The 57290-nt window shown below is 67.3% G+C and carries 51 protein-coding genes (2 of these 51 cut by a window edge); 32 read left to right on the forward strand and 19 right to left on the reverse strand.

What is annotated here, in order from left to right; all coding sequences use genetic code 11:
• From cyoD to sorB, 8 genes are all read left to right on the forward strand, one after another.
• Positions 1-106 carry the 3' end of a cytochrome o ubiquinol oxidase subunit IV gene (gene cyoD, locus NX773_RS07440; RefSeq protein WP_258855670.1) on the forward strand. It extends 281 nt beyond the left edge of the window, so only the last 106 of its 387 coding nucleotides appear in the window; the start codon falls outside the window, past its left edge; it ends in the stop codon at positions 104-106.
• Positions 103-885, forward strand: a complete 783-nt coding sequence (locus NX773_RS07445; RefSeq protein WP_370662224.1) for an SURF1 family protein — start codon at positions 103-105, stop codon at positions 883-885. The genes cyoD and NX773_RS07445 overlap by 4 nt, the downstream gene beginning before the upstream one ends.
• Before the next feature lie 56 nt (positions 886-941).
• A complete protein-coding gene (locus tag NX773_RS07450) occupies positions 942-2291 on the forward strand; it encodes an ATP-binding protein (RefSeq protein ID WP_370662231.1) in 1350 nt (449 codons plus the stop codon).
• On the forward strand, positions 2281-2817 hold the full coding sequence (locus NX773_RS07455) for a response regulator transcription factor (RefSeq protein WP_258855673.1): 537 nt from the start codon (positions 2281-2283) through the stop codon (positions 2815-2817). Before NX773_RS07450 ends, NX773_RS07455 begins: the two co-directional genes overlap by 11 nt.
• Positions 2818-2900: 83 nt before the next feature.
• Positions 2901-3857: a helix-turn-helix transcriptional regulator gene (locus NX773_RS07460; protein WP_258855674.1), complete on the forward strand. Its 957-nt coding sequence runs from the start codon at positions 2901-2903 to the stop codon at positions 3855-3857.
• 134 nt (positions 3858-3991) lie between these two features.
• A complete protein-coding gene (locus NX773_RS07465; RefSeq protein WP_258855675.1) occupies positions 3992-5335 on the forward strand; it encodes an alpha/beta fold hydrolase in 1344 nt (447 codons plus the stop codon).
• A 153-nt stretch (positions 5336-5488) separates the two neighbouring features.
• Positions 5489-6724 carry a SorA family sulfite dehydrogenase catalytic subunit gene (gene sorA / locus NX773_RS07470; RefSeq protein WP_258855676.1) on the forward strand — a complete coding sequence of 412 codons (1236 nt, stop codon included), beginning with the start codon at positions 5489-5491 and terminating at the stop codon, positions 6722-6724.
• A gap of 10 nt (positions 6725-6734) precedes the next feature.
• Positions 6735-7085: a SorB family sulfite dehydrogenase c-type cytochrome subunit gene (sorB, locus tag NX773_RS07475; RefSeq protein WP_258855677.1), complete on the forward strand. Its 351-nt coding sequence runs from the start codon at positions 6735-6737 to the stop codon at positions 7083-7085.
• A gap of 112 nt (positions 7086-7197) precedes the next feature.
• Here sorB and NX773_RS07480 read toward each other — a convergent pair whose 3' ends face one another.
• The gene (locus tag NX773_RS07480) at positions 7198-9582 is read right to left on the reverse strand and encodes a TonB-dependent receptor plug domain-containing protein (protein WP_258855678.1); all 2385 of its coding nucleotides are present in this window, start codon (positions 9580-9582) and stop codon (positions 7198-7200) included.
• A 183-nt stretch (positions 9583-9765) separates the two neighbouring features.
• Here NX773_RS07480 and NX773_RS07485 point away from each other — a divergent pair, with 183 nt between their 5' ends.
• The 3 genes from NX773_RS07485 to NX773_RS07495 all read left to right on the forward strand — a co-directional run bounded on the left by NX773_RS07485 (position 9766) and on the right by NX773_RS07495 (position 13673).
• Positions 9766-11154, forward strand: a complete 1389-nt coding sequence (locus NX773_RS07485) for a metallophosphoesterase family protein (RefSeq protein ID WP_258855679.1) — start codon at positions 9766-9768, stop codon at positions 11152-11154.
• Positions 11155-11356: 202 nt separating this feature from the next.
• Positions 11357-12544: a cation:proton antiporter gene (locus NX773_RS07490; protein ID WP_258855680.1), complete on the forward strand. Its 1188-nt coding sequence runs from the start codon at positions 11357-11359 to the stop codon at positions 12542-12544.
• 1 nt (position 12545) lies between these two features.
• Complete coding sequence (locus NX773_RS07495; protein WP_258855681.1) at positions 12546-13673, forward strand: YbdK family carboxylate-amine ligase; 1128 nt, start codon at positions 12546-12548, stop codon at positions 13671-13673.
• A 5-nt stretch (positions 13674-13678) separates the two neighbouring features.
• Here NX773_RS07495 and NX773_RS07500 read toward each other — a convergent pair whose 3' ends face one another.
• Positions 13679-14170: a MarR family winged helix-turn-helix transcriptional regulator gene (locus NX773_RS07500; protein ID WP_258855682.1), complete on the reverse strand. Its 492-nt coding sequence runs from the start codon at positions 14168-14170 to the stop codon at positions 13679-13681.
• Between the two features lie 154 nt (positions 14171-14324).
• Here NX773_RS07500 and NX773_RS07505 point away from each other — a divergent pair, with 154 nt between their 5' ends.
• Positions 14325-16751, forward strand: a complete 2427-nt coding sequence (locus NX773_RS07505; protein ID WP_258855683.1) for a penicillin-binding protein 1A — start codon at positions 14325-14327, stop codon at positions 16749-16751.
• A 147-nt stretch (positions 16752-16898) separates the two neighbouring features.
• On the opposite strand, the gene NX773_RS07510 is transcribed toward NX773_RS07505, so the two are convergent.
• Entirely contained in the window at positions 16899-18008 is a 1110-nt protein-coding gene (locus NX773_RS07510) for a mechanosensitive ion channel family protein (protein WP_258855684.1), read from the reverse strand.
• 97 nt (positions 18009-18105) lie between these two features.
• Positions 18106-18282 (reverse strand): DUF3606 domain-containing protein, encoded by a 177-nt coding sequence (locus tag NX773_RS07515; protein ID WP_258855685.1) that lies wholly within the window; start codon positions 18280-18282, stop codon positions 18106-18108.
• 268 nt (positions 18283-18550) lie between these two features.
• Here NX773_RS07515 and NX773_RS07520 point away from each other — a divergent pair, with 268 nt between their 5' ends.
• The 3 genes from NX773_RS07520 to NX773_RS07530 all read left to right on the forward strand — a co-directional run bounded on the left by NX773_RS07520 (position 18551) and on the right by NX773_RS07530 (position 20619).
• A complete protein-coding gene (locus NX773_RS07520; RefSeq protein ID WP_258855686.1) occupies positions 18551-18874 on the forward strand; it encodes a thioredoxin family protein in 324 nt (107 codons plus the stop codon).
• Entirely contained in the window at positions 18871-20163 is a 1293-nt protein-coding gene (locus tag NX773_RS07525; RefSeq protein WP_258855687.1) for an MFS transporter, read from the forward strand. The genes NX773_RS07520 and NX773_RS07525 overlap by 4 nt, the downstream gene beginning before the upstream one ends.
• 72 nt (positions 20164-20235) lie before the next feature.
• The gene (locus NX773_RS07530; RefSeq protein ID WP_258855688.1) at positions 20236-20619 is read left to right on the forward strand and encodes a DoxX family protein; all 384 of its coding nucleotides are present in this window, start codon (positions 20236-20238) and stop codon (positions 20617-20619) included.
• A gap of 6 nt (positions 20620-20625) precedes the next feature.
• On the opposite strand, the gene NX773_RS07535 is transcribed toward NX773_RS07530, so the two are convergent.
• Together NX773_RS07535 and NX773_RS07540 are read right to left on the reverse strand one after the other, a co-directional pair.
• A complete protein-coding gene (locus NX773_RS07535) occupies positions 20626-21453 on the reverse strand; it encodes a DUF481 domain-containing protein (RefSeq protein WP_307728446.1) in 828 nt (275 codons plus the stop codon).
• Between the two features lie 163 nt (positions 21454-21616).
• Positions 21617-22909: an NCS2 family permease gene (locus NX773_RS07540; protein ID WP_258855690.1), complete on the reverse strand. Its 1293-nt coding sequence runs from the start codon at positions 22907-22909 to the stop codon at positions 21617-21619.
• 219 nt (positions 22910-23128) lie between these two features.
• Between NX773_RS07540 and NX773_RS07545 the strand changes: the two genes are divergently transcribed.
• Both NX773_RS07545 and NX773_RS07550 read left to right on the forward strand, forming a co-directional pair.
• On the forward strand, positions 23129-24322 hold the full coding sequence (locus tag NX773_RS07545) for a hypothetical protein (RefSeq protein WP_258855691.1): 1194 nt from the start codon (positions 23129-23131) through the stop codon (positions 24320-24322).
• 418 nt (positions 24323-24740) lie between these two features.
• Entirely contained in the window at positions 24741-27365 is a 2625-nt protein-coding gene (locus NX773_RS07550) for an FAD-dependent oxidoreductase (RefSeq protein WP_258855692.1), read from the forward strand.
• A 139-nt stretch (positions 27366-27504) separates the two neighbouring features.
• Here NX773_RS07550 and NX773_RS23515 read toward each other — a convergent pair whose 3' ends face one another.
• From NX773_RS23515 to NX773_RS07575, 4 genes are all read right to left on the reverse strand, one after another.
• On the reverse strand, positions 27505-29157 hold the full coding sequence (locus NX773_RS23515; protein ID WP_307728447.1) for a methyl-accepting chemotaxis protein: 1653 nt from the start codon (positions 29155-29157) through the stop codon (positions 27505-27507).
• A gap of 249 nt (positions 29158-29406) precedes the next feature.
• On the reverse strand, positions 29407-30795 hold the full coding sequence (locus NX773_RS07565) for an FAD-binding oxidoreductase (RefSeq protein ID WP_258855693.1): 1389 nt from the start codon (positions 30793-30795) through the stop codon (positions 29407-29409).
• A 264-nt stretch (positions 30796-31059) separates the two neighbouring features.
• Complete coding sequence (locus NX773_RS07570; RefSeq protein WP_258855694.1) at positions 31060-31398, reverse strand: KGG domain-containing protein; 339 nt, start codon at positions 31396-31398, stop codon at positions 31060-31062.
• A 178-nt stretch (positions 31399-31576) separates the two neighbouring features.
• A complete protein-coding gene (locus NX773_RS07575; protein WP_258855695.1) occupies positions 31577-32683 on the reverse strand; it encodes a mechanosensitive ion channel family protein in 1107 nt (368 codons plus the stop codon).
• A 161-nt stretch (positions 32684-32844) separates the two neighbouring features.
• Between NX773_RS07575 and NX773_RS07580 the strand changes: the two genes are divergently transcribed.
• Both NX773_RS07580 and NX773_RS07585 read left to right on the forward strand, forming a co-directional pair.
• Positions 32845-36843 carry a PAS domain S-box protein gene (locus NX773_RS07580; protein WP_258855696.1) on the forward strand — a complete coding sequence of 1333 codons (3999 nt, stop codon included), beginning with the start codon at positions 32845-32847 and terminating at the stop codon, positions 36841-36843.
• On the forward strand, positions 36840-37262 hold the full coding sequence (locus NX773_RS07585) for an NUDIX hydrolase (protein ID WP_258855697.1): 423 nt from the start codon (positions 36840-36842) through the stop codon (positions 37260-37262). Before NX773_RS07580 ends, NX773_RS07585 begins: the two co-directional genes overlap by 4 nt.
• Before the next feature lies 1 nt (position 37263).
• Here NX773_RS07585 and NX773_RS07590 read toward each other — a convergent pair whose 3' ends face one another.
• The 5 genes from NX773_RS07590 to NX773_RS07610 form a co-directional block, all read right to left on the reverse strand.
• Positions 37264-39597, reverse strand: a complete 2334-nt coding sequence (locus tag NX773_RS07590; protein WP_258855698.1) for a hybrid sensor histidine kinase/response regulator — start codon at positions 39595-39597, stop codon at positions 37264-37266.
• Positions 39598-39750: 153 nt separating this feature from the next.
• A complete protein-coding gene (locus tag NX773_RS07595) occupies positions 39751-39996 on the reverse strand; it encodes a hypothetical protein (RefSeq protein ID WP_258855699.1) in 246 nt (81 codons plus the stop codon).
• A gap of 64 nt (positions 39997-40060) precedes the next feature.
• Positions 40061-40327, reverse strand: a complete 267-nt coding sequence (locus NX773_RS07600; RefSeq protein WP_258855700.1) for a DUF5985 family protein — start codon at positions 40325-40327, stop codon at positions 40061-40063.
• Between the two features lie 3 nt (positions 40328-40330).
• A complete protein-coding gene (locus tag NX773_RS07605) occupies positions 40331-40588 on the reverse strand; it encodes a DUF5985 family protein (RefSeq protein ID WP_258820169.1) in 258 nt (85 codons plus the stop codon).
• A 1-nt stretch (position 40589) separates the two neighbouring features.
• The gene (locus NX773_RS07610) at positions 40590-40982 is read right to left on the reverse strand and encodes a hypothetical protein (protein ID WP_258855701.1); all 393 of its coding nucleotides are present in this window, start codon (positions 40980-40982) and stop codon (positions 40590-40592) included.
• 205 nt (positions 40983-41187) lie between these two features.
• Between NX773_RS07610 and NX773_RS07615 the strand changes: the two genes are divergently transcribed.
• Entirely contained in the window at positions 41188-41964 is a 777-nt protein-coding gene (locus NX773_RS07615) for a DNA/RNA non-specific endonuclease (protein WP_258855702.1), read from the forward strand.
• A gap of 12 nt (positions 41965-41976) precedes the next feature.
• Positions 41977-42237, forward strand: coding sequence for a hypothetical protein (locus tag NX773_RS07620; RefSeq protein WP_258855703.1), 261 nt, complete (start codon positions 41977-41979; stop codon positions 42235-42237).
• Between the two features lie 146 nt (positions 42238-42383).
• Here the strand turns inward: NX773_RS07620 and NX773_RS07625 are convergent, their stop codons facing one another.
• Entirely contained in the window at positions 42384-44186 is a 1803-nt protein-coding gene (locus NX773_RS07625; RefSeq protein ID WP_258855704.1) for a PHA/PHB synthase family protein, read from the reverse strand.
• Between the two features lie 146 nt (positions 44187-44332).
• Between NX773_RS07625 and NX773_RS07630 the strand changes: the two genes are divergently transcribed.
• Together NX773_RS07630 and NX773_RS07635 are read left to right on the forward strand one after the other, a co-directional pair.
• Positions 44333-44761 (forward strand): DUF2382 domain-containing protein, encoded by a 429-nt coding sequence (locus tag NX773_RS07630; RefSeq protein WP_258855705.1) that lies wholly within the window; start codon positions 44333-44335, stop codon positions 44759-44761.
• Between the two features lie 15 nt (positions 44762-44776).
• Positions 44777-46375 (forward strand): YsnF/AvaK domain-containing protein, encoded by a 1599-nt coding sequence (locus NX773_RS07635; protein WP_258855706.1) that lies wholly within the window; start codon positions 44777-44779, stop codon positions 46373-46375.
• 102 nt (positions 46376-46477) lie between these two features.
• Here the strand turns inward: NX773_RS07635 and NX773_RS07640 are convergent, their stop codons facing one another.
• Positions 46478-47455, reverse strand: coding sequence for a sensor domain-containing diguanylate cyclase (locus tag NX773_RS07640; protein ID WP_258820162.1), 978 nt, complete (start codon positions 47453-47455; stop codon positions 46478-46480).
• A gap of 132 nt (positions 47456-47587) precedes the next feature.
• Positions 47588-48511 (reverse strand): sensor histidine kinase, encoded by a 924-nt coding sequence (locus NX773_RS07645; protein WP_258855707.1) that lies wholly within the window; start codon positions 48509-48511, stop codon positions 47588-47590.
• A gap of 187 nt (positions 48512-48698) precedes the next feature.
• Between NX773_RS07645 and queE the strand changes: the two genes are divergently transcribed.
• From queE to NX773_RS07675, 6 genes are all read left to right on the forward strand, one after another.
• On the forward strand, positions 48699-49334 hold the full coding sequence (gene queE, locus NX773_RS07650; protein ID WP_258855708.1) for a 7-carboxy-7-deazaguanine synthase: 636 nt from the start codon (positions 48699-48701) through the stop codon (positions 49332-49334).
• Between the two features lie 3 nt (positions 49335-49337).
• The gene (queD, locus tag NX773_RS07655; RefSeq protein ID WP_258855709.1) at positions 49338-49784 is read left to right on the forward strand and encodes a 6-carboxytetrahydropterin synthase QueD; all 447 of its coding nucleotides are present in this window, start codon (positions 49338-49340) and stop codon (positions 49782-49784) included.
• Positions 49777-50250, forward strand: a complete 474-nt coding sequence (gene tadA / locus NX773_RS07660; protein ID WP_258855710.1) for a tRNA adenosine(34) deaminase TadA — start codon at positions 49777-49779, stop codon at positions 50248-50250. The genes queD and tadA overlap by 8 nt, the downstream gene beginning before the upstream one ends.
• A 153-nt stretch (positions 50251-50403) precedes the next feature.
• The gene (locus NX773_RS07665; protein ID WP_258855711.1) at positions 50404-51330 is read left to right on the forward strand and encodes an alpha/beta fold hydrolase; all 927 of its coding nucleotides are present in this window, start codon (positions 50404-50406) and stop codon (positions 51328-51330) included.
• A complete protein-coding gene (gene ldcA, locus NX773_RS07670) occupies positions 51327-52244 on the forward strand; it encodes a muramoyltetrapeptide carboxypeptidase (protein ID WP_258855712.1) in 918 nt (305 codons plus the stop codon). The genes NX773_RS07665 and ldcA overlap by 4 nt, the downstream gene beginning before the upstream one ends.
• Entirely contained in the window at positions 52237-53514 is a 1278-nt protein-coding gene (locus NX773_RS07675) for an NAD(P)/FAD-dependent oxidoreductase (protein WP_258855713.1), read from the forward strand. Before ldcA ends, NX773_RS07675 begins: the two co-directional genes overlap by 8 nt.
• Here NX773_RS07675 and NX773_RS07680 read toward each other — a convergent pair.
• Complete coding sequence (locus tag NX773_RS07680; protein ID WP_258855714.1) at positions 53511-53732, reverse strand: hypothetical protein; 222 nt, start codon at positions 53730-53732, stop codon at positions 53511-53513. The two genes, NX773_RS07675 and NX773_RS07680, sit on opposite strands and share 4 nt — an antisense overlap.
• An 82-nt stretch (positions 53733-53814) precedes the next feature.
• Between NX773_RS07680 and NX773_RS07685 the strand changes: the two genes are divergently transcribed.
• From NX773_RS07685 to nadA, 3 genes are all read left to right on the forward strand, one after another.
• Entirely contained in the window at positions 53815-55020 is a 1206-nt protein-coding gene (locus NX773_RS07685; protein WP_258855715.1) for an MFS transporter, read from the forward strand.
• A 38-nt stretch (positions 55021-55058) separates the two neighbouring features.
• Positions 55059-56660 carry an ABC-F family ATPase gene (locus NX773_RS07690; RefSeq protein WP_258855716.1) on the forward strand — a complete coding sequence of 534 codons (1602 nt, stop codon included), beginning with the start codon at positions 55059-55061 and terminating at the stop codon, positions 56658-56660.
• 147 nt (positions 56661-56807) lie between these two features.
• Positions 56808-57290: the beginning of a quinolinate synthase NadA gene (nadA, locus tag NX773_RS07695; RefSeq protein WP_258855717.1), read on the forward strand. 651 nt of this gene lie beyond the right edge of the window; only the first 483 of its 1134 coding nucleotides appear in the window; its start codon is at positions 56808-56810; the stop codon falls past the right edge of the window.

A 57290-nucleotide genomic window follows, 5' to 3' on the forward strand; every position in this document is an offset into this window, starting at 1 on the left:
CCTGCTGGTCATCGTGCTGTCCGGTTCGCTGTGGGTCATGTACCACATGAACGCCAACATGATGCCGACCATGGACGCCGGCCAGGCAATGCACAACATGCCATGATGGCCAACGGTCAGCCAGCGGCGCGCCCCATGCGCGGCTTTCTCCTGCGCGCTGCCGCGCTGCTGCTGATCGTCCTGTTTGCGGGGCTGGGAACCTGGCAGGTGCAACGCCTGCAATGGAAACTGGCCCTCATCGAGCGCGTAGAGTCACGCGTGCACTCGGCCCCTGGCGCGCCACCCCCTCCGGCGCGCTGGGGCCAACTTTCCGCTGCTTCCGACGAGTACCGGCGCGTTCGCCTTGCCGGCCGCTATCTTTACGAATTCACCACCGCCGTGCAGGCTGTGTCCGACCTGGGCAGCGGCTACTGGCTGTTGACGCCGCTGTGCACCAGCGAAGGCTACATCGTGCTGGTCAATCGCGGCTTTGTGCCGGTCGAGCAGGGCGGACCGGCGCACTATCCGGCCCGCAGCGCGGACGCTGCGCACCAGTGCGCGCGCTCGCCCGGCACGCCCGGGGCCGACATCGTCGGGCTGGTGCGGATCACCGAACCCAGGGGCGGCTTCCTGCGCGAGAACGACCCGGCACGCAACCGCTGGTACTCGCGGGACGTCCAGGCCATCGCAAAAGCGCGGGGGCTGTACAATGTCGCACCATACTTCGTCGACGCGGCCAAAGACCAGGACCCGGCAGGCGCGCCGGACCGTCCGGTTGGCGGCCTGACCGTGATCTCCTTCCATAACAGTCACCTGGTTTACGCCTTCACCTGGTATGCGCTGGCCCTGATGGTTGCCGGCGCGTGGTGGTGGGCGGCGCGCGGCGGCGCAAGTCGGGAACATTGACCCGTCAGGCGGACTTCCATCCGCGCACCCGACGGGCGATTGCCAGGTTAAGGATGATGCGGAAAGAGACACCCGTTTTAGAAAAGCCCATCGCGGCCGCAGAGCCGTCGGCACTTGCCGCCAACGTCGAATACGCGGCAGGCCACACCAACATGCTGCAGCTGATCGAGCTGCGCTGGATCGCCGTGGTCGGCCAGGTGACGACCATTGCCGGCGCCATCCTCGTCTTTCACGTCAGGCTGCCGCTGGTGCAGATGCTGCAGGTGCTGGCCTGCCTGATCGCGTTCAACATCGCCAGCCATCTGCGCTGGCACGAGCGGCGCCCGGTCACCAACCGCGAGTTGTTCCTCGCGCTGCTGGTGGACGTGGGCATGTTCACGCTGCAGCTGTACCTGTCGGGCGGCACCACCAATCCTTTCGCGTTCCTGTACCTGCTGCAGGTGATCATCTCGGCCGTGCTGCTGGAGGCGTGGTCCACCTGGACCATCGTCGGCATCACGCTCGCGTGCCTGGCGGGCCTGGCCGTGTTTGCGCGGCCCCTGGCGCTGCCGTTCGATCACGCGCGCGGCATCGGCAGCCTGTACGTGCAGGGCCTGCTGGTCTGCTTTGCGCTCAATGCCGCGCTCCTGGTGATCTTCGTCTCGCGCATCAGCAATACGTTGCGCACCAAGGCGGCCCAGCTGGCGGACCTGCGCCAGCGCGCGGCCGAGGAAGACCACATCGTGCGCATGGGCCTGCTGGCATCGGGCGCCGCCCACGAGCTGGGTACGCCGCTGGCCACGCTGTCGGTTATCCTGGGCGACTGGAAGCGCATGCCCGAGTTTAAAAAGAATCCGGAGCTGCTCGAAGAGATCGGCGAGATGCAGACCCAGCTCAAGCGCTGCAAGAGCATCGTCAGCAGCGTGCTGCTGGCGGCCGGCGAGACGCGCGGCGAGTCGGCGGCGCGCACCACGATCCGCACCTTCCTCGACCAGCTGGTGGACGACTGGAAGGGCAGCCGGCCGGTGCATGGCTTCACCTACGACAATCGCATCGCGGACGATGTGCGCGTGGTGTTCGACTCGGCGCTCAAGCAGATGATCGACAATGTGCTGGACAACGCGCTGGAGGCCTCGCCCGCGTGGGTGGGGCTCGACGCTGGCGTGGAACAGGGCATGCTCAAGCTCGCGGTCAGCGACGCCGGGCCGGGCTTTGCGCCGGCGATGCTGGCCCACTTCGGCAAGCCCTACCAGTCGAGCAAGGGCCGGCCCGGCGGCGGGCTGGGGCTGTTCCTGGTGGTGAACGTGGCGCGCACGCTGGGCGGCACGGTATCGGCATCGAACCGGCCGGAAGGCGGCGCCGAGGTCAGGCTGACCCTGCCGCTGTCGGCCATCGCCCTGGAACAGGAGCGCGTCGATGTCCGCTGAACGCCTGCTTCTCATCATCGAAGACGACGAGGCGTTCGCCCGCACGCTGGCGCGCTCGTTCGAGCGCCGCGAGTACAAGGTGATCGTCGCCTCCGGTCACGACGAGGCGGCCGAGCTGCTGGCCACGCATTCGCCGGGCTACGCGGTGGTCGACCTCAAGCTCAAGGGGAACACGTCCGGGCTGGCGTGCGTGCAGATGCTGCACCAGCACGACCCCGACATGCTGATCGTCGTGCTGACCGGCTTTGCCAGCATCGGCACCGCCGTGGAGGCGATCAAGCTGGGCGCGGTGCAGTACCTGGCCAAGCCGTCCAACACCGACGACATCGAGGCCGCCTTCGGCCACGTCGCCGGCAGCGCCGAGGTCGAGGTGACCAACCGCTCCACCTCGATCAAGACGCTGGAGTGGGAGCGCATTCACGCGGTGCTGGCCGAGACCGACTTCAACATCTCCGAGACCGCGCGGCGCCTGGGCATGCACCGGCGTACGCTGGCGCGCAAGCTGGAAAAGCAGCGGGTCAAGTAGCCCGGCCGGCGGGGCGCAGCGGTGGTTCGGTATTTACGCGCTACAATACCTCAATCCCAGTCACCGATCCGGCCGCCACGCGTATGGAGCCATTTGTCGCCGAGCTGTCCCGCCTTTACCGCATCGCCTCGAGCACGCCGGTCGAGCAGTTCGCGGGCTGCGCGCTCGACCAGCTGCGCGAGTGGATCGATTTCGACGGCGCCGTATTCGGCTTCGGCGAAACCGGCGCGGACCGGCTGACGATCGGCAGCTGCGCCATCTACAACCGCGACGCGGCGATCGTTGGCGAGTATGCCGCGGTGTCGGCCGCCGATCCCACCACACGCCGTTTTCTGCAGGCCCCGGGCATGGTGGCGAACGTCGATACGCAGGCCGACTACAGCGCGCACGATGCCCAACTAAAGGATTTCGTGCGCCGCCACGACATCCGCCACCTGCTGCTGCTTGGTGAACCGGCGGCCGTTCCGGGGCACCTGCGCTGGATCGTCCTGTACCGCGGCACCCGGACCGGCTTCGGCCGGTACGAGTCGGCCCGGCTGTCGGCCGCATGGTCGCACCTGCTGTGCGCGCTGGACCTGAACCGGACCCGCGCGCTCGACCTGCATGCGCTGTCGGACGCGCCGCGCGCGGCGGCGCTGGCCGGCCCCGGCGGCGCGATCGAAGCGGCCAATCCGCTGTTCGTCGAGATGCTGCGGCGCGAATGGCGCAATGCCACGCCTGCGTTTCTGCCGCCGGCCCTGTGCGAGGCGATGCGCGGCCCCGGCCCCTACGTGGGGCGCGAGATCGAAGTGCACTTCACGCGCAAGGGCGACTACACGCTGTGCCAGGCCGCTCGCCTGAGCGCCGTGGCCAGGCTCAGTCCGCGCGAGGCGCAGGTTGCCCGCGGCTTTGCGGCGGGCCAGGACTACAAGACGATTGCGGCGCTGCTCGGCATCTCGCCCAACACGGTGCGCGCCCAGCTGGCCAGCGTGTACCGCAAGCTGGAAATCAACGACAAGGCGATGCTGGCCGCCGCGCTCTCCACAGCACCTTGCAACTGATGCCGGCGCCCGGCCCGCATGCGGCCGCGCATAGTGCATTTGCATGATTCCGGTTTTCCGTCCGCCGCTTTACTGTTATCTCCGCCTTCATCCGACTGGAGGCGCGGATAACCATAAAACGAACGGAGACCATCATGACGCAGGCGCGACGCCTCATTCCACTGCTTTTCCTGACACTTGCTATCGGCCTTGCGGGCTGCGGCGCCGGCGACCAGGGGGCGCAAGGGCCGACCGGGCCCGCCGGCGCGACCGGGCCGGCCGGCGCCAATGCGGACGCCATCGCCACCATCGGCGAGGGTGCGATCATCATCGACGGCGTGGCTGCGGGCGATCCGAAGGAAAGCATCTATGTCCGCAAGGTCGGCCACGGACCGAAGACCATCGTCCTCATCCCGGGCAATAACACCTCGGGCGTCGCCTTCGACGGCATGCTCGGCTATTTCCGTTCGGTCGACGCGCTCAACGACGCCTATACCGTGTATGCCTTCGATTACCGCGGCAGCGGCAGGTCCAGCTACAACAAGAAGATCACGTCGCTGAAGGATTTTGCGCTCGACTTCGAGAAGGTGATGAACAAGATCACCGGCTTTCCGACTTCCGGCGTGACCCTGGTCGGCTACTCGATGGGCTTTGGCGTCGCTCTGGAGATGGTGATCGCCAACCCGGCTCGCTACGGCAACGTGGTCAGCCTGGCGGGCATCGGCACGCGCGGCATTCGCGTCAGCTTCAACGCCGGCCAGGCGGGGACCGACGCTGCAGGCCATGCATGGGCCAATGGCGACTGGGTGAGCGTGACGAACGACGCCGCGGGCCTGGCCGGGACCGAGTTCCAGCAGCGCTCCTGGCAAGGCGACCAGCGCACCTACGCGAACGTCCAGGCGACATGGGACGCGGTGGTCTATAACGACGTTCTCAAATACGACATCAGCAAGGCCTTCACGGTGGCCGCGGTGACCGACCCGACGTTCCGCGCCGCGCCGAGCTACGTCAATTCGCTGATGGACGGCTTCAACATCCAGTACATGCCGGAATCGCTGTACTACTCGCACAAGTTCAACGTCTCGTCGATCGACGTGGTCAAGGGCACCCCCAATGCCGACGGCAGCGTGGTGACGATCCCGGGCGACGGCCGCCTGGCGACGCTGTTGACCGGCAAGCGCGCGCTGCTGGTAAAGGCGAGCACCGACTTTGCCACCTGGCGCGGCGACCAGGTCATCTACGACAACTACACGGCCACCTCGAAATACGATCTCAAGCGCGCGGGCGCCGACGTCACCGCCGTGATGATCAACCCCGGCCAGGGCTTCGACCACGGCTTTCCGGTGGCGCATCCGCTCGAGACGGTGCGCCTGATCGATGCCTTCATCAAGGGGAACGTCACGGCTGGCAGCGCGGCGCTCGCCCTGGGCAATGCGGGCGTTGCCGTGTACCCGAGCGGGGAGACGGCCTGGGAGACCGCCACCTTCACCGGGTTCTGACGGTAGCCGCGCCCGGCGCACTGCTGGGCGCTTCTCTTGTGTAGCGCCGGGTTTGATGCTAGCGTATTCAGGTGGCGGGGCGCGCTTGCGCCATGCTTCGAGCCAGCAGACGGTTTGACCTGAAATACAACGACAACGATTTCGGAGGCAGACATGGGAAGCGAGCGAGACAAGCCGCACAGCGCCCAGCGGCGTGCGGTGCTGCGACAAGCCGGTGCCTTGGGCGCGGCATCGGCCCTGGGCGGGATGGCACTGCCGGCGCTGGCCAGCAAATCCGTCAACCTGGGCTTCGAGAACGGGGAGCGCGAGCTGGTCGCGTTTCCCCAGAAACGGCCGTTGATCCTGCTGACCAGCCGGCCGCCGCAGCTCGAAACGCCGTTCGGCGTCTTCAACGAAAACATCATCACCCCCAACGACGCGTTCTTCGTCCGTTACCACTGGAGTGGGGTGCCCACCTCGATCGATCCCGGAACGTATCGGCTGCACGTGGGCGGCAACGTGAACACGCCGCTTGAACTGTCGCTCGCGGAGCTCAGGCAAATGGGCGGCATGGAGCTCACCGCCGTCAACCAGTGCTCCGGCAACAGCCGCGGCTTCTTCCAGCCGCGCGTGAACGGCGGCCAGCTCGGCAACGGAGCGATGGGCAACGCGCGCTGGACCGGCGTGCCGCTCAAGACAGTTCTCGAGCGCGCGGGCCTGAAGGCGGGCTCGGTGCAGGTGTCGTTCAACGGCATGGACATGCCACCGGTGGCGGGCGGTCCGGATTTCGTCAAGGCGCTCGACGTCGACCACGCCATGGACGGCGAGGTCATGCTGGCCTACCTGATGAACGGGGCCGACCTGCCGGTGCTGAACGGTTATCCGGTACGCCTGATCGTGCCCGGCTACTACGGCACCTACTGGGTCAAGCACGTCAACGATATCCAGGTGCTCGACAAGACCTTCGACGGCTTCTGGATGGCGTCGGCCTACCGCATTCCGGACAACGCCTGCGCCTGCGTGCCGCCGGGTACATCGGTGGCAAAGTCGCGCCCCATCGGCCGTTTCGACGTGCGCTCGTTCATCACCAGCGTGGCCAACGGCGCGCAGGTGAAGGCAGGGCAGGAGCTGGTGCTCAAGGGGATCGCGTTTGACGGCGGCTCGGGCATCGCCGAGGTGGCCGTGTCCATCGACGGCGGCAACAGCTGGCGCACGGCGCGCCTGGGCGAGGACCTTGGCAAGTACTCGTTTCGCGCGTGGAGCACGAGCGTGCGGCTGCCCAAGGGCGCGCACGAGCTGAAGGTGAGGGCGGTTAGCCGCATCGGGCAATCGCAGCCGATGGCGCCGCTGTGGAATCCACCCGGCTACATGCGCAACGTGGTCGAGACCACGCGCGTGACCGCTGTCTGAGGAGGACGCCATGAACGTCAAACTTGTCGGCGCCGCGCTTGCGGTGCTTGCGTGCGGTGTGGCTGTGGCGGTCGAGATCCAGCTGCCGCCCGATGCAACGGCTTACAAGCCCAGTCAGCTGCCGGGTTACCAGCTGGTGCAGCGTAACTGCATGGCCTGCCACGCGGCCGAATACCCGGCCACGCAGCCGCCCAGTTCCAACCGGGCGTACTGGGAGACCACGGTGAAGAAGATGAAGAAACCGTTCGGCGCGCAGTTCGACGATGCCGATATTCCGGCGATGGTCGATTACCTGGTCAAGACCTACGGGAACGAGCGCGGCGCGGCAGCGCCGAGCCAGAAGAAGCCTGGTGCGACGTAGGGTGGGCAGGTCCTCCTGCCCACGCGTCCAGCCAGTGCCGGCGTCATGTGAACGCGTGGGGTGAAGCTGGCCAGTGGCCAGCTGAGCAAGCTGCCCACCCTACGGGCCGCTGTTACCAGCTATAGCCCGCCTTCACGTAGTAGAACCGCCCATTGAACCCGTTCGGCGCGAACCCGCTGTAGCGCGAGATGCCGTTGTTGTTCAGGTTCGCCTTCGAGGTGATCTCGGCCGGGTAACGGTCGGTCACGTTGTCGATGCCGGCGGCGAGCCTCCAGTTGCGATCGATCTTCACGCTGCCCGACAGGTCCAGTACCCATTGCGGATCGTAGGTCTGGTCCAGCGTGGCGTCGTTCTGCGGCACCGTAAAGCTGCCGTAGCGCGTCACCACCGCGCGAGCGTTCCACGCGCCGCGGGTGTAGTCGGTGGACAGGCTCAGCTTGTCCTTGGGCGAGGCCACCGTCACGCGGTTGATGGTCTGGCGGTCCACCAGCAGCAGCTTGTTCTGGGTGAGCAGCGCGGGGTTGTCGGCGACGTGGCGCACCGCGTTCTGGTTCCAGTTGTAGCCGAGCGTGAAGTCCACGCGCGCGCCCTGCGACAGCGGCAGGCGGTACGTGCTGACCACGTCCACGCCCTTGGTGCGGGTGTCCAGCGCGTTGGTGAAGTAGCGCGCCGCGCCAATGTAGTAGCCGCGCGAGGCCATCTGCGCCTTGAGCGGGTCCGGCAGCGGCAGGTTGGCCGAGAACAGGATGCGGTCGTCGATGTCGATGCGGTACAGGTCAACCGAGGTGCTGAAGTTCTTCGACGGCTGGTACTGCAGGCCCAGGCTCAGGTTGCGCGCCTTCTCGGCCTTGAGCGGCTGCGCGCCGAGCACCTGGGCGGCCGGGTTGGTGACGGCAAAGGTGCCGGTCTCGATCGGCGTGTTCACGCCGTTGATGACGAAGAAGTTGGTAGTCGTGATGGTGTAGTACTGCTGCGCCAGCGACGGGGCGCGGAAACCGGAGGAGGCGGTACCGCGCACCGAGAAGTCGGGCGTCACCGCGTAGCGCGCCGACGCCTTGGCCGAGGTGGTGTCGCCAAAGTCGGTGTAGTGCTCATGGCGCACCGCCACCGAGCCGGCCAGCTTGTCGGTCACGTCCGCTTCCAGGTTCAGGTACGCGGACTGGTTGCTGCGGCCGTTCTTGCCGGCGTCCGTGAGACGGAAGCCCGAAAAGCCCTGCGAGCCGCTGCCGGTGTACGACGCCTCTTCGCCGGCGCCGATCTCGTAGCTCTCGTGGCGCGCCTCCAGGCCCAGCGCGACGGTCAGCGGGCCATGCAGGAACGACACCGGGATCTCGCGCGCCACGTCCAGGTTGGCCAGGGTCTGGTCGAACTTCAGGCGGCCGGCGTAGAAGTGGGTCGGGCTGGATGCCCCAAGGCTCTGGTTGATCGTGTTGTCCAGGTCCAGCGAGAATGCGTTGCTGCCATAGTTCAGGCTCCCGTCCCAGCGCCAGCCGGCCAATTCGCCGCGCAGGCCGGTCACCACGGACCTGTCGGTCGAGGTGCTGTCTTCCAGCGGCAGGAAGCCTTCCGGATAGATCGTCGGCGAGCGCAGCGCGGTGCCGACGTAGGCCGTGCGCCAGGTGGCCGCGGCCGAGGTGGTGCGCTCACCGTAGTTGGCAAAGCCGTACCACTCGATGTCGTCGTTCACGCGCACCTGGCTGTTGACGAACAGCGTGCGCGGACGGCTCTCGGGGTCGCCCAGGCGCTGGGTCACCTGGCCATAGCGCGGCTCCCTCGGGTTGCGGAAGTCGGCGCCGGCGCGGTTGGTCGGGTCCTTGTCGGCCGCTTCCAGCGCAATGCGCACCCAGCCCCGGTCGCCCAGCTCGAAGCCGGTCGAACCGCGCAGCGTCACCTGCCTGCCGTCGTGCTGCTGGTACTGGCCCCAGCCGGCTTCGACGTCGCCGCCCTTGGCGCCTTTTTTCAGGATGATGTTGATGACGCCGGCGATCGCGTCCGAGCCGTACTGCGCGGCCGCGCCGTCGCGCAGCACTTCGATGTGGTCGATCGCCTCCAGCGGAATCGCGTTCAGGTCCACCGGCGCCGAGCCGCGGCCCAGCGTGCCGTTGACGTTGATGACCGACGAGGCGTGGCGGCGCTTGCCGTTCACCAGCACCAGCACCTGGTCGGGCGACAGGCCGCGCAGCTGCGCCGGGCGCACCGCGTCGCTGGCGTCCGCGCCCGACGGACGCGGGAAGTTCACCGACGGCAGGATGCGGCCGAGGACAGTGGCCAGCTCGGTAGAGCCGGTGGCCTGCAGTTCCCTGGCGCCGATCACATCGACCGGGGACTGCGAGTCGAGCGTGCGGCGGTTTTTGGAGAAGGTGCCGGTGACGACCACCGACTGCATTTGCGCGCCGTCGTCGGCGGCGGGTTGCTGGGTTTGCGCGCTGGCGTTCAGGCCGAGCGAGCCGATCAGGCCAAGCACGAGCAGGCTCGGTGCGGTGTGGTGCTTACTCATCTTCGAAATACTTTCTTCTTCTGACATGTTGCGAGGGGGAAGCGAAGATTAGCAGTCTCATCATTCGCGCCGCCAATATTGTTTGCTTGTTTGCTTATGCGGATTCCGCGATAAGACCTCGCCCCCGGTCAGGATATGGCTGGACCATTGTGGTAAATTGCCGTTTTTGTTTCCCTGCTGGCCATGACCGCTCCTTCGCTCCGCTCGCGTGCGCTCACGCTCCTTTCCTTGTCGCTGCTCGCCGGCTGCGCCTCCTTCCACGTCGAGCAGCAGCCGGAGGCGGCTTTCGTGGTGCTGGGGGAGCAAGGCGCGCCGCTGGCGCGCGCGATCACCAGCGGTCCGGCCTGCCCGTCGATGTCGGTGGATGGCAAGGCGGTGGCCATGAACGTGCGCGCGCCGCTGCAGGCGATTCCCGCGCGCCCGACAGGCAAGCCGCAACCGGCGTCCAGCGCGGTGCTTACCTGCGAGCTCGCGCTGCCCGCTGATGCCCGCGAGGTACGGGTGGCGGGCCGCAGCCTGCCGCTGCCGCGCGCGCAAGCAAAGCGCATCGTGGTGATCGGCGACACCGGCTGCCGCATCAAAGGCAAGGAGATCCAGGACTGCAACGACGAACAGGCTTTCCCGTTCGCGCGCATTGCGGCGGTCGCCGCCGCGTTTGGTCCGGACCTGGTGGTGCACGTGGGCGACTTCCACTACCGCGAAGACCCGTGCCCGGCGGACCACAAGGGTTGCGCGGGCAGCCCGTCCGGCTATGGTTGGGACGCCTGGAACGCGGACTTCTTCCAGCCGGCGCGGGCGCTGCTGCACGCGGCGCCCTGGGTCATGGTGCGCGGCAACCACGAGTCGTGCGAGCGTGCCGGGCAGGGCTGGTGGCGCTACCTCGATCCGCGCCCCATGCTGGCGCACCGTACCTGCGACGACCCGCGCGACGACGGGGTGGGCGACTACAGCGACCCGTACGCGGTGCCGCTTGGCGCGGGGGCGCAGCTGCTCGTACTGGACACCGCCAACACTTCCTACAAGGGATTCAAGGAGGGCGACCCGCGCCGCGCCATCTACGCCGACACGCTGCGCAAGGCCGAAGCGCTGGCACGCAACGCCAGCTACAACATCGCGGTGGATCACCATCCGCTGTACGCGTTCGGTGCCACCACCGAGAAATCGGGCGCGGCGCGGCTGTTCGGGGGCGACGCAGGGCTGCTGCAGGCGTTTGGCGACGTCACGCCGCGCTATCTGCCGGCCAGCGTGGACATGCTCCTGTCCGGGCACGTGCACCTGTGGGAGCAGGTGAGCTTTGCGAGCGATCACCCGAGCCAGTTCGTGAGCGGTTTTTCCGGCACTGCCGAGGACCTGGTGCCGCTGCCGGCCTCGGTAGCGCCGGGCCTGAGCCCGACCCCCGGTGCAGTGGTGGCGCACATGAGTTCGTGGATCGACGGCTTCGGCTTCATGACGATGGAGCGCACCGGCGCGCGCGACTGGCTCGTCAAGGTGTGGGACCGCGACGGCCGCGCGCGCAACAGCTGCACCGTCAGCGGCAGCAAGTCGGTCTGCGAGGTGGCGCAGGTCAAGTAGGACCAGTCCTACATTGGCACAAATCTAGTTGCATCCGAGCTACGGATGAGGCAGTATAGGGGTGTTGGAGCGCCGCCTCTCCGGGTGGCCCGCTCGATCAGCGATGAGGGCTATTGCTTACCTCTTGCGCCCCCGGCCAGCCCGGGGGCATTTTTTCGCCGCGATCGGCCCGCAATCCCCCCAGCTTTACGGATCTGCCCGCATGACCGACCTGATCTCCCTTGCATCCCGCCTCGCCTGGCCATTGGCACTTACGCTGGCCTGGATGGCGGGTGAACTGATGTACCGCTTTTCCGGCATGCCGCGCATCGCCGTCTATGGCCTTGCCGGCTTCGTGTTCGGCAACGTGGCCGCCGGCTACCTGCCGCCATCCGAGGCGCAAGCCTTCATGCTGCTGGCCAATCTTGGCTTCGGCCTGATGCTGTTCGAGCTTGGCTACCGCATCAACCTGCGCTGGCTGCGCAACAACCCGTGGATCCTCGTCACCTCGCTGGCGGAAAGCCTCTGCACCTTTGCCGCCGTGTACTTTGTCGCGACCTATTGCGGCACGCCGCCGCTGGCCGCCGGGCTGCTGGCCGCGCTGGCCATGTCGACCTCGCCCGCCGGACTGCTGCGGGTGTTGAACGAGCAGGCCAGCTCGGGCCAGGTGACCGAGCGCGCGCTGCACCTGTCGGCGCTGAACTGCGTGCTGGCGGTGTTCGCGTTCAAGGTGGTGGTCGGCATCGGCGTGTTCCAGACGTCCGGCGACCTGGCGCACGCCGCGTGGAGCAGCCTGGTCGTGCTGGCCGCGTCGGCGCTCCTGGGGGCACTGTTCGGCGTGGCCGTGCCGCTGTGGCTGCGCCGGATCGACAACGCCGCGCGCGACGCCACGCTTGCCTTCGCGATTGCGGTGTTCCTGCTGGTCGTGATCACCCACGTGCTGGTGTTCTCGCCCGTGCTGGCCGCGCTCACCTTCGGCATCGTCGCGCGCCACCGCCGCATTGCGCTCTCGCCGGCGCAGCGCAACTTCGGGGTGCTGGGCGACCTGCTGTCGGTGCTGCTGTTCTTTTTCGTGGCCACCACGCTGTCGTGGGATCAGGTGGCACGCGGATTTGCGCTGGGCCTGTTGCTGGTGTTGGTGCGCACCCTGATCAAGGTCGCCGTATGCACCGCGTTCGCACGGGTGTCCGGCATCACGGCGCGCAAGGGAGCGCTGTCGGGACTGGCGCTCACGCCGATGGCGGTGTTCGCGATTTTGCTGCTGGAGCAGACCCGGCGCCTTGGCGTGGACCTGTTCCACAGCCTGGCGCCGCTGGCCGCGATCGCGCTGCTGCTCGAGGTGGCCGGGCCGCTGGTCACGCAGCGCGCCGTGCTGCTGGCCCGTGAAGCGCGCAGCGCGCGGGAGGAATGACATGCCGCTTGAACGATTCGCCACTTCCGATTCGCTGACCATGGGCGTGGAGCTGGAATTGCAGCTCGTGAGCCTGTCCGACTTCGACCTGGTGGCTGCCTCGCCTGACATGCTGGAGCTGCTCGGGCGCGCGCCGTTCCCGGGTAACGTCACCCCCGAGATCACCGAGAGCATGATCGAGATTAACAGCAGCGTGCACACCGGCCACGCGGACCTGTTGGCCCAGCTGCGCGAGATCCGCGACCGGCTGCTGGCGGCGGGCGACCGGCTCAACGTGGGCGTGTGCGGCGGCGGCACGCATCCGTTCCAGCAGTGGTCGCAGCGGAAGATCTTTTCCAAGCCGCGCTTTCGGCAGGTGTCGGCGCTGTACGGCTATCTGGCCAAGCAGTTCACGGTGTTCGGCCAGCACGTGCACATTGGCTGCAGCTCGGGCGATGAGGCGTTGTTCCTGCTGCATTCGCTCAACCGCTACATCCCGCATTTCATCGCGCTCTCGGCGTCCTCGCCGTTCCTGCAGGGATACGACACGCTGTTTAACTCGGCGCGCCTGAATTCGGTGTTCGCGTTTCCACTGTCGGGCCGCGCGCCGTTCCTGCTGCGTTGGGAAGACTTCGAGCGCGACTATTTCGCCCGCATGGAAAGCACCGGCATCGTCAAGAGCATGAAGGACTTCTACTGGGACCTGCGGCCCAAGCCGGAGTACGGCACCATCGAGCTGCGCGTGTGCGACACGCCGCTCACGGTGGAGCGGGCCGCGGCCCTGGCGTGCTACCTGCAGGCGCTGTGCCGCCACCTGCTCGAACGCCGGGAGCCGGCGCCGCGCGAGGACGACTACCTGGTGTACAACTACAACCGCTTCCAGGCCTGCCGCTTCGGGCTGGACGGGACCATCGTGCACCCGCAGACGCACGAGCAGATGTCACTGCGCGAGGACATCCTGACCACGCTGCGGCACCTGGAGCCGCATGCGCAGGCGCTGGGCAGCGAAGCGGCACTGGACCATATCTACCATGAGGCGCATGCCGGCAGCGACGCTTACTTCTTGCGCGACGCGTTCGCTCAGGCCGGCAGCGCCGAGGGCATCGTCGATGCTGCGCTGCGGCGTTTTCGGGGCGAAGGGGAGGCGTGACCGGGTCAGAGCTGGGCGAGCGGCACCCCGGCGCCGGCTTCGTCGGCGGCGAGCGCGGCGATCAGCTTGTCCAGGTCCTGTTCCAGCCGCGCCAGCGTTTCGGGGTCGAGCGCGGAGAGCGCGTCCGGCAGCACGCCGGCAAACGGCATCGGCGCGCTCTTGAGCACGGCCTCGCCGGCCGGCAGCAGGCGCAGCGCCACGCTGCGGCGGTCCAGGCCCTCGCGCGCGCCCACGACCAAGCCGCGCTCGACCAGCGCCTTGATCAGGTTGCTGGCGGTGGACTGGTGGATGTCGAGCTCGCGCGCGAGGTCGGTGACGCCAATGCCGGGCTGGCGCTCGATCACCGCCAGCGCCCACAGCTGGGCGCCGCCCACGCCCGCCTCGCGCTCGACCTGGCGGAAGTGGGTCTTGACCGCATTGAAGACGATACGGAACTGGCGCAGCACGCGCGTGGACGGCGCCAGCGCGTCGTCCTGATTTTGAATGAAATCAGTCATGGGGCGAATGATATAGGAAATTGTCGCGCCACCCCGCTTTCGCGCCGTCCGTGCACCATGACCCGGGGTCCAAAGTGAGGTGAACCACCGTCAGCTGCGCCGTCCTCGGCTATACTTGCTGCTCTTATCAGTAATGCGGACAGGGTAAAGACAAGTGGCCGAGGACGACAACACAGGCAGCCGGCTCAAACGACATGGAAAACGGCTGTTCGACGCGGCCCAGGTTTCGGCCCGCAACGGCTACCAGCTGGCGCAGGGCAAGCTCCAGAATCGCACGCCGCTCCAGCGCGCCGCCCTGGTCAGCCTGTGGAGCCTGCTCGCGCTGATCGTGCTCGGCACGCTGTACATGCTGCTGCTGGTCCCGCTCACGCCCGGCATTTCAGACCTCAGGCATGCGCGCGTGGCCCGCCCCACGGTGATGCTGTCAGCCGACGGGCGCGAACTGGCCAGCTTCGAGCAGGGGCTGCAGGAGCGGGTCAAGCTGTCGCAGATTTCGCCGCACGTCATCAACGCGCTGATCGCCACCGAGGACCACCGCTTCTACGACCACCACGGGGTGGACTTCACCCGCATCGGCGGGGCGCTGGTGGCCAGCCTGCACGGCGACACGCAGGGCGGCTCGACCATCACCCAGCAGCTGGCGCGGAACATGTTCCCCGAGGAGATCGGGCGCTCGCGCAGCCTGAACCGCAAGCTCAAGGAGCTCATCACCGCGATCAAGATCGAGAATACCTACAGCAAGCCCGAGATTCTCGAGATGTACCTGAACACGGTGCCGTTCCTGTACAACACCTTCGGCATCGAGATGGCCGCGCGCACCTACTTCGGCAAGCCGGCCGCGCAGCTGGATATCGTCGAGAGCGCGACGCTGGTGGGCATGCTCAAGGGGACCAACTACTACAACCCGGTGACCAATCCCGAGCGTTCGGTCCAGCGCCGCAACGTGGTGCTGGGCCAGATGCTCAAGCAGGGCGCGTTTTCGGAAGCGCGCTACAAGCAGCTGCTCAAGCGCCCGCTGCGGGTGCACTTCGCGCGCCAGACAGCCGAGCGCAATACCAAGGAAAACCACTTTACGGCCTACGTGCGCAAGTGGCTGATCGACTGGGCCGACGAGAACGACTACAACCTGAACCTGGACGGCCTGGTGGTGCGCACCACCCTCGACTATGACCTGCAGCAGGCCGCGCAGCGCGCGGTGGAGCGCCAGGCCGCGGCGCTGCAGGCGGTGGCGGACGTCGAGTGGGCGCGCGCCCAGCCGCCCGGCGGCAGCTCGACTGGCCTGTACACCGACCTGCACGGCAGCGTGGCGCCGTTCGACTACTTCTGGCGCTCGCACGCCGACCTGCTCGACCAGTTCGTGCGCGAGTCCGGCGCCTACCGCCGCGCCATTGATGGTGGCGAGGCGCCGGCGGCGGCATTCAAGCGCCTGAAGGCCGACCGTGATTTCATCGCCAAGCTGAAGGCAACCAAGACCCGGCTCGAGGCAGGCTTCGTGGCCATGGACCCGAACAGCGGCGAGATCAAGGCCTGGATCGGCAGCCGCGATTTCCAGCGCGAGCAGTACGACCACGTGGTGCAGGCGGCGCGCCAGCCGGGGTCCACGTTCAAGCCGATCGTCTACGGCGCGGCGCTCGAACGCGGCATCACGCCCGACCATCCGTATCTGGACGCGGTGATGGACATCAAGGCGGCGGACGGCACGATCTGGCGGCCGACCGACATGAGCGGCACTACCGGCCGCCAGATGACGCTGCGCGACGGCCTGGTGTTCTCGAAGAATACGATCACCGCCCAGGTGATGCAGGACGTCGGCCTGCCGCCGATCGTCAAGCTGGCGCGCGACATGGGTATCCGCGAGAGCAAGCTGTCGCAGGTGCCGTCGCTGGCGCTGGGCACGAGCCCGGTCACGCTGCTGGAGATGGTCAACGCCTACTCGACCATCGCGGCGCAGGGCAGCTATCGCCGGCCGGTTTTCATCAAGAGCATCTCGGACCGTGATGGCAAGGTGATCGCCCAGTTCGACAGCGGCAAGCCTGAAACGGCCTTGTCCAACGCGTCGGCAGTCACGCTGATCGACATGATGCGCGGGGTGGTCAACCGCGGTACCGGCACGGCCGTGCGCTACCGCTTCGGCATCAACGCGGACGTGGCGGGCAAGACCGGCACCACGCAGAACAATGCCGACGGCTGGTTCATCCTGATGCACCCGAACCTCGTGGCCGGCGCGTGGGTTGGCTTCAACGACACGCGGGTGGCGATGCGCAGCAGCTACTGGGGGCAGGGCGGCCACAACGCCGTGCTGCTGGTGGGCGACTTCTTCAAGACGGCGCTCGACAGTGGCAAGCTGGACGCGCGGGCGGTCTTCCCGGGCGGGCGCCCGCCACCGCCGGTGCAGCGCAACCAGGAGCCCGAGCCGGACATGGAAGAGCAGCCGAGCGACCTGCAGCAGGACGGCGCGCCGCCACCGCAACCGCCGGCCCCGCAGCCGCCGCCGGAAGAGGATGAGCCGCCGGCCCAGACCCTGCCGCCGCCACCGGAGAGCGCGCCGGTGCAGGGGCAGCAGTCCAGTTCCGACGTTTAGGCCCATATCGCCCCCCCAGCACGTCGTCCCGGCGCAAGCCGGGACCCATGCCGAGCGTGCGGTTCCGAGTCGGATGCCGCGACCATTCACGCGGTCTATGGGTCCCGGCGTCCGCCGGGACGACGGTGGATGGCTGTACGAACGCTTTCAATGCAGGTTGCGCACGTTCCCCGCGCCGCGCTTTTCGCCGCCATGCCCCTGGTCGTGCACCAGCATGGTCTGCGGCGGCGTGGAGGTCGAGATGCCCTGGTCGATGAACATCTGCATCGCCTCCAGGATGATGGCCTGCTGGGTATCCATGAACTTGATGTAGTCCGCCGTCAGCATCGTGTAGGCCACCTCGAACTCGATGAAGTTCTGGTCGAGCGACTTGACGTGCGCACGCTCGAAGTTCACCTTGTCCTTGGTCTCGACGATGCGCTTGAGCGCGGGCGGCACCTTGGCCGCCAGCTCGGGCGGCGTGGTCGGGCAGGCGCGCAGGCTGAACTGCACATGGCGCGTTTGCATACGCTTGAAGTTGTGGACCGTGTTCTTGAGGATCTCGGCGTTCGAAATCACGATCTGCTCGCCCGACAGCGCGCGGATGCGCGTGGTCTTGAGTCCCACGTGCTCGACGGTGCCCGAAAAGTCGTTCACCGCCAAAAAGTCGCCCACCTCGAAGGGCTTGTCCACGGCAATGGCGAGCGAGGCAAACAGGTCCCCCAGGATGTTCTGCACCGCCAGCGCGATCGCCACCCCACCAATGCCCAGGCTGGCGACAAAGGTCGTTACGTTGATCCCCAGGTTGGACAGCATCGCCAGCGCGAACACGGTCCACACGCTCGTTTGCAGCACCCAGATCATCAGCGTATGCGCGACCGTGACCTGGTCGTCCTCGGCGCCATGCCCGTGCTGACGGAAGTAGCGCCGCGCCGTGACCGCAACCGCGCGGTGCAGCCACAGCGCCAGCTGCGCACCCAGCGTGATGAACCACAGGTGGCGCACCCTTTCGTTCCACGGTGCGGGCAGGTCGAGCACCGACAGGCCGATCAAGAGTGCGGTGGCGATGATCGCCAGGTTGCTGGTGCGCGCCAGCGTCTGGCGCAGCACCTCGCCCACCGGCCGGTGCGCGCGCTCGTCGGACAGTTTGCAGACGCGCCGCCGGAACAGCAGCAGCGCGGCGTGGATGACGATGAAGCTGACCACCGCTGCGGCCAGGGCGAACAGTGCGTTGGGCAGCGTGATGTTCAAGGATGAGATGAATCCGCGGATATCCAAGGCGGCCTCCTTTCAAAAGGGCGACGCCGGCCGGCAGCGCGTCCTGGCGCTGCGGGTCGGCGTCGCGGGAAAGACGGGATGGGGAGGGGGCGGTGCGTCAGCGCTTGAGCTGTTCGCGCACGGCGGTCACGCTGTTGCCCGCCTGCTGGACCGCGCGCGCGAGTTCCTCCTGCGAGACGCCCAGTTCGCGGGTCCAGTACTTCACTTCCCAGGGTTCGTTCATGTTGATGCGCGAACGGTCCTGCTGCCCGCGCTGGTTCAGGTCGTCTGCCATGATGTCCTCCTGCATGATGAGCATGGGCCGAGCATGCCACCTCCCGCGCCCGGTTTCCGTTCGCTGTCGAACGTTCAGGCCGGTTGCTGGAAGTCGCCGGTAGGGTGGGCAGGTCCTCCTGCCCACGCGTTCAGCCACGGCTTGCACACCCGGGCCGGCAGCGAACCGGACCGCAGTCGAACGCGTGGGCGGGAAACCCGCCCACCCTACGCGAAGTGCCCGTTTTGAGGTACGCTTGCAATATCAGCACTATCAGGAGCCAAACCGCATGACCAAGCCTTACGAAACGGCCCAGCCCGAGCGCAGCGCCATCGATGCAATGCCGGGCCCGATCGCCCTTGATTTCGGCACCAACTGGTGCGGCTACTGTCGCGCGGCCGAGCCGCTCATCGAGAGCGCGCTGGCCGACCACCCCGGCATCGAGCACATCAAGGTCGAGGACGGACCGGGCCGCCCGCTCGGCCGCTCGTTTCGCATCAAGCTGTGGCCGACCGTGGTGGTGCTCAAGAACGGGCAGGAGGTCGCGCGCGTGACGCGCCCGGCCGATGCCGACGAGGTGCGCGCCGCGCTCGCCAAGGCGGCCGGCGCATGACGGCGGCCACCGCGACGCGCCCGGTCAACCGCCCGGCGACGGTGCTGTTCGCCAGTCTGGCCGGTACCACCATCGAATTCTTCGACTTCTACACCTACGCCAACGCGGCCGTGCTGGTGTTCCCCAAGCTGTTCTTCCCGGCCAGCGACGCCGTGGCGGCGACCATGCAGTCGCTGGTCACGTTCGCGCTGGCCTTCCTCGCGCGCCCGTTCGGCTCGGCCCTGTTCGGCCACTTCGGCGACCGCATCGGCCGCAAGGCCACGCTGGTGGCGGCGCTGCTCACGATGGGCATCTCGACGGTGGTGATCGGCCTGCTGCCGACCTATGCCGACATCGGCATGTGGGCGCCGGTGCTGCTTGCCCTGTGCCGCTTCGGCCAGGGCCTGGGTCTGGGCGGCGAGTGGGGCGGGGCGGTGCTGCTGGCCACCGAGAATGCGCCGCCGAGCCGGCGCGCGTGGTACGGCATGTTCCCGCAGCTGGGCGCGCCGATCGGCTTCTTCCTGTCGTCCGGTGTGTTCCTGCTGCTGTCGCAAACGCTGTCGGACCGCGAGTTCTTTGCCTATGGCTGGCGCATCCCGTTCCTGGCCAGCGCGCTGCTGGTGCTGGTGGGCCTGTACGTGCGGCTGACCCTGACCGAGACCCCCGCCTTCCGCGACGTCCTCGACCGCAACGAGCGCGTGCGCGTGCCGGCGCTCACGGTGTTCCGCGAACACCGCCGTCCGCTGGTGCTGGGCACCTTCCTGGCGGTGGCCACCTTCGTCGTGTTCTACATCATGACGGTGTTCACCATGAGCTGGGGCACCAGCGCGCTGCACTACTCACGCAAGGAGCTGCTGCTGCTGCAGCTGTTCGCGGTGGTGTTTTTCGGCCTCACGATCCCGCTGTCGGCGGTGCTGGCCGACCGGCGCGGTGCGCGCATGGCCATGATCGTGGTATCGGTGCTGATCGCCGCGTTCGGCCTGTTCATCAAGCCGCTGTTCGGTTCCGGCCACCTGACGCTGGTGACGGTGTTCATGGTGCTGGGCCTGTCCCTGACCGGCCTGACCTATGGCCCGCTGGGCACCTTGCTGTCCGAGCTGTTTCCAGCCTCGGTGCGCTACACCGGTTCGTCGCTCAGCTTCAACCTGGCCGGCATCCTTGGCGCCTCGCTGGCGCCCTATATCGCGATGACGCTGGCCACCAGCCACGGCCTGCAATACGTGGGCTATTACCTGAGCGCCAGCGCCTTGCTCAGCCTTGGCGCGCTGCTGCTGACCGAGAAGACCCCCGCGGGCGCGGCGTTGCGCTAGCGAGCGTCGCCCGCGCACGCTTGAGCTTGCGCGGGCGATGACCTATGCTGGTAGCACACCAGCGGAGGTGATATGGACGCTTTGCTCAACCTGCTTGCGCGGATCCTGATGTCGCAGATCTTCATCGTCTCGGGCTTCGGCAAGATCACCGGCTATGCCGGCACCCAGCAATACATGCAGGCGGCCGGGGTGCCCGGCTTTCTGCTGCCGGTCGTGATTCTGGTCGAACTGGGCGGCGGCCTCGCGCTGCTGTTCGGTGCCAAGGCGCGCTGGGCGGCGCTGCTGCTGGCCGGGTTCTCGCTGGCATCGGCCTTGCTGTTTCATCTGCACCCGGGCGACCAGATGCAGATGATTAACTTCATGAAGAACCTGGCCATGGCCGGCGGGCTGTTGATGGTCACCCGCCACGGCGCCGGGCGGCCGTCGCTGGACCACCGGCTGGAACGCTCGCCCTGAGCTGGGTCAGAACGAATAGACCATCGTCAGCGAGGTCTGGGTATCGGTGTTCTTCTTGTCGGCCGGGACACTGGTGTCGTTGCGCAGGCTGAAGCCGGCCTTCATCTGCATCGTGCCATTGATCTTGGTGCTGATCGAGGTCTCTGCGATCGAGTGCGTGTTGGACGTGCCGCGCTCCACGCTCACGTTCTGCACGAACCAGGCCGACGGGCTGACGGCCCAGCGAAACAGCGCGGCGCCGCGCACCGTCACGCCGCTTTCGCTTTCGCCGATCGAGTGCACGCCGTGGAAGTAGCCCGGGCCGATCTCCACGTCAAGCGTCTTGTCGTCCGTCTTGTACCACTGCGAACCGTAACCGACCGCCAGGCTCGAATAGCGGGTGTAGGCGCCGAACTTGTCGTCCACGTGCGAACCGAGCACGAAAGCGCGCTTGCCTTCCTGGAGCAGCTTGAACGCGGCCTTGGCCGACAGCGTGAAGCGCTCGGCCGAGCGCTGCTTGACGCGGTGGCCGTCGTCGGTGGTGACCTCGTCCTCCTTGAAGTAGCCGCTGGCGATGTACTCGTTGCTCCAGTTGGCCGACTCGTGGCGCGCATCGATCTTGCCGGTGAACGAAGTGCCGGTGGTGTTACCCGAGGTGGTGATCGCGCCCATTTCGGCCGAGGTGAACCAGCCGCCGTCGGGCAGCGTGGCGGGCGGCTTGACCGTCAGCGGCGCATGCACGTTGATGGTCTCGCCCGGCTTGGCGGTGGGGACGGCGTCGGCCAGATCGTCGGCCAAAGCGGGAATGGAAACGGCGGCGGCGAGCGCCAGCGCGAAGAGCGATTGAGATTTCATAGGCATCCGTGCGGCTGGCGCATGCGCCCGCGCCAAGCGCGGCGGGGCCAGCCCGTCTTTCGTGAGTCGCCCGCCCGGCTTGGAGCGCGCGTGGCGCGCCGTGCGGCTGAGTTCACATTGTAGCCCGAAAGACGAGCCGGCGCGACCGCCGGCGATGCCTTTGTCAGGTGCCGATGTAGACGATCTTGAAAGCGAACAGCGCGGCGATCACCCAAATCACGGGCTTGACTTCGCGTGCGCGGCCGGTCAGCAGCTTGAGCACCGCGTAGGTGATGAAGCCGAATGCGATGCCTTCCGCGATCGAATACGTGAATGGCATCAGGAGCGCGGTGATCGCGGCCGGAATGCTCTCGGTGGTGTCCGCCCACTCGATGTCGACCAGGTCGCGCAGCATCAGGCAGGCCACGAACAGCAGGGCAGGCGCGGTGGCATACGCCGGCACCACGCCGGCCAGCGGCGCGATGAACAGGGCGGCCAGGAACAGCACCGCAACCGTCAGGGCGGTCAGGCCCGTGCGCCCGCCAGCTTGCACGCCGGCCGCGCTTTCGATGTAGGCGGTGGTGCTGGAGGTGCCGAGCATCGAGCCGGCGAGGATCGCAGCGCTGTCGGCCAGCAACGCCTTGTTCAGGCGGTCCATCTTGCCCTCGACGAGCAGGCCGGCACGGCTGGCCACGCCCATCAGCGTGCCGGTGGCGTCGAACAGTTCGACCAGGAAGAACACAAGCACCACGTTCAGGATGCCGCTGGACAGGGCGCCCGCGATATCGAGCTTGAGCAGGGTCGGGGTGATCGACGGCGGCGCCGAGAACACGCCATGGAAGGTGTTCCCGCCGAAGAAGAACGAGAGCACGGTCACGACGATGATGCCGATCAGGATGGCGCCCTTCACGCGCAGCTTGTCCAGGGTGACGATCAGGAAGAAGCCGAGGATTGCCATGATGGCCTCGCTCTTGTGCAAATCACCGGCCTTCACCAGCGTGGGTTCGCTGCCGACCACGATGCCGGCGCTCTTTAACGCGATCAGCGCCAGGAACAGGCCAATGCCCACCGTGATGGCGGTGCGCAGCGACTTGGGGATGCCGGCCACGATCATGCCGCGCAGGCCCAGCGCCGTGACCAGGATGAACAGGCAGCCCGACACGAACACCGCGCCCAGCGCCGCCGGCCACGCGATGCCCATGCCCAGGACCACTGCAAACGCAAAGTAGGCATTCAGGCCCATGCCGGGCGCCATGGCGATCGGGTAGTTCGCGTACAGGGCCATCACGGCCGATCCCAGCGCCGACACGAGGCAGGTGGCGACGAATACGGCGTCTTTGGGCATACCGGCCGTGCCCAGGATCGACGGGTTGACGAAGATGATGTACGCCATCGTCAGGAAGGTGGTCAGGCCGGCGATCAGTTCGGTGCGGACGTTGGTGCCGTTCTCTTTGAGTTTGAACAGGTTTTCGAGCATGGTAGCGATTCTTTTGTGGATGGGCGGCCGCGCCCGGCGCGATGACGAAAGCATAACATCGTTTCACCATCGCATTGTCCGGCGGCGGCGCGTGCCGGGATTCTACCTGCTGGCCCTTGAAAGTTCGACAAAGCGGCGAAAAATTTCTCGGTTTTGCCGGCCGAACCCCCGCGAGGGGGATTTGATACCATGTCGGTTTGATCAACCTGTCGTCTTCCCATGCCCCGAAACAAGCGTCCCCTGCCGAGAAAGTCCAACAACACGCCGCAGCCCAATCCCGACGCGCAGCTGCGCGAGCTGTCGATGCTCGCGCTCACCGTCATCGAGCGCGGCGAGGCCGGCACGGATAGTCCGCGCGAGGAGGAGCTGCTGACCCTGGTGCGGCGCGCGTTGCGCCGCAAGCATGACGAGGTGCTGTATGGCGCCGTCGAATTCACCAAGCTGTCGGACCCCGACGCCTGCCGCTACCTGCGCGACCGTATCGAAGAGGAGGCGGCCAGCCAGCGGATCCGCCGCGAAGGCGCGCCCGAGCTCGAAATCGACGCGTTTCTGGTGCCGCTGTTCGTGCGCAGCATCGGCGGGCTGAAGCAAGACCAGGTGTTCCAGGACGAGGCCGCGTTCGATGAGCTGGTGCGCAGCTTCAAGCGCGATGGCCTGGAAAGCGAGCAGGCCAGCGTGGTGCTGGTGCGCCACCTGTACGACCTGGAGGGCGTGAACGCGATCACCTACGGCACGCTGCACGAGATCGTGCGCGAGGCCGCCGGCTCGATGACGTCGAAGAAGCCCACCCCGGTGCCGCTGCTGGAAGCGTCCATGCGCGGCTGGAGCGGCGAGGACTTTGCGCCGGACGACGAGGCGATGGAGCTGCGCTTCCTGTTCGGCTTTTCGCTCAAGCGCGCCGATGATCCGTTCTACGAGGTGCCGGAAGACGAGGCGGGCAGCGAAGCGTATTTCGACGCGCGCATGGAACGTTACCGCGCCTGGACCCAGCGGGCCGCGCCGCTGCTCAAGCGCTGCTTTTCGTCCCGTCCAGAGGCCCTGGAGGTCAACTTCCTGTACCAGGACCTGTTTTTCGGCGCGCGCGCGCAAGGCGCGGATGAGCTGGCAATGCTGGTGTCGCTGGCCGAGGTCAACCATGTGCTGGGCAAGCACGCCCTGGCGCTGGAAGATGCGCGTGCCGTGGTCGCCGTGCTCGATGGCGGCGAGAACGCGCTGCTGCGCACCAACCTGTATCGCGGCGACGAACTGGTTGGCACGCTGGATCGCCCGATCGACTTGTCGGCGGACCTGGGTGAAGAGCTCGACACGATGTGCGAGGCGCTGCTGTCGTTCGGTGTTGGCGTGGTCGAGACGGCGGCCGACTTCACCGAGGAAGGCCAGCCCGAAGGCGCCGAGCGGTTCGCGTCCGCCTGAGTCCTCCGCCTGCCCGCAGCTTTTGATGGGCACGATTCCCATTCGCGTCGTCCCGGCCTTCGCCGGGACGACGCGTGTCTTGATGTTCCTTTCCGCTTCGCGCGTACGCGCGCGCCCGCGCACGCTTGCGCACATGATGAGTTTTCGTAGTGTTTTTTCTTGAATCGCTGTAGGACTGGGCCGACATTTGCCTTCCGGCCTAGGCGGTCTCTCCTATGAAACGCCTGTTGGCGGTACATACATTCCATTTCCAAAGAGAAAAATTTCGATGTATAAATGAAAATCTTAGAAAAGTAGCATGTTACGATTTCCGGGTCTGGCGTGGTTCGGCCAGGTGCCACAAGCCCTCGTGCCGACGACCCGCGCAGCAACTCCCAGATCAATCAAAACAGCCACAAAGGCGAAAGGAAAACTGAACATGCCGACCCTGATCGTGTTTTGCCACCTGCGTTGGGATTTTGTGTTCCAGCGCCCACAGCACTTGATGACGCGCCTGGCGGAACACTACCAAATCCTGTTTGTCGAGGAACCGGTGTATCACGAGGGCCAGGCACACCTGAAAAAAACGGCCGTTGCGCCGAACATGACGGTGTGCCAGCCGCATACCGCGATCCACGCCCCGGGCTTCCACGACGACCAGATCCCGACCCTGCAGAATCTGCTGGCGGACCTGGTGCCCGAGGGCGAACAACCCGTCGTCTGGTTCTACACCCCGATGGCCCTGCCGCTGCTGCAAGGGCTGCACCCCGCGCTGGTCGTCTATGACTGCATGGACGAACTGGCTGCGTTCAAGAATTCGCCGAAACAGCTGCTGCAGCGCGAGACCGCGTTGCTGAACATCGCCGACCTGGTCTTCACCGGCGGCCCGAGCCTGTACGAGGCCAAGAAGGAACGCCACAACAACGCGCACTGCTTCCCGAGCAGTGTCGATGCCGCCCACTTCCGCAAGGCGCTCGACCGCGCCAGCAGCCATCCCAGCCAGGAACCGTATGCCGGGCCGCGCCTGGGCTTCTACGGCGTGATCGACGAGCGTTTCGATACCGAGCTTGTCAAGGCCATGGCCGAGGCGCATCCGGAATGGAACATCGTGCTGGTCGGTCCTGTGGTGAAGATCGACCCGGCCGCGCTGCCGCGCGCCAGGAACATCCACTACCTCGGCCAGCAGGACTACAAGGCCCTGCCTCAGTTCCTGGCGGGCTGGGACGTATGCCTGCTGCCGTTCGCTTTGAACGAATCGACGAAGTTCATCAGCCCGACCAAGGTGCTCGAGTACATGGCGGCCGAGCTGCCGGTGGTGTCCACCCCGATTACCGACGTCAAGGTGCCGTATGGCGACGTGGTGGCGGTTGCCGAGACGCCTGAGCAATTCATCACCGCCTGTGAGCGCGCACTGGCCGCGTCCAGCGAGCAGAAGACCGCCATGGCGCGGCGCATGCGCGAGATCGTCGCCCGCACCTCGTGGGACAACACGGCAACGAACATGCACAAGCTGATCCAGGCCACGGCGCCGGGCAACAAGGCGCACCGGCTGGTGGCGCACGGCGGCGATGCCGGTGCGCAGGTGAACCCGCTGCCGGTGCAGGCGGCGCAGAAGTCGTCGTACCGCAATGTGATCATTGGCGGCGGCCCGACCGGCCTGTCGGCGGCCTACCACCTGGGCGCGGACACCGTGCTGCTGGAGCGTAACCAGACCATCGGCGGCTGGTGCCGCTCGATCGAGGACAACGGCTTCACCTTCGATTACGCCGGCCACATCATGTTCTCGAACGACCCCTACGTGCTGAAGATGTACGAAGTGCTGCTGGGCGACAACGTGCACTGGCAGAACCGCGAGGCCTGGGTGTACAGCAAGGGCGTTTACACCCGCTACCCGTTCCAGGGCGCGCTGTACGGCTTGCCGCCGACGGTCATTACCGAGTGCGTGATGGGGGCGATCGAAGCGCGCTATGGCGTGGACGAGGCGGCCGAAGCGCTCGATGCAACGCAGATCGAGGATTGCTGCGCCGACGGCACCACCGACGTGTGCAACACCGACAAGTCGGTCAAGGGGCAGGTGCGCAATTTCGAGCAGTTCATCTACAAGGTCTGGGGCAAGGGCATCGCCAAGCACTTCGCGATTCCCTACAACCGCAAGATCTGGACCGTGCCGCTGACCGAGATGGAAACCTCGTGGCTCGGCGGGCGGGTGCCGCTGCCGAACCTGGAGGAAATCATTTCCGGCGCGCTGGAGCCGGTGGCCAAGCCGATGGGACCGAATGCGCGCTTCGGCTACCCGAAGAAGGGCGGCTTCCAGGCGCTGATGGACGGCTTCAAGCCGCACATCAAGGGAAAAGTCGAGACCAATGCCGACGTCGTGCAGGTGCTGCCGCGCGAGCACGTGGTGGCGCTGGCCGACGGCCGCCGCTTCCGCTACGACAACCTGGTCTCGACCATGCCCTTGCCGGAGCTGGTCAAGCTGATCGGCGACGAGGCGCCGGAAGAGGTACGCGCCGCGGCCAAGGGCCTGCGCCATGTGTCGATCCGTTGCGTGAACATCGGCATCGACCGCGTGGCGACCGACAAGCACTGGATCTACTATCCGGAAGACACGATCTTCCACCGCATCTTCGTGCAGGGCAATGCCAGCCCGCAGTGCAACCCGCCGGGCGGCTTCGGCTTTACGTGCGAGATCTCGTACTCGCCATACAAGCCGCTGCCGGTCGATGGCGACGAGCTGATCGCACGCGCGATCGAGGACTGCCGCAAGGTAGGCATGATCCAGCCGGGCGACAAGATCCTGGCCGCCAACCAGGTGGACATGCCGATTGCTTACGTGTTGTATGACCACAACCGGGCAACGAACGTGGAGACCTGCAAGGCCTGGCTGAAACAGTTCGACATTACCCTGGCTGGCCGCTACAGCGAGTGGGAGTACTACAACTCGGATCACGCCCTGCTGGCTGGCAAGAAGGCGGCCGACACCGTGCTGGCACTGCAGGCCGCCGCCGACGCGGCGCAGGCATCGGTGGCGCCGCAGCAGGGGCAGCAAGCGCAGGCCGAGTAAGAAGGCGGGTGCGGGCTTCTGGCCCGCAGGCGGTAGTTGAACGCGTAGGCAGGAGACCTGCCCACCCTACCGGTTGCCGCCTTCCGTAGGGTAGGCAGATTCGGTCAACGCGTTCAATCAGCCTCGCCGAGGCGCCGCCTCAAACCGTTTCCCATTCCTCTGCCTGCAGCGCCAGGCGCGGAGCGGTTGCCGGCTGCTCCACGCTCAGATTGCGCTGCGCCTGGCCCCCTTGCGCGTCGATCCGGAACACCTTCACCAGTTCGGCCAGCTTGGCTGCCTGTTCCTGCATCGCTTCGGCCGCGGCTGCGGCTTCCTCGACCAGCGAGGCATTCTGCTGCGTGGTCTGGTCCATCTGCGCGATGGCCTGGTTGACCTGCTCGATGCCGGACGTCTGCTCGTAGCTGGCAGTCGTGATCTCGCCCATGATGGCGGTCACGCGCTCGACGCTGGTCACGACCTCGTGCATCGTTGCGCCGGCCTGGTCCACCAGCCTGGTGCCGGCTTCCACCTTGCCCACCGAGTCGTCGATCAGTTGCTTGATTTCCTTGGCGGCCGCTGCCGAGCGTTGCGCGAGCGTGCGCACTTCGCCTGCCACGACCGCAAAGCCGCGGCCCTGTTCACCGGCGCGCGCCGCTTCCACGGCCGCGTTCAGGGCCAGGATGTTGGTCTGGAATGCGATGCCGTCGATCACCCCGATGATGTCCACGATCTTGCGTGCCGACGTGTTGATCGAGCCCATGGTCTCCACCACCTGGCCCACCACCGCGCCGCCCTTGGTCGCCACGGCCGATGCGCTGCCCGCCAGCATGTTGGCTTGCTGGGCGTTGTCGGCGTTCTGCTTCACGGTCGAGGTCAGTTCCTCCATCGACGAGGCGGTCTCCTCGAGCGAGCTGGCCTGTTCCTCGGTGCGCGACGACAGGTCCAGGTTACCCGCGGCGATCTGGGCCGAGACGGACGCAATCGCGTCGGTGCCGCTGCGTACCTGCCCGACGATGGCCGCGAGGCTGTCGCGCATGCTCTTCATGGCGAACAGCAGGCTGCTGTTGTCGCCGGGCCGCAGGGTGATCTCGGTCACCAGGTCGCCCGCGGCAATGCGTTCGGCGATGGCCGCCGCATGTGCCGGTTCGCCGCCCAGCTGGCGCGTCAGCAGGCGCGTCATGGTGACGCCCATGATGATGCCGGCGCCCAGCCCGCACAGCACCAGCACCAGCATCGTGGTGCGGCTGGTGGCGTACAGGTCGGCACTGGCCTGGGCCACGCGCGCGGCGTTGGTCTCCTTCAGCCGGCTCAGTTCGCCCAAGGTTTCGGTCACGGGAGCCAGCGTGGTCGAATAGGTGCCAAACAGGAAGGCGATGGTGTCGCCGCCTGTCTGCAGCGGCTCGGCGCGGATGCGCTTGACCAGTTCATCGGCCAGCGGCAGGTAGGCCTGCAGCTGGTTGTCCAGCCCCCCGAGCAGTGCCTTGCCACGCTCGGTGACGAACAGCGGCCGGGCCTGCGCCAGGTTCTGCTGCAGCAGGTCGCGTTGCTTCTGTGCATCCTCGAGGTATTGGCTGCGCAGCTGCTCGGTCGGCGCCAGCAGCGCATTGCGCAGCGCGCGCCCCAGGTTGGTCAGGCTCAGGTTGGCGTCCTTGATCCTTGATACGCCCACCAGTTCCTGTTTGTAGATGACTTCGGATTGCTCGTTGATCTTGCCCATGTTGCGAATACCGATGCCGGCAACCACGGCGCCAACCAGGGCGACGACGACGAAACCAAACAGCAGTCTGGTGCTGATCTTCACATCTTTGAACAATTTTTTCTCCAGCAGAAAAGCAAACGGGTGTACCGGGGCGGCACGGCCGCGAAGCGAGCGCTTCGCCAAGTGCGATGAGGGATCGTCGTGGCGCAGCGCCGGGCGGCGCCGCGAATTCAACCAGGTCAAGAATACGGGGCTCACATTACGTTGTGCTTACGGCGCTGTCACACGCGCAACGGACCATGCAACACAGTTATGCAATTGTTCACGTGGCTGCCGCGCGCGCCCCGCGGCGCCGGGTGCGCTTCATGCCGCGGGCGCGATATTCTGGTTCTGTCGGAACAGGTTGTGCGGGTCGTAGCGTTGCTTGATGGCCTTGAGCCGCGCATAGTTGCCGCCGTACGCGGCAGCGATGCGGCTGCCTTCGTCCTGGGTCATGAAGTTGATGTACACGCCGGTGCTGGCGTAGGGCGCGGTCTCGGCAAAGAAGGCGCGCGCCCAGCTGATGCAAGCATCGTCCTCGCCCGGCTCGGTCCAGCGGCCGTGCACGTTCATCACGTACAGCGCGTCGCGATGCGGGTAGGCGATGGCGTCGGCGGCCAGGCGCGATGCCTGCCCGCCGAGCAGGCCGAGAAAGATTTCCGTATGGGCCGACGGCAGCGCGCCGGCATGGCGCACCACGGTGTCGATGGCCTCGTCGCCCAGGTCGGCGAAGTTGTGCGACTTCCAATAATTGCGTGCGCCCGGCGCCAGCAGCGGATCGAAGATGCGCTGCCAGGCCACGTAGGGCATTGCGCCGGCCATCTCGCCATGCGGGTTGCCGAATGCGCGCACCAGGTTCAGTTCCGCGCTCACTTCGTCCGGGGGCAGCGGCGAGAAGAATGCCATGACGACAACCTCGCTGCCGTGCACGTTCTCCGGCAGGAAGGGCAGGGGCGGGGCCTTGCGCAGCACGGCCCACACGCTGACGTCGTCGCCAAGCTGGGGCACCAGGTTGCGGTAGCGCGTCAGCACCTGGCGCGCCTGGTCGAACGGGAACACGATCAGCGCGGCAGTCACCAGCGGCCCGACCGCGTGCAGGGCGAACTCGAAAGTGGTGACGACGCCGAAATTGCCGCCGCCACCGCGGATCGCCCAGAACAGGTCGGGGTGCTCGGTTGGGTTGGTGCGCAGCAGCTCGCCGCCGGCGGTGACGATCTCGGCCGACAGCAGGTTGTCGGCGCTGAGCCCGTACTTGCGGCTCAACCAGCCAAAGCCGCCGCCGAGCGTGAGCCCGGCCACCCCGGTCGTCGAGTTGATGCCCAGCGGCGTAGCCAGGCCAAACGACTGCGTCTCGTGGTCGACGTCGGCCAGCAGCGCGCCGCCCTGCACGTAGGCACGCCGCGCGCTGCTGTCCACGTGCACGGCGCGCATGCGCGACAAATCGATCACGAGCCCGCCGTCGCACAGCGCATTGCCTGCGATGTTGTGGCCGCCGCCGCGCACGGCCAGTCGGAAGCCGTTGTCGCGCGCAAAGGCCAATGCGGCGCGCACGTCGGCGCTGTCGGCGCAGCGCACGATCAGCGCCGGGTGCTTGTCGATCATGGCGTTCCAGATCTGGCGCGCACTGTCGTAGCCGGCGTCGGTGCCTTGCAGCAGATCGCCGCGCAATTGCCCACGCAAGCCATCAATGGCAGTTTCCTGTAACGTGTTCATCATCCCCTCCTGTGGCTGGCGCGCGTTTCGCACCAACGGTGCGACAGTATCGCGCTGCGCGCCACGCAATTCGATGCGCGGGCCTTCGGTACTGAGGCCCGAAGCGCCAACTTTGAGAGGGATCATGGATGCATGCGATGTTCGGACGGCCGCGCAACAGAATCGGCGGCCGGACGCAAAAAAGCCGGCGCGGGCAACCGTATTCCAGTGTGCCCGCGCCGGCGTTCTTCAGGCGTCCTCAACGGGCGCCGTCAGGGATGGCGATCAGCGACGGCCGCCGTGGCCGCCGTTGTTGTTGCCGCCGCCTTGGTTGCCGGCATTGTTGCCGCCGCCCGAGCGCGAGCCCGAGTTGCTGCCGCTTTGCTGGTTGCCGTCGTTTTTGTGCGACTGGCGGCCGGCTTCGCGTGCTTCTTCCGAATTGAACTCGTGGGCGTGGCCCGAAGCGTGTGCTGCGCGGCCGCCTTCCGAAGCGATCTCACGCTGCTTTTGCGGATCCATTGAGGCAAAACCGCGGTTGCTGTTGCCGCCGCTCTGGTTGTTGCCGCCGTTACCACCCTGGTTGTTACCACCTTGGTTGTTACCGCCCTGGTTGTTCGATGCCATGATCGTTCTCCTTAATCGAATCGTTCGAATGGATTACTGCGTCCCCTGCCGGATCAGTGTCAACTGACAGGCCGATCGGGGAGAGGCGAGGCCATCTTAAGCGGGGCAAGGGTAGGACAGAATAGGACAGGGCAGGGCAGCCTTGTAGGATGAGTCCGGCTAACTTGCGCAGAGAAATCTAATGCCTCATCGCACGGTCGGACACCGGCGCGACAGGCGCGGGGCCGGCGCGCGCGCCGATGTCGCCGGGCTGCCGGTCGAACACGCGCACGATCGACATGGGATGCGCGAACTGGATATGTTCCTGTTCGAAGCGCCGGTAGAGCGCCAGAAAGATTTCCTGTTGCGTGTCCAGGTGCGCGAACCAGTCCGGGCTGCGAAACACGTACACCACTTCGTAGTTGAGCGACCATTCGCCGTAGGACATGAAGTGGCAATGCTCGAAGTCCACCGGATGGGCGCCGACGATGTCGCGGATGATGGCCGGCACCGCGCGCAGCTTTTCCTCCGGCGTGCCGTAGGCAACGCGCACGGTGAAGGCAACGCGGCGCCGTTCCAGCCGCTTGTGGTTGTGGATGCGGCTCTTGAGCAGGTCGCCGTTGGAGAACACCACCTCCTCGCCGCCCAGGCCGCGCACGCGGGTGGTCTTCAGGCCGATGTGTTCGACCCAGCCGAGGACGTCGCCGACGATGATGAAGTCGCCCAGCTCGAACGGCTTGTCGAGCATGATCGACAGCGACGCGAACAGGTCGCCCAAAATGTTCTGCACCGCCAGCGCCACCGCGACGCCACCGATGCCCAGGCTGGCCACCAGGGTGGTGATGTTAAAGCCGAGATTGTCGAGCACCATCAGGAACGCGACGACCCACAGCGCCAGGCGCAGCACGAAGCACAGCACTGCGCTGGAGGCGCGCCGCCCGCCGTCGCCGGGCGCGCCGTTGCGATAGCGGTCGCGCCAGGCGCGCAGGCCGACGTCGCCCCACACTGCCGCTTGCAGCAGCAAGGCGGTGATCGCGATCCGGGTGAGGATCAGCGCCGGGTGCGCGCGGACCGCCAGGAACTGCGCGCCGATGTAGACGCTGACGGCCAGGATCGCGAACGCGTGGGTGGACGCCAGCACGGCGACGACCAGGTCGTCCAGCCTGGACTCGGTGCGCCCGGCCAGCTTGCGCAGCCGACACAGCATGTAGTAGCGCAGCGCGTACAGCACCGTCATCGTGACGGCGCCGGCCAGCAGGGCGGCGCTCCAGCGTTCGATTGAATTACCCCACAACACAAAATCCATGCGGACCCCGACGGTGTCAGCCTTTTGAAGGGGCATAGTGTGCGGCGATCCCGCGGCCGGGGTGCGCACAATTGACATTCGGAAGGGCCGCGCATACATTGCCTTTAGTGCATCGAATATGCCAGCCGCGGGCCATGATTGCCGACATTCAAACAAGAATCTTGCTCGTCGACGACCAGCCTGCCAACCTGACCGTCCTGGCGACGGTCCTTGCCGACCTGGGACCGCAACTGGTGGCGGTCGATTCCGGCGAAAAGGCGCTGCGCGCATTGCTCGAGCACGAGTTCGCGCTGGTGCTGCTGGATCTGCGCATGCCCACCATGGACGGGTTCGAAACCGCGCGCCTGATCCGCGAACATCCGCGCACCCGCTCGGTGCCGATCATCTTCATGACCGCCGCCGAGGAGCCGGCGTTCCCGGTGGACGAAGCCTACGCGCTGGGCGCGGTCGACTACCTGACCAAGCCGGTCAACCCGGCGGTGCTGCGCGCCAAGGTCTCGGTGTTCGTCGACCTGTTCCGCAAGAACGCGGAACTGGCACGCCTGATGACCCGGCAGCATCAGGACGCACTCAGGAAGCGCGACCAGCGCTTGCGCCTGATTCTCGACAATGTCCGCGACTACGCTTTCATCGGCACCGACGTGGAGCGCCGCGTGACCGAATGGGAAGGCGGGGCAGCGGCGATCACCGGCTGGCGCGCGCAGGAGGCGATCGGGCGCAGCGCCGACATGTTGTTCGACGCGCAGGAACGCCAGGCCGGGGCGCCGGAAGACGAAGCGCGCCGCGCGCTCGAGAACGGGAATGCCCAGGACCGGCGCTGGCACCTGCGGCGCGACGGCAGCCGGTTCTGGGCCGACGGCGTGATGGTGGCGCTACGCGACGAACGCGGCGGGCTGCGCGGCTTTGCCAAGATCCTGCGCGACGCCACCGCCGAGCGCCTGGCCGCCGAGCGGCTGGCGCAGAGCGAAAAGCAGCTGGGCGAGAGCATGGAGCGCTTCGCGCTGCTGCTCGAATCGGCGGGCGAGGCGATCATCGGCCTGGGCATGGACGGCACCTGCACCTTCATGAACGCGGCCGGCGCGGCCATGCTCGGCTACCGGCCGGGCGAGCTGCTGGACACCAACGTGCACGCCCGCATCCACCACCATCGCGAGGACGGCTCGCCCTATCCGCCGCAAGCGTGCCCGATCCTGGACGCGGTGCGCAACGAGCGCGTGCTGCGCGGCGAGGACGTGTTCTGGCGCACCGACGGCAGCATGGTGCCGGTGGCGTTCTCGGTGCACCCGATGATCGTGGGCGGGCGCGCCACCGGGGCGGTGCTCACGTTTACCGACATCACGGGGCGCCGCCTAGCCGAGGCCGAGCGCGAGCGACTGAACCGCGAACTGCGCACCGCCAACGACCGGATGATCGACATCTTCTACCGCGCGCCGGCGTTCATGGCGGTGATGCGCGGGCCGGAGCACGTGTTCGAGATGGTCAACGAGCGCTACCTCGCGCTGATCGGCGCGCGCGAGGTGATCGGGCGCCCGGTGCGCGCGGCGCTGCCCGAGGTGGAAGGCCAGGGCTTGTTCGAGCCGCTCGAGCAGGTGTACCGCACGGGCGAAGCCTACGAGGGCAGCAACGTGCGCATGCTGCTGCAGCCGGCCGGCGCCGGCGACCGGCTGGAGGAGCACTTCGTCGATTTCATTTACATGGCCCTGCGCGAGCCGGACGGCAGCATCGCCGGCGTGCTGGTGCATGGCGTGGACGTGAGCGAGCGCACCCGGGTCAACCTGCTGGCGGTCGGCCAGCGCGGCGCGCTCGAGCTGGCGGTGACCGATGCGCCGCTGGCGGACGTGCTGGACGTGCTGGCGCACACCGCCGAGGACTATGCCGGCGGCGCCGCGCTGGCGGCAGTGCAGCTGGCCGAGCCGGACGGCGTGCACCTGCGTCACGCGGCCGCGCCATCGCTGCCTGCACGCCTGCGCGAGGCGTTCGATCGCCTGCCGGTGGCGCCGCTGTCCGGCAGCAGCGGCGCGGCGGCCTGGCGCGCCGAGCCGGTGGTGAGCGCCGACATCGACACCGATCCGCTCTGGGAGTCCCTGCGCGAGGTGGCGCGCGAACACGGCCTGCGCGCCGCGCACTCGGTGCCGATCCTGGCGCCGTCGGGCGCGGTGCTGGGCACCTTCAGCTGGTACTTCCGCGAGCACGGCGAACGGCCTGCGCACGAAACCGAGGCGATGGCGCTGCTGGCCAACACGGCGTCGCTGGTGCTCGGGCAGCGTCACGAGGCGCAGGAACGGCAGGCGGCCGAGGAGCGCTCGCGCAACATCCTGGAGAGCATGAGCGAAGGCTTCCTTGCGCTGGACCGCGAATGGCGCGTGACTTACGCGAACCGCGCGGCCGAGGAGGTGGCGCAGATGAGCCGCGAAGAGATGGCCGGCGCCGTGTTCTGGGAGCTGTTCCCGCACGTGCGCGGCACTGTGCGCGAGCAGGCCTACCGGCGCACGGCGGCCGAGCGGGTGCGCACGCGCATCGAGGCCTACCTCGACCCGCACGGCCGCTGGTTCGAGATCAACAGCTTTCCCACGCCGGACGGCGGCATCGCGCTGTACTTTCGGGACGAAACCGAAAGGCGCCGGGCGGAAGAGGACATCCGGCGCCTGGCCGCGCTGGCCGACCAGTCGTCCGACTTCATCGGCCTGTTCACGCCGGACGCGGGCGGGATTTACCTCAACCCGGCCGGACGCGCGCTGGCCGGCCTGGCGCGCGACGCCAACATCGAGGCCTGGCGCCTGCTCGACTTCGTGGCGCAGGACAGCCGTGACTTCTTCCGGCACGAGGTGCTGACCGCACTGACCGGCCCCGCCGCCCAGTGGGAGGGCGAGCTGCGCTTTGCGCGCGCCGGCGGCGGCGGCACCTTCCCGGTCTATTTCAAGGGCTTCGTGGTGCGCGATGCGGCTGGCCACCACCTCGGCATGGCCACCATCACGCGCGACATCACCGGCCAGAAGGCGGCCGAGGACGAGCTGCGGCGTGTCGCGGCGGACTTGTCCGAGGCCGACCACCGCAAGAGCGAGTTCCTGGCCACGCTCGCGCATGAGCTCAGGAATCCGCTGGCGCCGATCCGCACGGGCCTGGATCTGTTGCGCATTGGCGGCGGCAACGCGGAGACGGCCGAGCGCGTGCACGACATGATGGAGCGCCAGCTCGGGCACCTGATCCACCTGGTGGACGACCTGCTCGACATCGCCCGCATCACGCGCGGCAAGATCGAGCTGAAGAAGGAGCCGGTGGACCTGCGCGCGGTCGTCGCCACCGCGCTCGAAACCAGCGCCGCCATGATCGAGGGCAGCGGGCACACGCTGTCGGTGCAGCTGCCCGACGAGCCCCTGATGCTGGCGGCCGACGTCACGCGGCTGGTGCAGGTGCTGTCCAACCTGCTCAACAACGCAGCCAAGTACACGCCCGCCGGCGGCCATGTCGGGCTCAAGGCCTGGCGCGAGGATGGGCAGGCGGTGATCGAGGTGTCCGACAGCGGCGTGGGCATTCCGCCGGAGGCGCTGGGCGCCGTGTTCGAGATGTTCACCCAGGTGCGCGGCAGCGTCGATCGTGCCCAGGGCGGGCTGGGCATCGGGCTGTCGCTGGTGCGCCGGCTGGTCGAGTTGCATGGCGGCCAGGTGAGCGCAGCCAGCGCCGGACGCGGCAAGGGCAGCACGTTCACGGTGCGCCTGCCGCTGCGCCAGGCACAGGCCGGCGCCGCCGGCGCGGCCGCGTCGCCGGCCGGCCACGAACGGGATGCGCGGCCGCTGCGGGTGCTGGTGGTGGACGACAACGCCGACGCCGCCGAGAGCCTGGCCGAACTGCTGGGGCTGTTGGGGCACACGGTGCGCGTCGCGCACGACGGTCCGCAGGGCTACCAGCTGGCCAGGGAGTTCCTGCCGGACCTGGTGTTCCTGGACATTGGCCTGCCCGGCATGTCCGGGCACGAAGTAGCGCGCGCGATCCGCCGCACCAGCGGCCTCGAGCACGTGGTGCTGATCGCGCTCACCGGCTGGGGCGCGGCGCGCGACATGGCGCGCTCGCACGAGGCGGGCTTTGACCAGCACCTGACCAAGCCGGTCAGCTTTGAAGCGCTGGAGCAGGCCTTTGCCGCGGCCTGGGAGGCGCGCCGGTGAGCGCCGGCGTGTCGTGCGGCGTGCTGGTGGTGAGCCCGCGGCGCGAGCTGCTGCTGTGCCACGTCACGCACACCGCAAAATGGGACATCCCCAAGGGCATGCGCGACGCGCACGAAAGCACGCTGGAGGCGGCCATGCGCGAGCTGTACGAGGAAGCCGGGATCGCGTTCGCGCCGGCGCGCTTCGAGGACCTGGGCGAGTTCGCCTACCGGCCGGCCAAGCGCCTGCACCTGTACAAGGTGGCGGCGCAGGACACGCTGGAGAGCCTGGAGCAACTGGCCTGCACCAGCTTCTTTCCGCACCGCGTCACCGGCAAGCCGACGCCGGAGGTCGATGCGTTCCGCTGGGCCGGGCGCGGCGAGATCGCGGCGCTGTGCTGGCCGCGCATGGCGCAGGTGCTGCTGTCGCTCGACTGGTAGTTCAGGCCGCGGTGGCGGCCACTTTGGCGAGCACCTGCTCGATCGCCTCGATGGTGGCCGGCTTGGTCAGGTGCTCGTCAAAGCCCGCGCTGGCGCTGCGCGAGCGATCGAGTTCGCCGCCCCAGCCGGTGAGCGCCACCAGCATCACGTTGTCGAAGTTGTGGTCGCGCCGGATCGCACTGGCCACTTCATAGCCGGACATGCCCGGCATGCCGATGTCCAGGAACACCACCTGCGGGCGGAAGCTGTGCATCATGCGCAGCGCCTGCGCTCCATCGTTCGCGACAGGCGCCGCGTGCCCCATGACGTCGAGCAGGGCGGCCAGGGTTTCGGCGGCGTCGCGGTTGTCGTCCACCACCAGCACCCGCAGCGCGGATGCGGCGTGCTGTGCGGCGTTCGGGACGACGGCGGACGACAGAGCGGGCGCGCCGTGCGGCGCAAGCGGCAGCCGCACGGTGAACACGCTGCCGGCGCCGGGCCCCTTGCTCGAGGCGACCACCGTGCCGCCATGGAGCTCGACGAAGCTGCGCACCAGCGACAAGCCGATGCCCAGCCCGCCGTGGGGGCGGAAGTCCTCGGCGCCGACCTGGGTGAACATCTTGAAGACGTCGGCCAGCGCCACCTTCGGGATGCCGACGCCGTTGTCCGCCACCGTAATCACAGCCTCGGCGCCGTCGCGCCTGGCCGACAGCGCAATGCGCCCGCCGCGCGGGGTGTACTTGGCGGCGTTGTTGAGCAGGTTGCTGACAACTTGGGTGATGCGCGTGGGATCGGCGTACAGCGGCACCGGTTCGGCGGGCAGGGCCAGTTCGAGCTGGTGGCGCGAGGCTTCCACCAGCGGCATGCTGGCATCCACCGCGCCCTGCAACACCTGCCCGAGGTCGATCCACTCGCGCTTGAGCTCGACCTGCCCGCGGGTGATGCGCGCCACGTCCAGCAGGTCGTCCACCAGGTGCACCAGGTGGTCGAGCTGGCGATCCATGATGGCCTGCACGCGCGCCATGACGGCCGCGTCGCTGCCGGCGCGGCGCATCAGCTGCAGGCCGCTCCTGATCGGCGCCAGCGGGTTGCGCAGCTCGTGCGCGAGCGTGGCCAGGAACTCGGTCTTGAGGCGGTCGGACTCGGCCAGGTCGGCCGCCAGCCGGCGGAGCTCTTCCTCGGCATGGCGCCGCTCGGTGATGTCGTTGAACAGGATCGCGACCCGGCGCAGGCCTGGGGCGCCGATGCGGGTGGCGTACACGTCGTACCAGCGCCCAAGCGCGCGCGCTTCGTGGGTAAAGCGCACAGGCTCGCCGGTGAGCGCGACGCGCCCGTAGATGTCGAACCAGTGCTGCTCATGCGCCGGCGCCAGCGTGCGGATGGTCTTGCCGACCGCGTCGTGCAAACCGGTGTGGGCCACGAAGGCCGGGTTGACCTCGAGGAAGCGGTAGTCGCAGGGCAGTTGCTGCGCGTCGAACAGCACTTCGATCACGCACACGCCTTCGTCGAGCGATTCGAACAGGGTGCGGTAGCGCTCCTCGCTGGCCGCCAGCTGCTGTTCGGCCTGGATCTGGCGAGTCGCGTCGATGATCACGCCGCGCAGGCGCAGCGCGCGCGCGTGGCGGTCCAGCTCGACCCGGCCGCGCGCGATCACCCAGCGCCAGCCGCCCGGTGCGCGCAGGCGGAAGGTGGCGTCGTAGGTGGCGCCGTCGCGTATCGCCTGGTCGAGCTGGGCGCGGGTGGCGGCCACGTCGTCGGGATGGATCGCCGCGAACCAGCGCGCCAGCGGCGCGCCGTCCAGTTCGGCCGCGGGCACGGCGAACAGGGCGCCCATGCGCGCGTCGGCATGCACGTAATCGGCCTGCACGTCCCAGGTCCAGGTTGCGACCTCGGCCGCCTCGATGGTCGCCTCCAGCCGCGCGCTCGTTTCGAGCAGGGCCGCCTCGGCATGCCGCCGTTCGGTGGCGGTGGCGAAGGCGTCGAGGTAGAAGCGGGCCTTGGCCTTGAGGATGGCGGGCGAGATCGGTTCGGTAACCACGGCGATGGCGCCCGCTTCGTACAGCGGTTCGAGCGGGAACGCCGGTTCCGGCGGCACGCCGAGCACCACCACCGGGGTCTGGCTCGACCGGGGCGTGGCGCGGAAGGTGCGGATGGCGTGCAGCAGCTTGTCGGTGTTGCCGGAGTAGCCGGCCAGGATCAGCGCGAATTCGTTGTTGCGCAGATGGGCGAGCGCGGATTCGGCCGAGTCGGCGCGCACCAGCATTTGCCCCAGCTCGCGCGACACGGTTTCGATCACCGGATCGGAGACCGGACGGTCGCAGACGAACAGGATATGGCCTTGGTCGGGACGGTTCACGGGCGGCCGCTGCCTTTCCGGCGGCGCGCCCACGCAAGGCCCGCCGTCGGCAGGGCAAGGAGGCGGACGGCAGGGGGCGGGCATGGAATGTTCATGTTCAGCTCCACACAATAGGAGCGCCGCGCAGCCTTGTCAACGTCCGCGCCGGCGCGCTCAGCGGGTGACCGGCGGCACTTCGTCGTCTGGCCGGGCGGCGCCCGGAACGCGCGGGGCGGGGTGCCCGGGCGCCTGCCCGATGTGCCGCGCCGCGTCGGACTGCTGGTCGAGGTTGACTTCTTCGGCCACGTCGAAACGGCCGTCGCTGTCGTCCTTTCCAGGGGGCAGCAGGTTCTCCGAGCGGTTCGGCTGGGCCGAGCCGCCGCCTGCGTCGCCCCGGTCATGCTGGTCGGTGCTTGCCATGCTGTCCTCCATACGCGGGTGGTGGGCGGGATTATCGCGCGATGAAGGTTTGGCAAGGCGCACGCTAGCGCGCCTTCGCGCGCGGCAGGTTCTTTTCGAGGATTGCCCACAAGATCAGTCCATAGGCCAGCAAGCGGATCAGGTAGTGCAGCGGCGAGTCCTCGCCGCCGTCGTCGTGCAGCGCCGAGTACACCCGGTGCAGCCCTTCGATGAAGAAGGACAGCGCGAAATACAAAAAGAAGCGGTCGCTGGTGTTGCGCCAGAAGCGCAGGAAGAACAGGGCAATGACCAGCGAGGCCATCGCGATCGCGCCGGTGAGCAGGTCGGTCATGACTCATTCCTTCTCATAGATCAGGCCGTACAGCAGGAGCAGCAGCGCGAGCAGGGCCGAGCCCAGCCGCCCGAACAGGAAATCGATGTCCGGGAACACCACCTTGTCCAGCAGCAGCAACAGATTGTTCAGGGTCATCACCGCAAAGCAGGAGCCGCTCCAGAACAGCAGGCGGTGGCCGGTGCGGCGGTAACTGCCGAACAGCAGCCAGCAGCAGGCCAGCGAGGTCAGGGTGCACAGGATGTAGATGGTTTCCGCCACGTCAGGAGTCCTTTCGCCATCTGAAAGCGTCGGCAAATTGCTGCGCCTTGCGGTCGAGTGAGGAGTGAATCAGATTGGTGACTTCGACGAGATGTCGTGCGTACAGCTCGGCCAGCGTGTCGATGCGCGCCTGCAGCGCCGGCGAGGCCGGCTGGTAGCGGTAGCAGCCGGTGGCGGCCGGCTCGCACTGTCCGGCCATGCCGGCCGTGCACAGCGCCTCGAGCAGCCCGTGCGCGACCCGTTCCGAGATGTACAGGCGGCGCGCCAGTGTGTCGGCATGCCACTGCTGGCGGGGATCTGCCCGCAGCAGCAGCAATGCTTCGAGGAAGGGGACTGACGGAATGCTGGTAAGCACGAAGCGCCGCAGGTCCTCCGAGAAAGTGGCTCTGTCCATCGCCCGAAGTTCCGGTATGGAAATATCAAAAGAATCGGATTCTAGAGCATCAAGGAAAGCTCTGCCTTTTCAATCGTGCGCGCGCCGGTTGCGGATCGCGTGCCGGGCAATTGTATCTTAAACGTAAATTGTGTGACAGAAAATATTTCCGTGAAGTCACATTGCCCGGTTGTAAAATTCTGCGGTCGCACGATTCCAGAGAAATATGCTGTCTCCCAAACTGATGCTTGCCGCCGCGCTGCTGTCCTCCTTGGCCGGCGCTGCCGTGGCCGGCGATTGCCCGTCCCACTACGTGGGCGGGCGCCTGCCCGAAATCCACAACCAGAAGCTGGCCAATGGCGCCCGCGAACTGTGCTACGGCGAGTTCGGGGTGATGCATTCGGGCGTGACGCGCACGCCGCTGTGGTCGGCCGAACATCTGCGCGCCGAAAACGTGCTGGCCGCCCAGGGCTTGACGCGCGAAAACAGCTTCCATGCCGAACCGCGGCTGCCGCCGGCGCAGCGCGCCGAACTGTCGGACTACGCGCGCAGCGGCTTCGACCGCGGCCACATGGCGCCCAACGGCGACATGCCGGACCGCGACAGCCAGCACGAGAGCTTTACGCTGGCCAACATGGTGCCGCAGGATGGCGACAACAACCGGCACGTCTGGGCCGGCATCGAGGGCGCGGTGCGCAAGATGGCGAAGAAGGAGGGATCGCTGTACGTCATCACGGGGCCGGCATTCCTGGGTGGCCAGCTGCGCAAGGTCGGCAACGTGATCGTGCCAAGCCACTTGTACAAGGTGGTGTACAGTCCCCGCCAGCAGGCCGGCGCGGCATGGTTTGTCGCCAACGAGGCCGGCGCGCAACCGCAGGTGCTGTCGATCCCGGAGCTGGAGCGCATGGTGGGCATCGACCTGTTGCCTTCGCTCAGCGCGCAGCAGAAGGAGCGTTTGCTGCGCCTGCCCAAGGTGCGCCAGGGCGAGCGGCGCCGGCTGTAACAAGGAGAGGTAATGGCAAGCAAGAAGAATTCTTTTGTGCCGTTTGCAAACGAAGCGGACGTGCTGCAGGTGGGCGGGCTGACCGCCGAAAACCGGCTCGACCGGATCACGCTGTCCGGCGACATCGACCTGACGGCCGACCAGGCCGGCCTGGCCGCCGCCCGGGTGCTGCACGAGCTGCTTGGCAAGGTGGTCGCGGCGCTGGAGGGACGCGATCTGCCCGTGCGCTTGCCGCCGCCGGACGTCAAGCGCGTGGACAACCCGTTCGCGTAGGGCGGGCAGGTTTCCTGCCCACGCGTTCAGGGGGCCCAGGCAATTTGCACGGGCGGACGTATTGCGCAGGCGGACGTTCTGCGCAGGCGCGGACTGAACGCGTGGGCGGGAGACCCGCCCACCCTACAGTGACAATCAGGGCGGCGCTAGCGCTCCAGCACGTAAGTGCCCGGCGCCGCCGCCAGCGACGGACCGACCTGGCGCGCCGGCACCCGTGCGCCCCGCGTGTGGCGGCCCAGCCAGGCGGTCCAGGCCGGCCACCACGAGCCGTCGTGCAGGCGCGCCGCGGCCAGCCAGGCATCGGCGTCGATGTAGCAGTCGCCCCGATGGCGATCGAGGCTGTAGTAGTGGCGCCCCTGGTGGCCCGGCTCGCTGACGATGCCGGCGTTGTGCCCGCCACTGGTGAGTACGAACGAGACGTCGCAGCCGGACAGCAGGTGGATCCGGTGGACTGAACGCCAGGGCGAAACGTGGTCGGTGATGGTTGCCACCGCGAAGACCGGCAGTTCGATGTCGGTGAGCGCGATCGGCTTGCCGCCAACCCGGTAGCGGCCGGCGAACAGGTCGTTGTGCAGGAACAGGTGGCGCAGGTAGTCGCTGTGCATGCGGTAGGGCATGCGCGTGGTGTCGGTGTTCCATGCCATCAGGTCGTTCATGGGCGGGCGCCGCCCCAGCAGGTATTGCTCCACCGCGATCGACCACACCAGGTCGTTGGTGCGCAGCAGCCGGAATGCCCCCGCCATTTGCCGGTTGTCCAGGTAGCCCTGTTCCCACATCAGGTCTTCCAGCCAGGTGACCTGGCTTTCGTCGATGAAGAGCTGCAATTCGCCGGCCTCGGAGAAATCGGTCTGCGCCGCCAGCAGGGTCATGCTGCCCAGGATCTTGCGATCGGCACAGGCCAGCGCCGCCGCCGCCATCGACAGCAGTGTGCCGCCCAGACAGTAGCCCGCGGCGTTGATCGGCTGCCCGGGCACCAGGGCGCGCACGACGTCGATGGCGGCCAGCACCCCGTCTTCGAGGTAGTCGTTCAGGTTCAGCTCGCGGTTCTCGGCAGTGGGGTTGTGCCACGAGATGATGAACACCGTGTGCCCCTGCTCGACGAGGTAGCGCACCAGCGAGTTGTGCGGCGACAGGTCGAGGATGTAGTACTTCATGATCCACGCCGGCACGATCAGCACCGGCTCGGCGTAGACGGTGGGGGTGGCGGGCTTGTACTGGATGAGCTCGATCAGGCCGTTGCGGTACACCACTTCGCCGGGAGTGACGGCGACCTCGTGGCCTGGCCGGAATTTTTCGGCGCCGGCGGGCGGCTTGCCGCTCAATGCGCGGTGGATGTCATCCACCAGGTAGCCCGCCCCGCGCACGAAATTGAGCCCGTGCTCGGCGATGGTGGTGGCCATCACCTCCGGGTTGGTGGCCACGAAATTCAGCGGCGACACCATGTCGAGCAGCTGGCGTGCGGCGAACGCGACCACCTGCTCGTGGTGGCGGGTAACGCCGTCCACGCCGGTGGTGGCGTTGTACCACCACTGCTGGTTCAGCAGGAAGGCTTGCTGCAGCAGGTTGTACGGCCACTGCTGCCACAGCTCGTTGACGAAGCGGCGGTCTTGCGGCAGCGGCTTGATGCAGGGCGGCACCTGCATGCCGAGCGAGCTGCGGACCGCGTAGTCCCACCACCGGATGTCCTTGTGCCAGGCCTTTTCGGCCAGGCGCTGCCATTTGGCGGGCGCCTGCGCGAGGTGCAGCAGCCAGTCGAACGCGGCCAGCGCCAGGCTGGTGGGCGAAATCCCGTGCGTGGCGTGCCCGATCAGGGCATGCAGCAACCGGTCCGCGTCGCTTGGCGGCTCCGGCACGCTGGTGTGCATGGCGACCATGTCCTGGTGGCGCTGGGCGCCGCCAATTTGCGGCGGCGGCCACGGGATGCCGGGGATCGGTGGTGGCGTTTCCATGTGTTCTCCCAACCCGCGCAAAGCGCGAGGGCTCCAGCATCGCGCGCAGCGCTGGCGCAAACTTGATCGGTCTCAATGGTGCGCGGCACAAGGCGGCTTTGGGGTAATCTCGGTCGGTCTCGCGCAACCACTTCGGAGCCCGTTCGATGGCAGACAGCCCGCAGCAGCAAGCCGAAAGCGATGCGCTCAAGGTTCCCGTGATCGAGGAACAGCTCGCACTGGACACGCGCACGGTCGATACCGGCCGCGGCGTGCGCATCCACAAGACCGTGGCCGAACATCCGGTGGCCATCGACGAAGGCCTCATTCACGATGAGGTGGACGTGCGCCGGGTACCGGTCGACCGCGTAGTCGGGGCCGGCGAGGCTCCCGCTGTGCGGTACGAAGGCGACACGCTGGTCGTGCCGGTGCTCGAAGAAGTGCTGGTGGTCGAGCGGCGCGTGCGCATCAAGGAAGAGCTTCACATCACGCGCAACCGGCGCCAGGAGCGCCACCAGGAAACCGTCATGGTCAGGTCGGAGCAGGTCAGCATCGAACGCTTCGACGAAGCGGCAGCGCCACCCCCACCCCGCTAACCCAAGGAGGAAATCATGCAACATACACTCATCGCCGTGTTCGACAACCGCGCCGACGCCGACCGCGCCCAGGACGACCTGCTGATGGCCGGCTTCAAGCGCGACTGCATCAAGATCTCCAACAGCGACCCCACCGGGATCACCGACAGCGTTTCCGGTACCACCACCACGGCGGCCAGCACCGGGACTCAGCATGAAGGGTTGGGCGCGAGCATCAAGCACTTTTTCGCCGATATCTTCGGCACCGACAACAGCGAGCACGCACAACGCTACTCCGACGCGGTCAGCCGCGGCCACCACGTGCTGACCGTCACCGCCGACGACGAGCCGGAAGTGGAACGCGCCGCCGACATCGTCGAGCGCCACGGCCCGGTGGACATCGACGAGAAGGCGGCCGAGTGGGCGGGCGGCGCCGCCATCGGCCATCCCGAGTCGCTGCGCATGAGCGGGGCCGGCGGCATGCAGCAGTCGAGCGCCACCTCGCTGCAGTCCGAGGGCGATCGCAACCTGTTCGCGCAGCAGTCGCTGAACGAGGACGTGCCGATGGGTCAGACCTACCAGGAGCCGATGTCGCGCAGCGGCGAGTCGCTGCAGGGTTCGACGCTCGGCGGCTCGCAGCAGTCCGAGGGCATGCAGCTGGACAGTACGCGGGGCGGCGCGCTCCGGCCCGAAGCCGGTGTCCTGGGTGCCGAGCAGCGCGACACCGGCTTGTCCGGCTCGCTGCAGCGGGACACGTCGAGCCAGGCCATCCCGGTGGTCGAAGAACGCCTGAAGGTGGGCAAGCGCGAAGTGCAGCGCGGCGGCGTGCGCGTGTTCTCGCGCGTGGTCGAGCGGCCGGTGAACGAGAGCATCGGGCTGCGCGAGGAGCACGTGAACGTCGAGCGCCACCGTGTGGACCAGCCGCTGTCGCCGGGCGACACCAGCGCGTTCAAGGAGCAGACCATCGAGCTGCGCGAGACCGCCGAGGAACCGGTGGTCGAGAAGAGCGCGCGCGTGGTCGAGGAGGTGGTGGTCGGCAAGCAGGTCTCGCAGCGCGAGCAGGAGATCCGCGACACGGTGCGCCACACCGAGGTGCAGGTGGAGAACCTGGGCGCGGGCGGGCGCGCGTCGATGCTGAGCGATGACGACTATTTCCGGCGTCACTGGACCAGCAACTACGGCACCAGCGGCGGCAGCTACGACGATTACGCGCCGGCCTACAGCTTTGGCTCCGAAATGGCGCGCGATACCAAGTACCGCGGCCGCAAGTGGGATGAGGTCGAATCGGACCTGAAGAGCAGCTGGGAGTCGCGCCACCCGGGCCAGTCGACGTGGGAGCGCTTCAAGGCCTCGGTGCGCGAGGGCTGGGACCGGATCACCAACGACGAGGCCAGCCGTTCGCACTGGAACAGCAACTATGCCACCAGCGGCGGCAGCTACGACGACTACGCGCCGGCCTATGACTACGGCTATGAAATGGCGCGCAGCGACAAGTACCGGGGCCGCAAGTGGGATGAGGTCGAGTCCGACCTGCGCACGGATTGGGACAGCCGCTATCCGGGCGAATCCGGCGCATCGAGCTGGGAGCGCTTCAAGATGGCCGTGCGTAACGGCTGGGATCGCCTGACGTCCTGAGCGCCAGCACAGCGTCGTCCCGGCGCATGCCGGGACCCATGCTGAGTTCGCGTTGCCAGCCAGCTCGGCATGGCCCCCGGCTTTCGCGAGGCGACGCGTCTTTCAGGCGGGCTCCGAAATCGGCAAGCTGATCCGGTTGCGCCCCATGTGCTTGGCCCGGTACAGGGCCGCGTCGGCGATGGCCACCAGCTGGCTGGCGTCGTTTTCCGGCGATGCGATCGCCGTGGCCGCACCGATCGACACGGTCACGTGCTGGGTCGGCGCCAGCCGGTTTGGAACCTGCAGCTTCTCGACACGGCAGCGGATGCGCTCGGCCACGATGGCGGCGCCCTTGAGCGACTGGTTGGGCAGGATCACCGCGAATTCCTCGCCGCCGTAGCGCGCCACCAGGTCGTTGGCGCGCATCTCGCTTGCCACTGCGGTGGCGATGCGCTTGAGGCACTCGTCGCCACCCAGGTGCCCGTTGGCGTCGTTGTAGGCCTTGAAGTTGTCGACGTCGACCATCAGCAGCGACAGCGGCTGGTGCTGGCGCAGCGCGCGCGCCCACTCGGCATGCAGGGTGTCGTCAAAGCAGCGGCGGTTGGCCAGTCCCGTCAGGCCGTCACGCGTGGCCAGCTGTTCCAGTGCGATCTGCGCCATCTTTTCGTCGGTCAGGTCGCGCAGCGTTTCCACCACCGCCGACAGCCTTCCGTGCTGGTCGTAGATCGGGCTGGCGTCCGCGGCCAGGTAGCGGCGCCGGCCCATGCGCGGCATGTCGCACCAGCTTTCGGCCGACAGGTTGGCGCCAAGCGGCTGCACCTTGGCCTGGCGCGGATAGATCTGGCGAATTTCCTCGGTCCGATTCTGGATCACCAGGTCGGCCAGCGTGGGACGCGGTTCTTCGTAAAAGGTGCGCCAGTGGTTGTCGGTGCCGACGATCTCGTCGGACGGGACCCCGGTCAGGCGCTCGCAAGCGCGGTTCCAGATCATGACCCGCGAGTTGGTGTCAAGCACGAACACCGGGATCGCCAGCATTTCCATCAGCTGGTTGGCGAACGCGCGGTCGTGCGGTTGGGCGGAGGACTCTATCAGGCGGGACATTGTTGTTGTGCTGGTCATGAGCCATCCTCGTTGTCTGTCCGTTGAGCAATCAATTGACTGCTGACAAGTCGGATTTTGCTACCCGGAAGTGTTGAGATTCTTGATCCCGAGCAAGGAAGGAACCGGTCGCGTTCAGCGCACCACGGTTTCATGCGCGAGGGGTAGCGACAGCGCCAGCAGGGTGCCGGCGTCGGGCGCGCTCTCGACCAGCAGGTCGCCGCCGACCGCGCTGATGCGCTCGCGCATGCCGGCCAGGCCGCAGCCGTAATGCACCGGGTCGGTCGGCATGCCCACGCCGTTGTCCTGGATGCGCAGGCACACGCAGCCTTCCTCGCAGGCCACGCGCACCCAGACCTTGGACGCATGCGAGTGGCGCGCCACGTTGGTCAACGACTCCTGCAACACGCGGTACAGCACCACGTCCAGCGCCGGCTCGCGCTGGGCCAGCTCGAGCGCATGCTCGTCGGCGATGAACTCGTGGGTGATGCCGGACAGGCGGCTGAACTCGCGCACCTGGCGCTGCATGGCGCCGCACAAGCCTTCGCCGAGCGCGAGCGGCCGCAGGTCGTTGAGCACCGCGCGCAGCGAGCGCAGCGCGTGGTCGAGCGTCCCGGCTAATGTGCCGAGCTTGTCGTGGATGGCCGGGTGCAGGCCCTTGGTGGAAACCTGCAGCAGCGACACGTCGATGCGCAGCGCGAGCAGCGTCTGGCCGAGGTCGTCGTGGATGTCGCGCGCGATGCGGCCGCGTTCGGTGTCGCGCTCGCGGCCCTGTTGCTGGACCAGCCGCGCCAGCACGGCGTGCGTTTCCGACAGCGCCGCTTCGGTGTCGGCGCGTTGCTGCTGCTCGGCATACAGCTTCGAGCGCAGGCGTTCGACCTCTTCTTCGATCCGGAAGCTGCGGCGCAGCAGCAGGCAGCACGCGCTCGCCAACGCCACCACCCACAGCAGGCAGGCGCCAGCCGCGCTCGGGACCTCCCAGGTGCTGGCCTGGGCATCACTCCACGCCAGGCAGAGCAGGGCGGGGAGACAGACAGTTCGATGGGACAGGTTGGCCATGGCATACCTTCCGACGTTGATCAGAACTTTCTGTTGACCAACATAGCGTGCCGGCGCCGGGCGAATATTGTTCGTAATCAATCGGTTGCCGAGTATTATTCCTAGTCACTGTCGGCGGATGTGCCGGCGGGAGCTCGATGCGCAGGACGTTCCCGCGCTATAATGGAGGGTTCTCGAAAGGCTCAGCGTGACTTACAGCATCAAAGAAATCTTCTACACCTTGCAGGGCGAAGGGGCGCATGCCGGCCGGTCGGCCGTGTTCTGCCGCTTCTCCGGCTGCAACTTGTGGAGCGGGCGCGAAAGCGACCGTGCCAGCGCCATTTGCACGTTTTGCGACACCGACTTCGTCGGCACCGACGGCGAGCGCGGCGGCAAGTTTCGCGACGCGCCAGCGCTGGCGGCGGAAATCGACAGCCTGTGGCCGTCCAGCTACCCGGCCAGCAAGTACGTCGTGTTCACCGGCGGCGAGCCGCTGCTGCAGCTGGACACGGCCCTGCTCGAAGCCATGCACGCGCAAGGCTTCACGGTCGCGATCGAGACCAACGGCACCTTGCCGGTGCCGGCGGGCGTCGATTGGGTGTGCGTGAGCCCGAAGATGGGCTCGAAGCTGGTGGTGGAGAAGGGCAACGAAATCAAGGTCGTGATCCCGCAGGCCGGACAGGACCTGGCCGCCTACGAAAGGCTCGAATTCGACAACTTCTACGTCCAGCCGATGGACGGGCCGCTGGCCGAGTTCAACACGCGCCTGGCGATCGAGACCTGCCGCCGCAACCCGAAATGGAAGCTCAGCCTCCAGACCCACAAACTGCTACAGATTCCCTAAGCCATGCTGACGATTACCCGCAAGCTCGAGTTCGATGCCGGGCACCGCATCCCCGACCACAAGAGCCAGTGCCGCAACCTGCATGGCCACCGCTACACGCTGGAGATTACGCTCACCGGCGCGGTCATCAATGCCGAAGGAAATTCCGACAACGGCATGATCATGGACTTTTCCGACATCAAGGCGCTGGCCAAGCAGCACCTGGTGGACGTGTGGGACCATGCCTTCCTCGTGTACGAAAAGGACGACAAGGTGCGCGAGTTCCTCGCCAGCCTGCCGGACCACAAGACGGTTGTGATCGACCGCATCCCGACCGTCGAGAACCTGGCGCAGGTCGCCTTCAATATTCTCAAGGGCGCCTACACCGACCGCTACGGCACCGGCCTGCGCCTGAAGAAGCTGGTGCTGCACGAAACCCCCAACTGCTGGGCCGAGATCGGCGATGCCTGATTCGCGCTTCATGCAGCTGGCGCTGGACCAGGCGCGCCTGGCGTGGGCCGTGGGCGAGGTGCCGGTGGGCGCGGTCGTCGTGCGCGACGGCGAGGTGATCGCGACCGGCTACAACCAGCCGATCGGCCGGCACGACCCGACCGCGCATGCCGAGATCGTCGCGCTGCGCGCGGCTGCCGAGAAGCTCGGCAATTACCGGCTGCCCGGTTGCGAGCTGTACGTGACGCTGGAGCCGTGCGTGATGTGCTCCGGTGCGATGATGCACGCGCGCCTGGCGCGTGTGGTGTATGCCGCGGTCGACCCCAAGACCGGCGCATGCGGCTCGGTCGTGGACCTGTTCAAGCAAGAGCAGCTCAACCACCATACCGAGGTGGTTGGCGGCGTGCTGGCCGACGAGGCCAGCGCCATGCTCAAGGGCTTCTTCGCGGAGCGCCGCGCCAACGCCCGCCGTCCCGTCGCCGAGTAGCGCGCCGCACGCGGCGCGAGCGCCGCCGATTTGTCGAAAATGCTATGCTGGTTTCACATCGCCTTCGGGCGAAGGAGACCACGTTTTGCATTCGCGTTCACACGTTCGGCGTGCGCGGCCCTGGCGGGCTGGCGGGGCGCCGTTCCAGCTGCCATGCCTACCCTGACCGCCAACGGCATCCGCCTCGCATTCGACACCACCGGCGACCCCAAGGCCGTGCCGCTGCTGCTCATCCACGGCATCGGCATGCAGCTCACCGCGTGGCCTGAAGAATACGTCGACGGCCTGGCCGAGCTGGGCTTCTACGTGATCCGTTTCGACAACCGCGACTGCGGCCTGTCCACCAAGTTCGAGCAGGCCGGTACGCCCAACCTCATGCTGTCCTGGCTCAAGACCAAAATCGGTTGGCCGATCTCGCTGGCGTACACCATCGACGACATGGCCGAGGATGCGGTCGGCGTGCTGTCCGCGCTGGGCGTGGCGCGCGCGCACGTGGTCGGGGTGTCGATGGGCGGCGTGATCGGCCAGCTGCTGGCTGCGCGCCACCCCGGGCGGGTACTGTCGCTCACCTCCATCATGTCCAGCAGCGGCCGGCGCGGTTTGCCGGAACCGTCGCGCGAGGTGCGCAAGGTGGTGCAGCAGGCGCTGGCCAAGCCGCCGGATTTCGACACCGCGGTCGAACAGTCGATCGCAGTGCTGCGCAAGATCGGCAGCCCGGCTTACCCGACCACCGAAAAGCAGCTGCGCCGGCGCGTGGCGCGCCAGCTGCGTCGCAACTGCTGCCCAGGCGGCGCCGCGCGCCAGTGGCTGGCCGTGACCGCGGCTGGCGAGCGCCGCGACCTGCTGGCGCAGGTGAAGTCGCCCACGCTGGTGATCCATGGCGCGGCCGACCCCCTGCTGGCACTGGCGCACGGCATCGACACCGCGCAGCTGATTCCCGGCGCGCGCCTGGAGATCATCGAGGGCATGGGTCACGACCTGCCGGCGCAGCTGGCCGAGCGCATCCTTGCCTTGATTGACGAACATGCCCACGGTAAGATGGCACCGGACTCAACACCGCGGCTATTCGTCAAACAGTGATCACCAAACAAATCGGCATCGCCATTGCCGGCACCGGCGGGGCTGCGCCCGACTACGCCGCGGTCGAGCGTGGCGTGGAGCGCCTGCGCGCGCAGGGCATCCTCGTTCACAACTACGCCTCGCAGGAGCAGGTGCACCAGCGCTTCGCCGGCACCGATGGCGAGCGCCTGGCCCAGCTGCACGGCGCGGTGGCCGACCCCGACGTGCAGGTCGTCATGGCGCTGCGCGGGCAATACGGCATGACGCGGCTGCTGCCGCATATCGATTACAAGGCGATTGCCGCCAGCGGCAAGATCATCGTCGGCTACTCCGACGTGACGGCGCTGCATATGGCGCTGATGGCGAAGACCGGCGCGCAAAGCTATGCGGGGCCGATGTTCTGCGGTGACTTTGAGGTCGACGCGTGGGAACCGTACACGCAGGAGCAGTTCTGGCAGTGCCTGGCCGGGCCAACGCACAGCGTTCGCGGCGGGGCTGGCGGCAACCCGCAGGTGGCGGTCGAGGGCCGGATCTGGGGCGGCAACCTGGCCATGTTCGTGTCCTTGCTGGGCACCGAATACTTCCCGCGCATCGACGGCGGCATCCTGTTTTTCGAGGACATCGCCGAACACCCGTACCGGGTCGAGCGCATGCTGCTGCAGCTGGACCAGGCCGGCGTGATCGCGCGCCAGCAGGCCGTGGTGCTGGGCGACTTTTCCGCCTACCGCCTGGGCCCCGCCGACAACGGCTACGACTTCGACGCAATGCTGGCCTATATGCGCCAGACGCTGCCGGTGCCGGTGCTGACCGGCCTGCCGTTCGGGCACATCCCGCGCCGCGCCACGATCCCGTTTGGCGCAATGGCGCAGCTGGTGTCCGACCCCGATGGTTTTACCCTGACGCTGTCGGATTATCCGACGGTGCGCCATGCCTAGCGGGCTGGCCCCGCTCGACTACTACAGGGCGACCTGTTCGCCCGACTCTTACCCCATGCTGGACGGCGCACGCGAGTGCGCCGTTTGCATTATCGGCGCCGGTTTTGCGGGCCTGGGGACGGCATGCTCGCTGCATGAGCGCGGCATGGCCGACCTCGTCGTGCTGGAGGCGCAGCACGTCGGCTTTGGCGCATCCGGCCGCAACGGCGGGTTTGTGTTCGGCGGCTTTTCGCTGGACGAGCGCGCGCTGCAGTCCCAGGCCGGGGCTGCCGAAGCGCAGGCGCTGTACGGCATGAGCGTGGCGGCGGTCGAGACGATCCGTGGCCGCATCCGCCGCCACGGCATTGCCTGCGACGCGCGCGAGGCCGGCGCGATCCTGGCGAACTGGTTCGACGACGACCGGCTGCTGGACGCGCGCCAGCGCTTCATGGCCGAGCACATGGGCGTGCAATGGCAGCGCATCTCGCGCGCAGACCTGGGCGAGCTGTTGCAGACCACGCGTTATCACGGCGGCCTGTTCGAGCCGGCCGCATTCCACTTTCACCCGCTCAAATACGCGCAAGGACTGGCCCGGGTGCTGTCCGGCCATGGGATCGCTATCCATGAGCACAGCCGCGTGGCGCGCATCGAGCGCGACGGCGCCCGTTGGCGCATCACGACCACGCGCGGGCAGGTGAGGGCGCGCGAAGTGGTGATGTGCTGCGGCGGCTACCTGGGGCGCCTGCATCGCAAGCTGTCGTCTGCTGCGCTGCCGATCGCGACCTACGTGATGACCACCGAACCCCTGGGTGCCCGGCTCGCAGAGGCGATCCGCACGCAGGCCGCCGTGTACGACACGCGCTTTGCGTTCGACTATTACCGCGCGCTGCCGGACACCCGGCTGTTGTGGGGCGGGCGCATCGCGGTGCGCGACCGCGACGCCGCATCCGTCGCGCGGCTGCTGTACGGCGACATGCTGAAGGTGTATCCGCAGCTGGCCGGCGTGCGCGTCGAGCACGCATGGAGCGGCTTGATGAGCTACGCAAGACACAAGATGCCGCAGGTCGGGCGCCTGCCGGACGGGATGTGGTACGCGATGGGCTTTGGCGGTCACGGTGTCGGCCCGACCACGCTGGCGGGCGAGCTGCTGGCCAGCGCGCTCTTGGGCGACCTGGAGGGGATGGCGCGCTTTGAACAATGGGGCTTGCCGTTCGCCGGCGGACCCGCCGGAAAACTGGCGGCGCAGCTCGTGTATTGGTACCATTCGCTGCGCGACCTGATGCGCTCCTAGCCGAACAAGTGCTTGAGCGCGTACGGGGCGAGCTGGGTGAACAGCCCAAGGCCGATGATCCACATGACCAGGCTGTTCCGCGATTCCAGCACGTCCGCCCGGGTTGCGTAGTTTGACTCGATCACGGCCAAGCGCTGATTGGTCAGGTCAGCCCTTTTGGCCAGGTCCGCGATCTGGCTGCTCAGATTGAAGAACTGCTCGCGTTCGAACGAATCCACGTTGAGCTCCTTTCGTTTGAGGGGACTACGAACAGTTTACGCTCCTGTGAACAGGGGCGCTTGATAAGGACGCAGGCAGTACATGGAACTTAACACCCGCAGTGAACTGGCAGCCTCGCGCATGCCGCGCGCGATCTGGATACTCGGCTGCGTGAGCATGCTGATGGACGTGTCGTCCGAGATGATCCAGAGCCTGCTCCCACTGTTCATGGTTGGCGCGCTCGGCGCCAGCGTCCTCACCGTGGGCGTGATCGAAGGGATGGCCGAGGCGACTGCCCTGATCGTCAAGGTGTTCTCCGGTGTGCTGAGCGACTACCTTGGCAAGCGCAAGCGGCTGGCGGTGATCGGCTATGCGCTGGGCGCGTTCACCAAGCCGGTGTTCGCGATTGCGCCCACGGCCGGCGTGGTGCTCGCGGCGCGCCTGGTGGACCGTGTCGGCAAGGGCATCCGCGGCGCGCCGCGCGATGCGCTGATTGCGGACGTGACGCCGGCGGACCTGCGCGGCTCCGCGTTCGGGCTGCGCCAGGCGCTCGATACGGTCGGCGCCTTTGCCGGCCCGCTGCTGGGCGCCGGGCTCATGCTGGTGTGGGCCAACGATTACCGCGCCGTGTTCTGGCTCGCGATCGTGCCCGGATTGCTGTCGGTGGCGTTGCTGGCGTTCGGCGTGCGCGAGCCGGACGGCGCGGTCGAGGGGCCGCGCTCCAACCCGATCGCACGCGCCAACCTGGCGCGCATGCCGCGCGCGTACTGGTCGGTGGTGGCGATCGCGGCGGTCTTCACGCTCGCACGCTTTTCGCAGGCGTTCCTGGTGCTGCGCGCACAGCAGGTCGGCATCGCGGTTGCGCTGGTGCCGCTGGTGATGGTGGCGATGAACGTGGTGTACGCCGGCAGCGCCTATCCATTCGGCTGGCTGGCCGACCGGGTGCACCACGCCAAGCTGCTCAAGGGCGGACTGGTGGTGCTGGTTGCCTCCGACCTGGTGCTGGCACATGCTGCCGGATGGGGCTCGGTGCTGGCGGGCGTGGTGCTGTGGGGCGTCCACATGGGCATGACCCAGGGGCTGTTCGCCGCGATGGTGGCGGGCGCAGCGCCGGCTGACCTGCGCGGCACCGCGTTCGGCATCTTCAACCTGGTGAGCGGCATCGCCGTGCTCGCGGCCAGCGTCGTGGCGGGCCTGCTGTGGACGCGACTGGGGCCGGCCTTCACGTTCTACGCCGGCGCGGCGTTCGCGGTGGCGGCGCTGGCGGCATTGGCCGCGCGTCGGCCTGCGCCAGCAATGGTAGAATAGCCGGTTATCCGAATACTTCCGCTTTCAAGGGTTTTACCGTGCTCAGTACAGCGAACATCACGATGCAGTTCGGCGCCAAGCCGCTGTTCGAGAACATTTCCGTCAAATTTGGCGAAGGCAACCGTTACGGCCTGATCGGCGCGAACGGCTGCGGCAAATCGACCTTCATGAAGATCCTCGGCGGCGACCTCGAACCGTCGGCCGGCACCGTCATGCTCGACCCGAACGAGCGCCTGGGCAAGCTGCGCCAGGACCAGTTCGCGTACGAAGAGACGCGCGTGCTGGACGTGGTCATGATGGGCCACACCGAGCTGTGGAACGCGATCAGCGAACGCGACGCGATCTATGCCAACCCTGACGCGACCGACGACGACTACATGCGCGCGGCCGAGCTGGAAGGCAAGGTCGCCGAGTACGACGGCTACTCGGCCGAGGCGCGCGCGGGCGAGCTGCTGCTGGGCGTGGGCATCGCCTCGGACCTGCACCAGGGCCCGATGAGCGCGGTGGCGCCGGGCTGGAAGCTGCGCGTGCTTCTGGCACAGGCGCTGTTCTCCGATCCGGACATCCTGCTGCTGGACGAACCGACCAACAACCTGGACATCGACACGATCCGCTGGCTCGAGAACGTGCTCAACGAGCGCAACTCGACCATGATCATCATCTCGCACGACCGCCACTTCCTGAACCAGGTGTGCACCCACGTCGCGGACATGGACTACGGCACGCTGAAGGTCTATCCGGGCAACTACGACGACTACATGGAGGCGTCGACGCAGGCGCGCAACCAGCAGCTGGCGAACAACGCCAAGGCCAAGGAGAAGGTGGCCGAGCTGCAGGACTTCGTGCGCCGCTTCTCGGCCAACAAGTCCAAGGCGCGCCAGGCCACGTCGCGCCTGAAGCAGATCGACAAGATCAAGATCGAGGAATTCAAGCCGTCCTCGCGCGCCTATCCGTTCGTGCGTTTCGAGGGCGAGAAGAAGCTGCACCGCCTGGCGGTGGAGACCGAGGGCCTGTCCAAAGCCTACGACCACCAGATTTTCAAGAACTTCTCGATCATGGTCGAGGCGGGCGAGCGCATCGCGATCATTGGTGCCAACGGCGCCGGCAAGACGACGCTGCTGCGCTGCATCGGCAGCGGCGACATCACCGGCCTGTCGGCAGACAGCGGCACCGTGAAGTGGGCCGAGAACGCCAACGTGGGCTACATGCCGCAGGACCCGACCGAGGAATTCGCGCAGGACGTGAACCTGACCGACTGGATGGGCCAGTGGACGCAGGAAGGCGACGATGACCAGGCGGTGCGCTCGATCCTGGGGCGCCTGCTGTTTGGCGGCGACGAGGTGAAGAAGTCGGTGCGCGTGCTGTCCGGTGGCGAAAAGGGCCGCATGATGTATGGTAAGCTGATGCTGGGCCGGCACAACGTGCTGCTGCTCGACGAGCCGACCAACCACATGGACATGGAGTCGATCGAGTCGCTCAACATCGCGCTTGATAAGTACGCCGGCACCCTCATCTTCGTGTCGCACGACCGCGAGTTCGTGTCGTCGCTGGCTACCCGCATCCTGGAGGTGAAGGACGGGCAGGTGATCGACTTCCGCGGCAATTACGAAGACTACCTGGCGAGCCAGGGCATCGACTAAACCAATCGCCGCTTTCGCACGTCGTCCCGCGAAGGGGGGACCCATAGGCCGCGTGCCTTCAGGCTCAGCATGGGTTCCCGCCTTCGCGGGAACGACGGGTTGATTGAGCTGGCATTGTCAACTGTCGCAATGTGAGATCATATTGCCATGAACACCCAACCCATCAAAACCTTCGAATACGACCGTCCCGCCGCCGGTGCCGCCTGCACCGCCGAGGCTTGGGCGCGCGTGCCCGCGGCAGCCACCGCCGAGGAACGCGCCGCGCTGAAAGACCGCATCCGCCGCCTGCTCAAGGAGCGCGAGGCGGTGCTGGTCGCGCACTATTACGTGGACGCCGACCTGCAGGACCTGGCCGAGGAAACCGGCGGCTGCGTCTCCGACTCGCTCGAAATGGCGCGCTTTGGCCGCGACCACCCGGCCAAAACCCTGGTGGTGGCCGGCGTACGCTTCATGGGCGAGACCGCGAAGATCCTCAGCCCCGAGAAAACCATCCTCATGCCCGACCTGGACGCGACCTGTTCGCTCGACCTGGGCTGCCCGGCCGACGAGTTCGCGGCGTTCTGCGACCAGCACCCGGATCGCACCGTGGTCGTGTACGCCAACACCAGCGCTGCCGTCAAGGCGCGCGCG

Origin of the sequence: Massilia solisilvae (genome assembly GCF_024753215.1) — a bacterium.
GTDB classification, from domain to species: domain Bacteria; phylum Pseudomonadota; class Gammaproteobacteria; order Burkholderiales; family Burkholderiaceae_D; genus Telluria; species Telluria solisilvae.

What these genes read in the sequence shown, in the direction of transcription:
- NX773_RS07500 (WP_258855682.1), bottom strand. Translation starts at nt 14,170, where the DNA reads ATGACTGATTTCATTCAAAATCAGGACGACGCGCTGGCGCCGTCCACG.
- NX773_RS07575 (WP_258855695.1), bottom strand. Translation starts at nt 32,683, where the DNA reads ATGGATTTTGTGTTGTGGGGTAATTCAATCGAACGCTGGAGCGCCGCC.
- tadA (WP_258855710.1), top strand. Translation starts at nt 49,777, where the DNA reads ATGCCTGATTCGCGCTTCATGCAGCTGGCGCTGGACCAGGCGCGCCTG.
- NX773_RS07530 (WP_258855688.1), top strand. Translation starts at nt 20,236, where the DNA reads ATGGACGCTTTGCTCAACCTGCTTGCGCGGATCCTGATGTCGCAGATC.
- NX773_RS07455 (WP_258855673.1), top strand. Translation starts at nt 2,281, where the DNA reads ATGTCCGCTGAACGCCTGCTTCTCATCATCGAAGACGACGAGGCGTTC.
- sorA (WP_258855676.1), top strand. Translation starts at nt 5,489, where the DNA reads ATGGGAAGCGAGCGAGACAAGCCGCACAGCGCCCAGCGGCGTGCGGTG.
- NX773_RS07565 (WP_258855693.1), bottom strand. Translation starts at nt 30,795, where the DNA reads ATGAACACGTTACAGGAAACTGCCATTGATGGCTTGCGTGGGCAATTG.
- NX773_RS07570 (WP_258855694.1), bottom strand. Translation starts at nt 31,398, where the DNA reads ATGGCATCGAACAACCAGGGCGGTAACAACCAAGGTGGTAACAACCAG.
- NX773_RS07445 (WP_370662224.1), top strand. Translation starts at nt 103, where the DNA reads ATGATGGCCAACGGTCAGCCAGCGGCGCGCCCCATGCGCGGCTTTCTC.
- queD (WP_258855709.1), top strand. Translation starts at nt 49,338, where the DNA reads ATGCTGACGATTACCCGCAAGCTCGAGTTCGATGCCGGGCACCGCATC.
- NX773_RS07545 (WP_258855691.1), top strand. Translation starts at nt 23,129, where the DNA reads ATGCCCCGAAACAAGCGTCCCCTGCCGAGAAAGTCCAACAACACGCCG.
- NX773_RS07480 (WP_258855678.1), bottom strand. Translation starts at nt 9,582, where the DNA reads ATGAGTAAGCACCACACCGCACCGAGCCTGCTCGTGCTTGGCCTGATC.
- NX773_RS07490 (WP_258855680.1), top strand. Translation starts at nt 11,357, where the DNA reads ATGACCGACCTGATCTCCCTTGCATCCCGCCTCGCCTGGCCATTGGCA.
- NX773_RS07520 (WP_258855686.1), top strand. Translation starts at nt 18,551, where the DNA reads ATGACCAAGCCTTACGAAACGGCCCAGCCCGAGCGCAGCGCCATCGAT.
- NX773_RS07515 (WP_258855685.1), bottom strand. Translation starts at nt 18,282, where the DNA reads ATGGCAGACGACCTGAACCAGCGCGGGCAGCAGGACCGTTCGCGCATC.
- NX773_RS07465 (WP_258855675.1), top strand. Translation starts at nt 3,992, where the DNA reads ATGACGCAGGCGCGACGCCTCATTCCACTGCTTTTCCTGACACTTGCT.
- NX773_RS07495 (WP_258855681.1), top strand. Translation starts at nt 12,546, where the DNA reads ATGCCGCTTGAACGATTCGCCACTTCCGATTCGCTGACCATGGGCGTG.
- NX773_RS07610 (WP_258855701.1), bottom strand. Translation starts at nt 40,982, where the DNA reads ATGGACAGAGCCACTTTCTCGGAGGACCTGCGGCGCTTCGTGCTTACC.
- NX773_RS07485 (WP_258855679.1), top strand. Translation starts at nt 9,766, where the DNA reads ATGACCGCTCCTTCGCTCCGCTCGCGTGCGCTCACGCTCCTTTCCTTG.
- NX773_RS07675 (WP_258855713.1), top strand. Translation starts at nt 52,237, where the DNA reads ATGCCTAGCGGGCTGGCCCCGCTCGACTACTACAGGGCGACCTGTTCG.
- NX773_RS07665 (WP_258855711.1), top strand. Translation starts at nt 50,404, where the DNA reads ATGCCTACCCTGACCGCCAACGGCATCCGCCTCGCATTCGACACCACC.
- NX773_RS07620 (WP_258855703.1), top strand. Translation starts at nt 41,977, where the DNA reads ATGGCAAGCAAGAAGAATTCTTTTGTGCCGTTTGCAAACGAAGCGGAC.
- NX773_RS07640 (WP_258820162.1), bottom strand. Translation starts at nt 47,455, where the DNA reads ATGTCCCGCCTGATAGAGTCCTCCGCCCAACCGCACGACCGCGCGTTC.
- NX773_RS07550 (WP_258855692.1), top strand. Translation starts at nt 24,741, where the DNA reads ATGCCGACCCTGATCGTGTTTTGCCACCTGCGTTGGGATTTTGTGTTC.
- NX773_RS07625 (WP_258855704.1), bottom strand. Translation starts at nt 44,186, where the DNA reads ATGGAAACGCCACCACCGATCCCCGGCATCCCGTGGCCGCCGCCGCAA.
- NX773_RS07460 (WP_258855674.1), top strand. Translation starts at nt 2,901, where the DNA reads ATGGAGCCATTTGTCGCCGAGCTGTCCCGCCTTTACCGCATCGCCTCG.
- NX773_RS07600 (WP_258855700.1), bottom strand. Translation starts at nt 40,327, where the DNA reads ATGACCGACCTGCTCACCGGCGCGATCGCGATGGCCTCGCTGGTCATT.
- NX773_RS07615 (WP_258855702.1), top strand. Translation starts at nt 41,188, where the DNA reads ATGCTGTCTCCCAAACTGATGCTTGCCGCCGCGCTGCTGTCCTCCTTG.
- NX773_RS07540 (WP_258855690.1), bottom strand. Translation starts at nt 22,909, where the DNA reads ATGCTCGAAAACCTGTTCAAACTCAAAGAGAACGGCACCAACGTCCGC.
- NX773_RS07645 (WP_258855707.1), bottom strand. Translation starts at nt 48,511, where the DNA reads ATGGCCAACCTGTCCCATCGAACTGTCTGTCTCCCCGCCCTGCTCTGC.
- NX773_RS07635 (WP_258855706.1), top strand. Translation starts at nt 44,777, where the DNA reads ATGCAACATACACTCATCGCCGTGTTCGACAACCGCGCCGACGCCGAC.
- NX773_RS07450 (WP_370662231.1), top strand. Translation starts at nt 942, where the DNA reads ATGCGGAAAGAGACACCCGTTTTAGAAAAGCCCATCGCGGCCGCAGAG.
- sorB (WP_258855677.1), top strand. Translation starts at nt 6,735, where the DNA reads ATGAACGTCAAACTTGTCGGCGCCGCGCTTGCGGTGCTTGCGTGCGGT.
- NX773_RS07685 (WP_258855715.1), top strand. Translation starts at nt 53,815, where the DNA reads ATGGAACTTAACACCCGCAGTGAACTGGCAGCCTCGCGCATGCCGCGC.
- NX773_RS07525 (WP_258855687.1), top strand. Translation starts at nt 18,871, where the DNA reads ATGACGGCGGCCACCGCGACGCGCCCGGTCAACCGCCCGGCGACGGTG.
- NX773_RS07630 (WP_258855705.1), top strand. Translation starts at nt 44,333, where the DNA reads ATGGCAGACAGCCCGCAGCAGCAAGCCGAAAGCGATGCGCTCAAGGTT.
- NX773_RS07535 (WP_307728446.1), bottom strand. Translation starts at nt 21,453, where the DNA reads ATGAAATCTCAATCGCTCTTCGCGCTGGCGCTCGCCGCCGCCGTTTCC.
- NX773_RS07595 (WP_258855699.1), bottom strand. Translation starts at nt 39,996, where the DNA reads ATGGCAAGCACCGACCAGCATGACCGGGGCGACGCAGGCGGCGGCTCG.